At 69.3% G+C, this 57671-nt stretch carries 50 protein-coding genes (1 of these 50 cut by a window edge); 23 read left to right on the top strand and 27 right to left on the bottom strand.

Features of this window, described 5'->3' with window-relative positions; translation table 11 throughout:
• The first annotated feature begins 230 nt into the window (after positions 1 to 230).
• The 6 genes from UA74_RS30320 to rbsD all read left to right on the top strand — a co-directional run bounded on the left by UA74_RS30320 (position 231) and on the right by rbsD (position 6241).
• Positions 231 to 1289 (top strand): LacI family DNA-binding transcriptional regulator, encoded by a 1059-nt coding sequence (locus UA74_RS30320; RefSeq protein ID WP_232237569.1) that lies wholly within the window; start codon positions 231 to 233, stop codon positions 1287 to 1289.
• Positions 1286 to 2821, top strand: coding sequence for a sugar ABC transporter ATP-binding protein (locus UA74_RS30315; protein ID WP_157434528.1), 1536 nt, complete (start codon positions 1286 to 1288; stop codon positions 2819 to 2821). The genes UA74_RS30320 and UA74_RS30315 overlap by 4 nt, the downstream gene beginning before the upstream one ends.
• Complete coding sequence (locus tag UA74_RS31315) at positions 2818 to 3801, top strand: ABC transporter permease (RefSeq protein ID WP_083683856.1); 984 nt, start codon at positions 2818 to 2820, stop codon at positions 3799 to 3801. The genes UA74_RS30315 and UA74_RS31315 overlap by 4 nt, the downstream gene beginning before the upstream one ends.
• Before the next feature lie 61 nt (positions 3802 to 3862).
• The gene (locus UA74_RS31310) at positions 3863 to 4813 is read left to right on the top strand and encodes a substrate-binding domain-containing protein (protein WP_083683855.1); all 951 of its coding nucleotides are present in this window, start codon (positions 3863 to 3865) and stop codon (positions 4811 to 4813) included.
• A gap of 7 nt (positions 4814 to 4820) precedes the next feature.
• Complete coding sequence (locus UA74_RS33905) at positions 4821 to 5855, top strand: ribokinase (RefSeq protein ID WP_075765892.1); 1035 nt, start codon at positions 4821 to 4823, stop codon at positions 5853 to 5855.
• Entirely contained in the window at positions 5852 to 6241 is a 390-nt protein-coding gene (gene rbsD / locus UA74_RS30300; protein WP_075743210.1) for a D-ribose pyranase, read from the top strand. Before UA74_RS33905 ends, rbsD begins: the two co-directional genes overlap by 4 nt.
• 2 nt (positions 6242 to 6243) lie before the next feature.
• Here rbsD and UA74_RS34090 read toward each other — a convergent pair whose 3' ends face one another.
• Positions 6244 to 6375 (bottom strand): hypothetical protein, encoded by a 132-nt coding sequence (locus tag UA74_RS34090; RefSeq protein WP_257787492.1) that lies wholly within the window; start codon positions 6373 to 6375, stop codon positions 6244 to 6246.
• Here UA74_RS34090 and UA74_RS30295 point away from each other — a divergent pair.
• A complete protein-coding gene (locus UA74_RS30295; RefSeq protein ID WP_083683853.1) occupies positions 6374 to 8074 on the top strand; it encodes a putative PEP-binding protein in 1701 nt (566 codons plus the stop codon). The two genes, UA74_RS34090 and UA74_RS30295, sit on opposite strands and share 2 nt — an antisense overlap.
• Here the strand turns inward: UA74_RS30295 and UA74_RS30290 are convergent.
• From UA74_RS30290 to macS, 3 genes are all read right to left on the bottom strand, one after another.
• Positions 8071 to 8634 carry a DUF1707 SHOCT-like domain-containing protein gene (locus UA74_RS30290; RefSeq protein ID WP_198042885.1) on the bottom strand — a complete coding sequence of 188 codons (564 nt, stop codon included), beginning with the start codon at positions 8632 to 8634 and terminating at the stop codon, positions 8071 to 8073. The two genes, UA74_RS30295 and UA74_RS30290, sit on opposite strands and share 4 nt — an antisense overlap.
• Before the next feature lie 67 nt (positions 8635 to 8701).
• Positions 8702 to 9358, bottom strand: coding sequence for a response regulator (locus tag UA74_RS30285; protein ID WP_075743208.1), 657 nt, complete (start codon positions 9356 to 9358; stop codon positions 8702 to 8704).
• Positions 9355 to 10554, bottom strand: coding sequence for a MacS family sensor histidine kinase (gene macS, locus UA74_RS30280; RefSeq protein WP_075765890.1), 1200 nt, complete (start codon positions 10552 to 10554; stop codon positions 9355 to 9357). The genes UA74_RS30285 and macS overlap by 4 nt, the downstream gene beginning before the upstream one ends.
• Before the next feature lie 211 nt (positions 10555 to 10765).
• Here macS and UA74_RS30275 point away from each other — a divergent pair, with 211 nt between their 5' ends.
• Positions 10766 to 11962, top strand: coding sequence for a GGDEF domain-containing protein (locus tag UA74_RS30275; RefSeq protein WP_075743206.1), 1197 nt, complete (start codon positions 10766 to 10768; stop codon positions 11960 to 11962).
• A 106-nt stretch (positions 11963 to 12068) separates the two neighbouring features.
• Here the strand turns inward: UA74_RS30275 and UA74_RS30270 are convergent, their stop codons facing one another.
• Complete coding sequence (locus UA74_RS30270) at positions 12069 to 13286, bottom strand: AI-2E family transporter (protein ID WP_083683851.1); 1218 nt, start codon at positions 13284 to 13286, stop codon at positions 12069 to 12071.
• A 76-nt stretch (positions 13287 to 13362) separates the two neighbouring features.
• On the opposite strand from UA74_RS30270, the gene UA74_RS30265 reads away from it, so the two are divergent.
• The 3 genes from UA74_RS30265 to UA74_RS30255 all read left to right on the top strand — a co-directional run bounded on the left by UA74_RS30265 (position 13363) and on the right by UA74_RS30255 (position 19247).
• Positions 13363 to 15633 carry a translocation/assembly module TamB domain-containing protein gene (locus UA74_RS30265; RefSeq protein ID WP_075743204.1) on the top strand — a complete coding sequence of 757 codons (2271 nt, stop codon included), beginning with the start codon at positions 13363 to 13365 and terminating at the stop codon, positions 15631 to 15633.
• Positions 15634 to 15920: 287 nt separating this feature from the next.
• The gene (locus tag UA74_RS30260) at positions 15921 to 16922 is read left to right on the top strand and encodes a hypothetical protein (RefSeq protein ID WP_075743203.1); all 1002 of its coding nucleotides are present in this window, start codon (positions 15921 to 15923) and stop codon (positions 16920 to 16922) included.
• A 507-nt stretch (positions 16923 to 17429) separates the two neighbouring features.
• Positions 17430 to 19247, top strand: a complete 1818-nt coding sequence (locus UA74_RS30255) for a hypothetical protein (RefSeq protein ID WP_157434527.1) — start codon at positions 17430 to 17432, stop codon at positions 19245 to 19247.
• Positions 19248 to 19732: 485 nt separating this feature from the next.
• Here UA74_RS30255 and UA74_RS30250 read toward each other — a convergent pair whose 3' ends face one another.
• Positions 19733 to 20590 carry a GGDEF domain-containing protein gene (locus UA74_RS30250; protein WP_075743201.1) on the bottom strand — a complete coding sequence of 286 codons (858 nt, stop codon included), beginning with the start codon at positions 20588 to 20590 and terminating at the stop codon, positions 19733 to 19735.
• Positions 20591 to 20966: 376 nt separating this feature from the next.
• Here UA74_RS30250 and UA74_RS30245 point away from each other — a divergent pair, with 376 nt between their 5' ends.
• From UA74_RS30245 to UA74_RS30235, 3 genes are all read left to right on the top strand, one after another.
• Positions 20967 to 22040, top strand: coding sequence for a hypothetical protein (locus UA74_RS30245; RefSeq protein WP_075743200.1), 1074 nt, complete (start codon positions 20967 to 20969; stop codon positions 22038 to 22040).
• 219 nt (positions 22041 to 22259) lie between these two features.
• Positions 22260 to 23519 carry an MFS transporter gene (locus UA74_RS30240; protein WP_198042884.1) on the top strand — a complete coding sequence of 420 codons (1260 nt, stop codon included), beginning with the start codon at positions 22260 to 22262 and terminating at the stop codon, positions 23517 to 23519.
• 64 nt (positions 23520 to 23583) lie between these two features.
• The gene (locus tag UA74_RS30235; protein WP_075744415.1) at positions 23584 to 24384 is read left to right on the top strand and encodes an alpha/beta fold hydrolase; all 801 of its coding nucleotides are present in this window, start codon (positions 23584 to 23586) and stop codon (positions 24382 to 24384) included.
• A gap of 34 nt (positions 24385 to 24418) precedes the next feature.
• On the opposite strand, the gene UA74_RS30230 is transcribed toward UA74_RS30235, so the two are convergent.
• A complete protein-coding gene (locus tag UA74_RS30230; protein WP_075743199.1) occupies positions 24419 to 25462 on the bottom strand; it encodes a fatty acid desaturase family protein in 1044 nt (347 codons plus the stop codon).
• 280 nt (positions 25463 to 25742) lie between these two features.
• On the bottom strand, positions 25743 to 26162 hold the full coding sequence (locus UA74_RS30225) for a MerR family transcriptional regulator (RefSeq protein WP_075743198.1): 420 nt from the start codon (positions 26160 to 26162) through the stop codon (positions 25743 to 25745).
• Between the two features lie 53 nt (positions 26163 to 26215).
• Here UA74_RS30225 and UA74_RS30220 point away from each other — a divergent pair, with 53 nt between their 5' ends.
• Complete coding sequence (locus UA74_RS30220; RefSeq protein WP_075743197.1) at positions 26216 to 27169, top strand: oxidoreductase; 954 nt, start codon at positions 26216 to 26218, stop codon at positions 27167 to 27169.
• A 284-nt stretch (positions 27170 to 27453) separates the two neighbouring features.
• Here the strand turns inward: UA74_RS30220 and UA74_RS30215 are convergent, their stop codons facing one another.
• The 11 genes from UA74_RS30215 to rpsF all read right to left on the bottom strand — a co-directional run bounded on the left by UA74_RS30215 (position 27454) and on the right by rpsF (position 37432).
• Complete coding sequence (locus UA74_RS30215; RefSeq protein ID WP_232237568.1) at positions 27454 to 28491, bottom strand: MerR family transcriptional regulator; 1038 nt, start codon at positions 28489 to 28491, stop codon at positions 27454 to 27456.
• Between the two features lie 281 nt (positions 28492 to 28772).
• Positions 28773 to 29999 (bottom strand): cytochrome P450, encoded by a 1227-nt coding sequence (locus UA74_RS30210; protein WP_075743195.1) that lies wholly within the window; start codon positions 29997 to 29999, stop codon positions 28773 to 28775.
• A 334-nt stretch (positions 30000 to 30333) separates the two neighbouring features.
• On the bottom strand, positions 30334 to 31164 hold the full coding sequence (locus UA74_RS30205; protein WP_075743194.1) for an ABC transporter permease: 831 nt from the start codon (positions 31162 to 31164) through the stop codon (positions 30334 to 30336).
• Positions 31161 to 32120: an ATP-binding cassette domain-containing protein gene (locus tag UA74_RS30200; RefSeq protein ID WP_075765886.1), complete on the bottom strand. Its 960-nt coding sequence runs from the start codon at positions 32118 to 32120 to the stop codon at positions 31161 to 31163. Before UA74_RS30200 ends, UA74_RS30205 begins: the two co-directional genes overlap by 4 nt.
• An 8-nt stretch (positions 32121 to 32128) precedes the next feature.
• A complete protein-coding gene (locus UA74_RS30195) occupies positions 32129 to 32974 on the bottom strand; it encodes a DUF4097 family beta strand repeat-containing protein (protein WP_075743192.1) in 846 nt (281 codons plus the stop codon).
• Between the two features lie 72 nt (positions 32975 to 33046).
• Positions 33047 to 33565 carry a YlcI/YnfO family protein gene (locus UA74_RS30190; protein ID WP_075743191.1) on the bottom strand — a complete coding sequence of 173 codons (519 nt, stop codon included), beginning with the start codon at positions 33563 to 33565 and terminating at the stop codon, positions 33047 to 33049.
• Between the two features lie 175 nt (positions 33566 to 33740).
• Positions 33741 to 35105 carry a replicative DNA helicase gene (gene dnaB, locus UA74_RS30185; RefSeq protein WP_075743190.1) on the bottom strand — a complete coding sequence of 455 codons (1365 nt, stop codon included), beginning with the start codon at positions 35103 to 35105 and terminating at the stop codon, positions 33741 to 33743.
• Positions 35106 to 35811: 706 nt separating this feature from the next.
• Entirely contained in the window at positions 35812 to 36267 is a 456-nt protein-coding gene (gene rplI / locus UA74_RS30180; RefSeq protein ID WP_075743189.1) for a 50S ribosomal protein L9, read from the bottom strand.
• Between the two features lie 17 nt (positions 36268 to 36284).
• Complete coding sequence (rpsR, locus tag UA74_RS30175; RefSeq protein ID WP_069853009.1) at positions 36285 to 36533, bottom strand: 30S ribosomal protein S18; 249 nt, start codon at positions 36531 to 36533, stop codon at positions 36285 to 36287.
• Positions 36534 to 36610: 77 nt separating this feature from the next.
• Positions 36611 to 37117 carry a single-stranded DNA-binding protein gene (locus UA74_RS30170; protein WP_075743188.1) on the bottom strand — a complete coding sequence of 169 codons (507 nt, stop codon included), beginning with the start codon at positions 37115 to 37117 and terminating at the stop codon, positions 36611 to 36613.
• Positions 37118 to 37135: 18 nt separating this feature from the next.
• Positions 37136 to 37432: a 30S ribosomal protein S6 gene (rpsF, locus tag UA74_RS30165; RefSeq protein WP_083683848.1), complete on the bottom strand. Its 297-nt coding sequence runs from the start codon at positions 37430 to 37432 to the stop codon at positions 37136 to 37138.
• Between the two features lie 182 nt (positions 37433 to 37614).
• Here rpsF and UA74_RS30160 point away from each other — a divergent pair, with 182 nt between their 5' ends.
• Both UA74_RS30160 and UA74_RS30155 read left to right on the top strand, forming a co-directional pair.
• Positions 37615 to 38385, top strand: a complete 771-nt coding sequence (locus UA74_RS30160) for a deoxyribonuclease IV (protein WP_075743186.1) — start codon at positions 37615 to 37617, stop codon at positions 38383 to 38385.
• Between the two features lie 132 nt (positions 38386 to 38517).
• Entirely contained in the window at positions 38518 to 39900 is a 1383-nt protein-coding gene (locus tag UA74_RS30155; RefSeq protein WP_075744414.1) for a glycosyltransferase family 87 protein, read from the top strand.
• 484 nt (positions 39901 to 40384) lie between these two features.
• Here UA74_RS30155 and UA74_RS30150 read toward each other — a convergent pair whose 3' ends face one another.
• The 3 genes from UA74_RS30150 to UA74_RS30140 all read right to left on the bottom strand — a co-directional run bounded on the left by UA74_RS30150 (position 40385) and on the right by UA74_RS30140 (position 46805).
• Entirely contained in the window at positions 40385 to 41995 is a 1611-nt protein-coding gene (locus UA74_RS30150) for a glycosyltransferase family 87 protein (protein ID WP_232237890.1), read from the bottom strand.
• A gap of 339 nt (positions 41996 to 42334) precedes the next feature.
• Positions 42335 to 45079: a transglycosylase domain-containing protein gene (locus UA74_RS31305; RefSeq protein WP_157442346.1), complete on the bottom strand. Its 2745-nt coding sequence runs from the start codon at positions 45077 to 45079 to the stop codon at positions 42335 to 42337.
• A 1321-nt stretch (positions 45080 to 46400) separates the two neighbouring features.
• The gene (locus tag UA74_RS30140; protein WP_075743184.1) at positions 46401 to 46805 is read right to left on the bottom strand and encodes a DUF5318 domain-containing protein; all 405 of its coding nucleotides are present in this window, start codon (positions 46803 to 46805) and stop codon (positions 46401 to 46403) included.
• 187 nt (positions 46806 to 46992) lie between these two features.
• On the opposite strand from UA74_RS30140, the gene UA74_RS30135 reads away from it, so the two are divergent.
• From UA74_RS30135 to UA74_RS30125, 3 genes are all read left to right on the top strand, one after another.
• Positions 46993 to 47559: a PadR family transcriptional regulator gene (locus UA74_RS30135; protein WP_075743183.1), complete on the top strand. Its 567-nt coding sequence runs from the start codon at positions 46993 to 46995 to the stop codon at positions 47557 to 47559.
• Between the two features lie 85 nt (positions 47560 to 47644).
• Complete coding sequence (locus tag UA74_RS30130) at positions 47645 to 48736, top strand: inositol-3-phosphate synthase (RefSeq protein ID WP_075743182.1); 1092 nt, start codon at positions 47645 to 47647, stop codon at positions 48734 to 48736.
• A gap of 156 nt (positions 48737 to 48892) precedes the next feature.
• Positions 48893 to 49405, top strand: coding sequence for a YkvA family protein (locus tag UA74_RS30125; RefSeq protein WP_075743181.1), 513 nt, complete (start codon positions 48893 to 48895; stop codon positions 49403 to 49405).
• Positions 49406 to 49471: 66 nt separating this feature from the next.
• Here UA74_RS30125 and UA74_RS33900 read toward each other — a convergent pair whose 3' ends face one another.
• Together UA74_RS33900 and UA74_RS33895 are read right to left on the bottom strand one after the other, a co-directional pair.
• The gene (locus UA74_RS33900; RefSeq protein ID WP_075743180.1) at positions 49472 to 49810 is read right to left on the bottom strand and encodes a hypothetical protein; all 339 of its coding nucleotides are present in this window, start codon (positions 49808 to 49810) and stop codon (positions 49472 to 49474) included.
• Positions 49737 to 50069, bottom strand: coding sequence for an erythromycin esterase family protein (locus UA74_RS33895; protein ID WP_075743179.1), 333 nt, complete (start codon positions 50067 to 50069; stop codon positions 49737 to 49739). The genes UA74_RS33900 and UA74_RS33895 overlap by 74 nt, the downstream gene beginning before the upstream one ends.
• A gap of 604 nt (positions 50070 to 50673) precedes the next feature.
• Here UA74_RS33895 and UA74_RS30110 point away from each other — a divergent pair.
• A complete protein-coding gene (locus UA74_RS30110) occupies positions 50674 to 52806 on the top strand; it encodes a PhoX family protein (RefSeq protein ID WP_404799956.1) in 2133 nt (710 codons plus the stop codon).
• Positions 52807 to 53066: 260 nt separating this feature from the next.
• A complete protein-coding gene (locus UA74_RS30105; RefSeq protein WP_075743178.1) occupies positions 53067 to 53753 on the top strand; it encodes an SDR family oxidoreductase in 687 nt (228 codons plus the stop codon).
• Between the two features lie 465 nt (positions 53754 to 54218).
• On the opposite strand, the gene UA74_RS33185 is transcribed toward UA74_RS30105, so the two are convergent.
• Positions 54219 to 54374: a hypothetical protein gene (locus tag UA74_RS33185; protein WP_169725915.1), complete on the bottom strand. Its 156-nt coding sequence runs from the start codon at positions 54372 to 54374 to the stop codon at positions 54219 to 54221.
• A gap of 444 nt (positions 54375 to 54818) precedes the next feature.
• Between UA74_RS33185 and UA74_RS30100 the strand changes: the two genes are divergently transcribed.
• On the top strand, positions 54819 to 55448 hold the full coding sequence (locus UA74_RS30100) for an SIMPL domain-containing protein (protein WP_075744411.1): 630 nt from the start codon (positions 54819 to 54821) through the stop codon (positions 55446 to 55448).
• 61 nt (positions 55449 to 55509) lie between these two features.
• On the opposite strand, the gene UA74_RS30095 is transcribed toward UA74_RS30100, so the two are convergent.
• Both UA74_RS30095 and UA74_RS30090 read right to left on the bottom strand, forming a co-directional pair.
• Entirely contained in the window at positions 55510 to 56898 is a 1389-nt protein-coding gene (locus UA74_RS30095; RefSeq protein WP_075743177.1) for a dihydrolipoamide acetyltransferase family protein, read from the bottom strand.
• Between the two features lie 14 nt (positions 56899 to 56912).
• Positions 56913 to 57671, bottom strand: the 3' portion of a protein-coding gene (locus UA74_RS30090) for an alpha-ketoacid dehydrogenase subunit beta (RefSeq protein ID WP_083683841.1). Its footprint extends 330 nt past the window's final position; the window shows 759 of its 1089 coding nt (coding positions 331-1089); its start codon lies beyond the right edge, outside the window — the gene reads right to left on this strand; its stop codon occupies positions 56913 to 56915.

The following is a 57671-nucleotide window of genomic DNA, read 5'->3' as shown; positions in this document are numbered from 1 at the left end:
AGGATGCCGGTCCCGGCCGGTCCCGAAGATCGACTCGGCTAGCGTTGTCGATCAACGCTGTGATCGAACTTCGGATGACGGATTGGTCTTCGCCCGGTAAACGTCCCGATACTTGACCGATCAAGCATCCGGAAGGGCTTGTGTATTCGATTAACCATCCCCTGTAATCGTTACCAGGGCGACGGAGCCATGACACACCGTGCGGACGTCTCGACCCGACAGTTGATCTCTTGAGTTCGTTGGCGACGTGGAACGGGGAGTGCGCGGTGGCCACCATGAAGGACGTGGCGCAGGCGGCGGGCGTGTCCACCGCCACCGTGTCGCGCGTCCTCAACGGGCATCCCGCCCCCACCGAGCAGACCCGTGAGCGGGTCCTCGCCGCGATCGACGCGCTCGGCTACCGGCCCAACACCCTGGCCCGTTCTCTGCGGCTGCACACGACCCACACCCTCGGACTGGTCATCTCCGACCTGACCAATCCGTTCTTCGCCGAGGTCGCCCGCGCCGTCGAGAACGAGGCCAGGGAACACGACTACTCCGTCATCGTCGGCAACGCCAACGAGAGCGTCGAGCAGCAGCGGCGATACGTCCACACCCTGCTCGACCGGCAGGTGGACGGCCTGCTGGTGTGCCCGGCGACCGACGAGGGCAGCTGGCTGGGCGAGGCGGCGGAGACCGGAGTCCCGCTGGTGCTCCTCGACCGACGGATAGCGGGCTCGGTCAAGGTCCCCGTGGTGCGCGTCGACGGCACGGCGGCGTTGGAGTGCCTTGCCGCGCACCTGGTCGAGTTAGGGCACCGCCGCATCGGCGTGATCGCAGGCCCCGCCGAGGCCAGCACCGGCCGGGAACGGCTGGATGCGTTCGCCGCGGCGCTGGGCTCCCGAGGCGCACCGCTCGCCGAGCGGATGGTCGTCTACGGCGACTTCCAACAGCAGAGCGGCGCCACTGCGGCCCGGACCCTGATGTCCGGAGCGAACCGGCCGACGGCGCTGGTGGCGATGGACAACCTGATGGGACTCGGTGCGCTGGAACAGCTTCGCGCCATGGGCTTCTCGGTGCCCGGTGACGTCGGGCTGGCCGTGTACGACGATCTGCCCTGGTTCTCGCTGCTCGAACCGGCGATCACCGCCATCGCCCAGCCCACCGACGACCTCGGGCGTGCGGCGGTTCGAGCCCTGCTCGACCTCATCGGGCAGGGCAACGCGGAGAACGTGGTGCTGAACGCGGAACTGGTCATCCGCAGTTCCTGCGGAGAACGGGCCGAATCCGGCCGAGGAGAAGGTGTATGACCTCGCACGACCCCATGCAGCACCCGGCAGGCCGAGTCCTGCTCGAAGTGCGCGACATCAGCAAGCGGTTCACCGGAGCGCTGGCGCTGGACCAGGTGAGCCTCCAGGTGCGTGCCGGTGAGGTGCACGTCCTGCTCGGTGAGAACGGCGCGGGCAAGAGCACCCTCGTCAAGGTCCTCGGCGGAGTGCACAGCCCGGATCGCGGCCAGATCCTCGTCGACGGCAGACCGGCGACGATCCGTTCGCCTCGACAGGCGCGCCAGCACGGCATCGCCGTCATCCACCAGGAGTTGACCCTGGTGCCCCGGCTCTCGGTCGCGGAGAACCTCTTCCTCGGCCGGGCGCCGCGACGGCTGGGTATGGTCGATCGAGCCAGGATGCTGCGGGAGGCGGTCCCGCTTCTCGACCGGGTCGGCCTGCGGGTCGATCCCAGCGCTCCGGTCGACTCCTTGGGCATCGCCCAGCAGCAGATGGTGGAGATCGCCAGGGCGCTGGACGAGGACGCGACGGTGCTGGTGCTCGACGAGCCGACCTCGGCGCTCACCGGGACCGAGACCGATCGGTTGTTGGAGATCATGGACGACCTGCGGGAACAGCAGGTCGGACTGGTCTTCATCACCCATCACCTCGACGAGATCCAGCGCATCGCGGATCGGATCACGGTGCTGCGGGACGGACGAGGCGCGGGCATTCTGCCCGGCCGCGCCTCGATCGACGAGATGGTGCGCACCATGGTCGGCCGTGACATCGACGACCAGTTCCCGAGGCATCGCACCAGGACGGGCGAGCCGCTGTTGCGCGTGTCCGGACTGACCCGTAAGGGCGTCTTCTCCGACATCGGCTTCGAGGTCCGCGCGGGCGAGGTGGTCGGCATCTCCGGCCTCGTCGGCTCCGGTCGCACCGAGGTGGTGCGGGCCGTGTTCGGCGCCGACCCCTACGACTCGGGAACGGTCGAGGTCGCGGGCCGCGTCGTGCGCGGCGGCGACATCTCCGCCGCGATGCGCGCGGGGATCGGCCTGGTCCCGGAGGATCGCAAGGGACAAGGGCTGGTGCTGAACTCCTCGGTCGGGGAGAACATGGGCCTGGTGACGCTGCGGTCCGCCACATCCGGCGGACTCGTGGATCGCCGAGGCCAGGCGCGCCGGGCGGCGGAGATGGCAGGCAGGCTGCGCGTCAAGCACTCCGACGCGGGCCAGACCATCCGCGAGCTCTCCGGCGGCAACCAGCAGAAGGTCGCCATCGGCAAATGGCTGCTGGCCGACCCCAAGGTGCTGATGCTCGACGAGCCGACCAGGGGAATCGACGTCGGCGCCAAGGTCGAGATCTACGAACTCATCAATCAGCTCACCGAGTCTGGCCATGCGGTCCTGCTGGTCTCCAGCGAACTGCCCGAGGTCATCGGCATGAGTGACCGGATTCTCGTGATGGCGCATGGACGCATCACGGGCGAGCTGTCCACCGACGGCGTCACCCAGGAACAGGTGATGGCGCTCGCGGTGGCGGCCAGGGAAGAGGAGGACCTGGCGTCATGACCAGTGTCGAGAAGACCGGACGCCGTTCCCGAGGCGGTTTCGACATGAACAAGCTGCTCGGGGAGAACGGCGCCCTGCTGGGCCTCATCGTGCTCTCCGTGGCGCTGTGGATCATGGTGCCGAGCTTCGGCTCGCCGCAGAATCTCCTCAACATCGGCGTGCAGGCCGCCGTCGTCGCCGTGATGGCCTTCGGCGTCACGTTCGTGATCATCTCCGGCGGCATCGACCTGTCGGTGGGCAGCGTCGCGGCGCTGTCCGCGATGGTCGGAGCCTGGTCGGCCGCCGATCTCGGGCTGCCCGGCGGACTCGCCCTGATCGTGGGCCTGCTCACCGGCGTCGCGGCCGGACTCGTCAACGGGCTGATGGTGAGCTTCGGCAAGCTGCCCGCCTTCATCGCCACCCTCGCCATGCTGAGCATCGCCAGGGGCTTGACGCTGGTCGTCTCGCAGGGGAGGCCCGCCGCCACGCCGGACGAGATCAGCTTCTTCGGATCGACCATCGAAGCGGGGCCGATCCAGCTTCCGATGCCGGTCCTCATCCTGGTCGGGATGTTCCTCGTGACGGGGTTCATCCTCACCCGCACCTACTCGGGCCGGGCGATGTACGCGATCGGCGGCAACGAGGAGGCCGCGCGACTGTCCGGGATCAGCGTGCGCAACCAGAAGCTGGTGGTCTACGCCCTGTCCGGTCTGTTCGCGGCGATGGCGGGCATGATGCTCGCCGGCCGCCTGTCCTCGGCAGGCCCGCAGGCCGCCGTGGGATACGAACTCGATGCGATCGCCGCGGTCGTCATCGGCGGGGCTTCGCTGTCCGGCGGGATCGGACGGGCCACCGGGACTCTGGTGGGCTCGCTGGTGCTGGCCGTCCTGCGCAACGGCCTGAACCAGCTGCAGGTCTCGCCGTTCTGGCAGCAGGTCGTGATCGGTGTCGTGATCGCGCTGGCAGTACTGGTGGACACCGTCCGCAGACGCGGCAAGTGAGTCGTCCCGGCTCGTGCCGGGCGGGGAACTCGGGGCGACCCGAGGAAGGAGAGAAGTACAGATGCGAGGGGTATACAGGACGGGCACGACCGTCCTCGCCGTCGCCGCTCTCGGGTTCGCCGCAGGTTGCGGCAGCGCCGACGAGACCAACGGCGGAGGCGGCAACGGCGACGCGGAGTTCACCATCGGACTGTCGGTCTCCACGTTGAACAACCCGTTCTTCGTCGACATTCAGGACGGCGCACAGGAGGCGGCTGCCGAACTCGGCGTCGACCTCATCGTGCAGGACGCCCAGAACGACCCGGCGACCCAGATCAACCACGTCGACACCTTCGTCACTCAGGGCGTCGACCTGATCATCATCAACGCGGTCGACTCCGACCAGGCGACTCCGGCCGCCGCCGCAGCAGCCAACGCGAACATTCCGGTGATCGCGCTCGACCGGTCGATCACTGACGCCGAGGTGGCGCAGGAGATCGTCTCCGACAACGTCCAGGGCGGCGAGCTGGCTGCGGATGCGCTGGTGGAGGCGGGCGTCGACGGCGACGTCGTCGTGATCCAGGGCATCCCCGGCTCCTCGGCCAGCCGGGACCGCGGCGAGGGCTTCGGCAACGGCGTCGAGGCGAACTCCGCGCTGAATGTCGTCGCCGAGCAGCCCGCGAACTTCGACCGGACCGAGGGCATGGATGTGATGGAGAACATCCTGCAGTCCAACGGCGACATCGCGGGCGTGTTCGCGGAGAACGACGAGATGGCACTGGGCGCGATCCGGGCGCTCGGCGACCGGGCGGGCGAGGACGTGCTCGTCTTCGGCTTCGACGGCACGCCGGACGGGCTCGACGCGATCGTCTCCGGGACGCTGGCGGGCACCATCGCCCAGCAGCCGGAGGAGATGGGCCGTCAGGCGGTGGAGCAGGCCCTCGAGCTGCTCGACGGCGGCGAGATCGAGCCCGTCATCCAGGTCGAGGTTCAGGCGGTCACGCCGCAGAACGTCGAGCAGTACACCTCCTGATCCGGTGATGAACAGGCGAGCAGACGTGGTGGTGGTCGGGTCGGCCAACGCCGATCTCGTGGTCACGGTCGCCCGGCGACCCTCGGCGGGCGAGACGGTGCTGGGTGACGACGTGACCACGATCCCCGGTGGTAAGGGCGCGAATCAGGCGGTGGCGGCAGGCAGGCTCGGCGCTTCGGTCGCCCTGCTGGGTGCCGTCGGTGCCGATCAGTACGGCGAGCTTCTTCGCGAGTCGCTGCGGTCGGCGAACGTTGACACCGGCCTGCTGCGCACGGCGGATCGTCCCACCGGGAACGCCTTCATCACGCTGACGCCCGACGGCGAGAACACCATCGTGGTCTCGCCGGGGGCGAACGCCTCGGTGCTGCCCGCCGATGTGGCGGCGGCCTCTTCTGAGGTCGCCGCCGCCAAGGTGGTCGTCCTGTCGTTGGAGATCCCGCTGGAGACGGTGCGTCATGCCGTCGAGGCGGCCTCCTCGGCGGGAGTCCGGGTGTTGCTGAACCTCTCGCCGGTCGCCTCGCTCGACGAGGAGACGCTGGGCCGCCTCGATCCGCTGGTGGTGAACGAGCACGAGGCGGCGTGGCTGCTCACCGCGCGGGACTCGGCGCAGGAGGACTCAGCGCAGGACTCGGCGCAGGAGGACTCAGCGCAGGACTCGGCGCAGGAGGACTCAGCGCAGGACTCGGCGCAGGAGGACTCAGCGCGGGAGGTCTCGGCGCAGGACTCCGCTGACGCCGCGCGCTACGTGGAGATCGCACGCAGGCTGCGGGCGCTCGGCCCGCGCTCGGTGGTGGTCACGTTGGGCGCCAAGGGAGCGGTGACCTCCGACGAGAACGGAACGACGGTGATCGCCGCACCCGAGGTGCGGGCGGTGGACAGCACCGGCGCCGGTGACGCCTTCGCCGGTGCCCTCGCGGTGGGACTGGCGGCGGACCGGCCGCTGGCGGACGCGGCTGCCTTCGCGGCACGGGTCGCGGCGACCGCCGTGACGAGAGTGGGCGCGCAGCCCTCGTATCCGACGTCGAATGAGGTGATCTCGTGAAGCGAGACGGCATTCTTCATGCCGGACTGAGCGGAGCGCTCGCCCGGCTCGGACACACCGATCGGGTCGTGGTGGCCGACTGTGGGCTGCCCATTCCCGACGGACCAGAACTGATCGACCTGGCCTTCCGTTTCGGTGTGCCGTCTTTCCTCGAGGTCGTGGACGGGCTGCTCGCCGAGGCGGTCTTCGAGAGCGCGCTGGTGGCAGGCGAGATGGACAGCGGGAATCCGATGATCGCCAAGGCGCTGATCGAGCGGCTGGGCGAGCCGGAACGAGTGCAGCACGAGGAGTTCAAGAGCCTGGTCGCGGACTCGCGTCTGGTGATCCGCACCGGCGAGGCGACGCCCTATGCGAACGTCATCCTTCGCTGTGGAGTCCCGTTCTGAACTCACCAGGACAGCCGAACGAACACGGTCGGCACGCCCATGCCGACCTCGCCCGCCGCAGCGGTCGGCACGCCGACCGTGTTCCTCGCAGTCGTGACGACCTGGTCGGTGCCCCAGTAGGGTCTCAAGACCATGGCGGTCACGGGTCTGCAAGGGGTAGGGGTCAGCGCCGGGCGAGCGGCCGGGCCGATGGTGCGGGTGGCCGATCCGCTGCCGCCGCCGGAGTCCGGCCCCGCCCCTGCTGATCCTGCCGAGGAGGCCGCCCGGATCCGCCCCGTCGCCGAGGCGGTGGCGGCCGAGCTGTCCGCCCGCGCAGGCCGGGCCGACGGCGAGCCGAGAGCGGTGCTGGAGACCACGGCGGCCATGGCCGCCGACCCGGCGCTCATCGCCTCGGCGGAGACACTGGTCGTGCAGCGCGGGCTGCCCGCCCCTCGTGCGGTGTACGAGGCGGCAGGCACGTTCGCCGACGACCTGCGTGCGCTGGGCGGCTATCTCGGCGAGCGGGCGCGCGACGTGCTCGACGTCCGAGATCGGCTGGTGGCCGAGCTGTCCGGGGTGCGGCCGCCCGGCGTGCCCGTCCTCGAGGCGCCCGGCGTGCTGGTGGCCCGCGACCTGGCCCCGGCCGACACCGCAGACCTCGATCCCGCGCTGGTCTTGGCGCTGGTCACCGAGGAGGGCGGCCCCACCAGCCACACCGCGATCCTGGCCAGGGCACTGCGCATCCCCGCCGTCGTCGGCTGCCGGGGCGCCCTGGAACTCGCCGAGCCGGTCGGACTGATCGTCGACGGCGACACGGGTCTGGTCCAGGTGCAGACCGGCGAGATCTCGGTGCAGGCGGTCGATCGGGCGGCAGAGCCGTCCTGGACCGGACCGGGGCACACCTCGGACGGCGATCCGATCCCGTTGCTGGCCAACGTCGGCTCCGTGACGGATGCCGCCACTGCCGTCGCGGCAGGCGCGGAGGGCGTCGGCCTGTTCCGCACCGAGTTCTGCTACCTCGACGCGGAGACCGAGCCGACCGAGGCGGCCCAGCGAGCCGCCTACGCGGAGGTGCTGGCGGCGTTCGCAGGCCTGCCCGTGGTGGTCCGCACCCTCGATGCCGGATCGGACAAGCCACTGCCCTTCCTGTCGGGCTCCTCGGCCGAGCCGAACCCGGCTCTCGGCGTGCGCGGCCTGCGGATCGGCCGCGAGGAGGTCGGCGTGCTCGATCGGCAGCTCGCGGCCATCGCGGGCGCCCAGGCCGACTCCGGGGCGTCGGTCTCGGTCATGGCGCCGATGGTGGCCACCGCCGAGGAGGCCGACTGGTTCGCGACGCGGGCGCGGGCGGCGGGCCTGAATCGCGTCGGCGTCATGATCGAGGTTCCTGCCGCGGTGCTGACCGCACAGGAGGTCTTCGGTTCGGTCGACTTCGTCAGCGTGGGGACCAACGATCTGGCGCAGTACGTCTTCGCGGCGGATCGGATGCTGGGCTCGCTGGCCGGGCTCAACGATCCGTGGCAGCCCGCCCTGCTGCGGCTGCTCGCCCTGTTGGGGCGGGCCGCGCGGGAGACCGGCACCCCGGTGGGCGTCTGCGGCGAGGCGGCAGGCGATCCGCTGCTTGCTGCGGTGTTGGTGGGGCTGGGCGCCACCAGCCTCTCCATGGCGGCAGGGTCGTTGGCCTCGGTCGGCAATCGACTGGCGTCGATCAGCAGGGCGCACTGCATCGCGGCAGGGCAGGCGGCGCTCCTCGGGACTGATCCGGCCTCGGTCCGGGCTGCCGTCGTCGAGTCGATCAGCGCAGCGTTCGACGGCGCGCCGAGGCACGAGGGGGATCGGCCCGCGGCAGAGCGCTAACGTCGGGAGTTGCGGACCCGGATGGAACTGGCCTTGGCCGTCCCGTCGAGCCGCAGCCGCCGTTCCGGCTCCGCGCTCGGTGATCGCGTCTGATCCCGGAAGAAGCCGAAGCGGTTGTCGAGATCGATCGACTCGACCAGCGTCGTCCGCGACACGGTGATCTCCACATTGGACCCTTTGACGTCGAACTCGATCTCGACGGTCCGCGAGGCGAACTCGGCCTCGCTGAAGTCCAGCCGGACGTCGCCCGCGAGCGCGTCGATGCAGATCGCCGAGGGCACGGCCCACGGGCCGTTGCGCACGAGGCTGGAGCGAGAGACCTTCAGATGCAGCGGTCGACGAGCAGGCAGCGGGGTGACGACCAGCCCGGGCAGGTCGATCAGAAGGACGTTCAGCTCTTCCCTGGTCCGGGAGGCCAGGGCCTGATCGGTACGTTCGCTGAACTCGTCGAGGTCGATGAGGCCGAGCCCGATCGCCTTCTGCAGCAGTCCGATGACATGCTCACGTTCTGCGTGGGACACACGGAGACGCCGTGGCGGTACCGGATCTGCGGCTGTCACGACGTCCACGGTAAGACATCCCGGCCGTCGATGAGAGCGATTCGACGCCTTTCCACCCCGACGCCCGTCAGTCGTCGTCGAGGCCGTGTTCGATGGCGTATCTGGTCAGCTCCACGCGATTGTGCAACTGGAGTTTTCGCAGCGTGGACTGGACATGGTTCTCGACGGTCCGATGCGAGAGCGACAGCCGAGTGGCGATCATCCGTGCCGACAGACCCTTCGCGACCAGCCGGAGCACCTCGGTCTCCCGCTCGGTGATCCTCGGGGTGTCGGCCGCTCCCTCGGACACCGACGCCATCCGCCGGAACTCTCCGAGCACCAGGCCTGCCAGGCCTGCGGTGAACACCGCATCGCCTGCCGCGGTCTGCCGCACCGCGTCCACCAGTTCCGTCACCGACGCCGACTTCAACAGGTAGCCGGAGGCGCCCGCCTTCACCGCCTCCAGGACGTCGGCGTGTGCGCCGCTGGCGGAGAGCACCAGCACGCGGGTTCGCGGCAGCGCGGCACCGAGCCCGATGATCGCCTGTACTCCGGAGACCTCGCCCAGATGGAGGTCCATCAACACGACGTCGGGACGCACCGTCGAGGCGATGCGCACTGCGCTCTCGGCATCCGATGCGGTCGCCACCACGGAATAGCCGCGTTCGGACAGATCGCGGGCCACACCGTCCCGCCAGATCGGGTGGTCGTCGACGACCATCACCGAGATGGCTGGCTCATTCATCGCCGTCGTCTCCTTTCTCGCTCGACCGTTCTGGGCACGCGTGCCTCCCATTCGGTACCTGCGCCGGGCGCCGTCTCCAGGGTGAGGGTGCCACCGAGGGCAGTCACGCGGGCCCGCATCGACAGACACACCCCCATTCGGCCTGCGGCCTCGGCCTCCGCGAGCCTGCCCGCCGGAATGCCGTCGCCGTCATCGCGCACGCTGAGGATCACGGCGTCGCCGAGGTCTTCCAGCAGGACCCATGCCGAGGCCGACGGGCCGGCATGTTCGTCCACATTGGCCAAAGCCTCCTTTGCCACCGCCAGCAGTTCGATCGCCATCGCCGAGGGCAGCGGCACCGGGGTGGCGGGCACGGAGACCTCGACGCGGGACGTCGCGAGCAGTCGGAGGCCGACGCCGAGGTCGATCTCGTCGGACTCGGCGGGCTCCTGCGGCGCAGTGCTGACCAGGGTGCGCAGGGCGATCTCCTGTTCGCCCGCCATCCTGGCCAGCTCTGCCGCCTCACCACCCAGCTCCGCACCCCGTCTGCGGACCCGCGCCAACACCTGGAGCACGCTGTCGTGGACCATCCTGGCGAGCCGCTCCCGCTCCGTGGTCGCGGCGTCGAGGCGGACCGCCCTGCGAAGCTGTTCCTCGGAATGCCGTGCCGTGACGGCGACCAGCCCGAGGACCAGGCCGACGCCGATCAGCAGCACCGCGTCCCTGGCGAGGTCGACGTTGAGATAACCCCTGGGCAGGATGTTGGTCACCGAGGCGACGAATCCCGCGAGCACCCCCGCCACCGGGCCGCGCTGCACGGCGAGGACGATCACCGCTCCCGGCGCCCAGATCGTCGTCACCAGGGGGGTGGTCGAGACGTCGAGCTGGCTAGGGCTGAGCACGTATTCGGAGGCGAGCACCAGCACCTGGGTGAGGACGAGATCGCCGAGTACCAGGCCGTTCCCGCGCCTGGCGGGCTGGAGGTAGAGGACGGACGTGAGCGCGGTCCACGCCGTCATCACGAGGAGGACGGCCAGCCCCAGTTCCGGCCGACTGTATCGATCGATATTCACCAGCACCCCGACTGCAGCGAACAGCAGAGTGACGATCCGTAGGACGACAGCGCCTCTCCAGAGCGGAGTCGTCGTGTCTATTCGACTTCGGGTAACTGAATCGGGTGTATCTGATCGCTCCACGTATTCCTCCTCCGGTGCCATTGTTGTTCCGTTCGTGTTTGTGTCGACCCCCAGGTGGCGGTCTTCTGCTGTCTCGTCTGGTGTGTCAGGCTGACTTGAAGACCAGGGGGAGGGCCGACGGAGTGGGGAGCAGTCCGTCGGAGAGGGATTTCTGAGGTGATGTCGCTCTCGGCAGAGCGCCGCCTCGGACGGTTTCGCGTCGGCCCTCAACCCGTACACGCGGGGAGGCAGCGTGCGGCAGTGGTCCTTGTGGACGCTCCCTCTGAGTGCCCTGTGCTACTGGCTGGTCATCGATGCGGCGGCCCTGACCACCTCGGCCGTCGTGGTCATCAACGCGGAACCACCGTTTGATCTGGACATCGCGCGATTCGCGGGCATCGCCGTCACGGCCACCGCCGTCATCGTCGGAACCTCGGTCTTCATCCACCTGTCTCGAGACACCAAGCGAAACCCGTGGTCGGTGCACGCGTGCTATCTGGTCGCCGGGATCATGGTGCTGCCGCCGAATCTGCTGATCCTGCTGCTGCTCGGACCGGCTCTCTACGGCGTGATCGGTGCGAGGATGCAGCCGCATCGCTGGGTCTTCACCACGGCGGGCACCGTGCTGGCCACGCTCGCCGCGCGGCTGATCCTCGGCTGGGAGACGCCGAGCTGGCATCCCGCCATGCTGCTGGCGGCAGGCGCCGTGCTCGTGCTGGCCAGAGCCGCGATCATCGCGCTGGGCCTGCGGCTGCGCAGACCGAAGGCGACGGGCTCGGAGATCCTCGGCGATCCGATCGACGTCACCCTGGGCATCGTCGCCGTCAGCGTGGGCGTGCTGATGGCCCGGGTCGTCGTCGATGAGCCGGTGATGGCGCTGCTGGCGGGAGCGCCGATGGTGCTGCTCGAACAGGTCGGGCACCTGCCGCAGTGGCGGCGTTCCGCACAGCGCGACGCCAAGACCGGGCTGGCCAACTCGATGCACTGGGACCGGCTCGCCGTCGACGAGCTGCGTCGCGCCGAGAGCAGGAAGAACCCGACCGCCGTGCTCCTGCTGGACCTCGATCACTTCAAACGGGTCAACGACGATCTCGGGCACCTGGCCGGGGACTCGGTGCTGGCCGCCGTCGCGCTCCTGCTGCGTACCAACATCCGACGCGGCGATCTCGTCGGCCGATTCGGTGGCGAGGAGTTCGTGATCCTGCTCCCCGCCACCGGCTCCTCGGAGGCCGAGGCCATCGCGCAGCGCGTCCGTCGCTCCGTCGCCGCCCTCCGGGTGCCGCTGACGACGGCGGACGGCAGCCCGCACGAACTCGTCGGTCTGACGGTGAGCATCGGCGTCGCGACCACGCAGCGCTTCGGCTATGAGCTGCCGGATCTGCTGGCCGCAGCGGACTCCGCGCTGCTGGCGGCCAAGGGGTCCGGCCGCAACCTCGTCACCATGGCCTGACCGGGGCCGACGGCGGCTCGACGAGCGCGGGTTCGGCGCCCAGCCGGGGATCCCGACGGTGTTCGGCGGGCCGGGACGGCCGGACCCCGCCGAACACGATCATTGGTCAGCCCTCGTCCGGCTCGACGTTCTTGGGCTGCCTGCGTCGGGCGCCGGGCTTGCGGATCTTGGGCAGCACGGCGCGTGCCTTGCCCGGATTCAGCCGGTTCAGTTTGGGCAGGCTGAGCCGAGGACGCTGCGGCTCCTCCTCCGGTTCGTTCGCCGCGTCCTGCCGCAGCGACTTGACGGCGGCGTTGAGCACGGCGAGCAGCGGCACCACCAGCAGTGCGCCCGCGATGCCCGCCTGCACGACGCCGACGGCGATGGCGAGGACCACCGCGAGGGGATGCAGCCGGACGGCCCTGCCGAGCAGGAGCGGCTGAAGCACGTGGCCTTCGAGCTGCTGCACCAGCAGGACGACCAGCAGCACCAACAGCGCGGTCACCGGGTTCACCGTCACCAGTGCGACCAGCACGGCAACCGAACCGGAGAGCACGGCGCCGATGATCGGCACGAAGGCGGCGAGGAACACCAGCGCCGCCAGCGGGATCGCCAGCGGGACGTCGAGGATCAACAGGCCGATGCCGATGCCCAGCGCGTCGACGACGGCGACCAGCGCGGTCGCCCGCACGTAGCCGACCAGCGTGCGGAACGAACGGGTGCCCGCCGTGTGCACGCGGGTGCGGACGTTCGCGGGCACGATCTTGACCAGGAAGGACCAGATCTTCTCACCGTCGTAGAGGAAGAAGATCAGGGTGAACAGCGTCAGCAGGATGCCTGCCAGCAGCTCGCCCACGGTGGCCGCGGTCGACAGCGCACCGGAGGTGATGATCTCCTGGTTCTCCTGAAGCATGTCGATGAACCCGGCCAGGAACTGGTCGATCTGATCCTGTTCCAGGCTGAGCGGTCCGTTGATCAGCCAGTTGCGGATCGTCTCCACGCTCGTCGTCAGCCGGACGACCATCTCGGGGAGGCCGTTGGTGAAGGCGCTGATCACGAATGTCAGCACGCCTGCCACGATCGCGAGACCCGCGATCAGCACGAAACCCGCCGCCAAGCCCCGGGGCACTCCTGACTTGGTCAGTCGATTGACTGCGGGCGCCATTAACGCGGAGAGCAGCAGTGCCACCGCGATCGGGATCACGACCACTCTGGTCGCCACCACGATCAACGTCAACACCCACAGTGCTGCCGCGATGATGAGCAGTCGCCAACACACCGCACTGGCAACCTGCAGACCGCGTGGTACCGACGAATCCACCGGATCTTGGCTGGTCTGCTTCATCTCAGTCACATACTTACGGTAGCTCGCCGATCCGGGCGTCCCGCACGGATCGGCATCTCGCCGCGATGGGGGCTCGATGGCGGATCACGTCAGGCACGCTGATCTCACCGATTCGGAACTGGCAGTGCTGAACTGCTTCGCGGGCGGTGACGTCCACCGGCTGCCGGACGCCGACGGCGCCCGCTCGCTTCGCGGCGGGTTCCTCAGCGGGCTGCTCACCGGACTCTATCGGGTCAGGCCGAGGGGAATCCCGGCCCTACGGCTGATCGGCGCGCGGGTGACCGGGCGGCTGAACCTGGAGGCGGCGGAGGTCAAGCATCTCGTCGACCTGCGCGACTGTCACTTCGACGAACCCGTCGAACTCCAGATGTCGAAGATCACCGGTCTGCGGATGACCGGCTGCCGAGTGCCCGCGCTGTCGGGCCGGAATCTGTGCGTCGACAGCGATCTCGTGCTGGAGGGCGGTTTTCGCAGCGACGGCGTGGTCGATCTCACCGACGGGGAGGTGCGCGGCACCCTGCGGCTGACGAACGCAGTCCTCCGCGGCAATCCCGATCACGCTCTCCTCGCAGGCAGGCTGAAGGTCTCCGGCTCGGTACAGGCCACCGGACTGCGCGCCCTCGGCGAGGTCCGACTGCGCGGCGCCGAGATCGGAGGCAGTCTGCATCTGACCGGTGCTCGGATCGGCAATGCAGGCGGCAATGCGTTGGAGGCGTCGGGACTGGTGGTGGCGGGCAACCTGTTCTGCGACTCCGGACCGTTGGTCTCCGGACGAGGAGTCTCCGGACGGGGCGACAGCGGACGGATCCGCTTCTTCTCTCACGGCCGGATCCTCTTGCCCGGGGCCCGCATCGGCGGCGACGCGGTGTTCTCCGGCGCGAGGATGGAGATTCCGGCGGTCCCGGATCGGCACACGACGGTCATTCCCAGCGGGGTGCTGGACACGAACGCGGCGCTGATCGCCGATCGAATCCGGATCGAGGGCAACCTGGAGTTGGACGACGACCTGCGAGTGATCGGCTCCATTCGGCTCCCCTCCGCACAGATCGGGGGGCACCTGCATCTCTCCGGTGCCACGCTGGGACGTCCGGCCAGCGTGTCCACGCTGCCTGTTGTCGGCGCGGCGGCCGACTCGCCCCGCATCCCGGTGGCCCTGCTGGCCGACGGAGCGCACATCGGCGGCGACCTGGAGGCCAGGGCCCGCGTCGGCGCGCGGAACGGCAATGAGGCGCCGCTCACGGCCTACGGCCAGGTCCGACTCGTCGACGCGAGCATCAGGGGCAACGCCAGGCTCACCGGCGGTCGGCTGCACGGGCGGGGACTGGATGTGCTGTTGGCCGACCGCATTCACGTCGGCGGCACCCTGTTCTTGCAGTACCTCGTGGCGGAGGGCTCGCTGCGACTGCAGAACGCGCAGATCGGTTCGAGCCTCGACTGCACCGGCGCACGGCTGACCATGCCCCGATGCAGGCAGGACGGCACGATCAAGCCGTCGCTGGACGCCAGGGTCGCCGTGGTGGGCAAGGACCTGTTGTGCAGCCGAGGCTTCGTCGCGACCGGCGGCGTTCGGGTTCGTCTCGTCGAGGCTGGCAAGCTGGTCAGCTTTCATGAGGCGACGTTGGGCGGTGCCTCGGATCGGGGCGGTGCAGGCACCGCGACGCCCGCTCTGAACGCCTACGGCCTCTCCGCACCGAGGTTCGTGTTCCGTTTCGGCGTGCCGCCGAAGGGGTCGGTCGTCCTGACCAGGGCCAAGGCCGCCTCGGTTTCCGACGCCGCCGAGTTGTGGGAGGCCGAGGGCGGGGTGGAGCTGGAGGACTTCGCCTTCGAGAGCATCGCCGCCGCCCCGCCCGTGATGGTCCGGACCCGGCTTCGATGGCTGCGCCGGGTGCTGCCCAACTACCTGCCCTGGCCTTATGAACAGCTGGCCAGGGCCTATCGGGAGGCCGGGGACGACGAACAGGCCGACCGGGTGCTGCTTGCCAAGCAGAAGCGTCGATTCGCCGCGCTGGGGCCGATCGGCCGCGTGTGGGGCAGGCTGCAGGAGTTCACCGTCGGGTACGGCTATCGGCCTTGGCTGGCGGGCTGCTGGCTGGTGCTGTTCTGGCTAGGCGGTGCCTGGTGGTTCCGAGGCCACGAGATGCAGAATCTCGACGACGGGCAGAATCCGGTGTGGAATCCGTGGCTGTTGTCGGCGGATCTGCTGTTACCCGTGGTGAATCTGGGACATGACGGTGTCTGGCGGATAGACGAGTCCTCCCAGTGGATAGCGGGTGTGTTGACCGCCGCCGGGTGGATTCTCGCCTCCACCGCCGCGGCGGGAACCACCCGAGTGTTGAAGCGCGGCTGACATGATGATCGAGCAGGTCTGGCTGCCAGGATGTCGGCTACGAGTCACAACAACCGGGTGCGCCACTCATCCAGGGGTGCTTGCGGACACATTCTTTCCCGATAACGCGAACATCAGGTGATCTCTACTGCTTGCCGTTCATCCGGTCCGGTGATCTTCTCCGCTGGGCCTAACGCCGAGGCTTTCCTGCTGGGTACTGTGATCACCACAGCACGGGAGCAGACGTTCCCTGGATTCACGAGAATCCGTTGTGCGCAGGGATTTCGCTGATTGCGAGAGGTGAACCGGTGTCCGGATCAGATCGGCAGCCACAGACAGGAGCACGCCGTCTGCGGCATGTCCTGTCTCGTGCCCTGCTGGTCCTGGGCGGCACCGCAGCCTGTACTGCGGCAGCGTGGAGCTTCTCCGGCGCGGCCAGTGCGGACACCACCTCGTCGCACCCTTCGTCTTACCCGGAGTCGGGCAGGCCTGCTGGCCTGCTGGGCGGTCTCACCGACGGCGGCGTCTCTCGACTCACCGAGCTGGAGCTGATCGACACGGTCGATCAGGTCGTCGAGGTTCCTCTCGAGGGCGCCGGTCGGCTCCTCTCCGTCCCGCACGAGGACGAGCCCGTCGCGCAGGAGTCGGGGAACGACAGGGAAGACGGCCCGCTTCGCACCGTCATCCGGCCGATCGGCGAGGCTGCCGACGGCATCACCGGACTGGTGCGATCGGATTCGGAATCCGACGGCGGGCTGCTGCCGGAGTCGCCCTCCCTGCTTCCGCTGATCGGTCTCGGCGGCTCGGGAGGCGGTGGCGACGCGGCGACCGATCCCGGTCTCATCGGAAGCCCTCCCGCCTCGGGCCCGCTGCGGCCCTTCGACCGGCCCACCGGGCAGTCGTCGGATGAGCAGGGCGAACACGGACCGGAATCCGACGAGGAGGACTCGGCGGCCGAGGCAGAACGGGATGACGCGTCGGACGAGGTCGCCGCCGGTGGTCCCACCCCGATCTTCGTCGTGATCCCGCAGTCGGTTCCGCTGCCCGCCGTCGACACGGCCTCGATCGACGCCGCCTCCGACGCGACCCCGCACGGGACGTCTGCTGTGGGTCGCCTGCCGAGTGCGGGCATCGCGCCGCATTCCGCTTCATCAGCGCATTCCGGCGCCAACCTCGCGGGCGGGGTCATTCCCGGTTACGTGGTTCCAGCCGCGCACTCCCCGCTGCGCACGGCCGGTTCGGCTGTGCGGTCCGCCGCCGTCGGCGCCTCGGCTGAATTCGCCGAGCAGCCCGGCACCACTCCTGACTGAATCCCGCGCGCGGTATCGGCCTTCGGGCTCGTCGCTGCGGGTGATTCCCCTGCGTGCCTGAGTTCTCTTCGCCGATGCCGTTCCTGCCCATCCTCGGGTGTCGCCGCTTCAGCGCGGCCGCCCGTCCCTGAACAGGGTGGTCGGGTCCGCAGCGTGATCAGTCCGCTTCCACTCGGACCGGCTCGGCCATCCCCTCCTCATCGCTCTCGGGCCATGAAAGACGGAAGGAGAACTCCCATGCAGACTTGGGCGAAGCACCGCAGAGATGAGCTTCCCGCCGGAGGTGCAGGCGGAGACCACAGCCAGGCCGCTCCCGACGCTCTTCCCGTATCGGACGAGTGCCGCACTCGGCGCGAAGACCGTTCCCGCTCCACCGGCACTCACGCCCGGCGTGATGAACAGCCCCCCATCGGCGCCCATTCCCGCCGCGACTCCTTCTCCGGTCGCGGCGCGGAGGCGAGTCCGTACCGCGACGCATTCTCCTTCCGTCACGGAATTCATCGAGGCGTGCGGGCCGCACTCATGACCGGCGGGCTGCTGATCGCCGGTCCGGGAATGGCGTCGGCGGAGATCGAACCCCCCGTCACCGAGACGGTCTCCGGCCCACTCGAATGCTGCCCGGAGCGTCCGGCGGAGTCCGCCCGCTCCGAGTCGTCCGGCTTCTTCACCGGATTCCTTGTCCCCTCCACCGCACCGTCCGCCGGAGCCACCGCCGAGGTGCCCGGTTCCGAGACCAGATCGACCGCCGCCCTCCCCCGTACCAGCGGCTCCCCCGACCTCCCCGTTCAGCAGGAAAGCAGGAACACCATGACGATGCCTGCGGCCGACGACGCGGCGCTTCCCACATACGACCAGCCTCGATACAGCCAGCACCGTGAGATCGCCGAGTACTGGGATGTCTGGGCGGACGTCAACTCCTCCACTCGGACGCTGTCGGCCGAGGCCCTCGATCGGCTCCCCGCCGGCCCGCTCTTCCACGGCCTGCACCGGGTGATGACGGGGCAGATCCTCACCGAGCCCGTCCAGTCGGCGCACCGGGTCGTGGACCCGACGGCGGTGACGGCCGAGTTCTCCCTCGGCGAGTTGAACGGTCGGCTGCACCAGGCGAAGACCGATGCCTCGAACGTCGGTCCGAAGCTCGCGGTGCCCACGTCGCCCTCGGTTCTCGACGCCTCGGTGACGGCGGAGCTGCCGAGGATCACGGAGCTCACAAAGGACGCGGACACCGCCCAGGACGGCGAATTCGCGACGACGGCGGAGAGTTCCCACACCGCTCGGTCGACGGACCAGGTGCAGGTGCCCGGATACACCGAGAGCGTCCTGCCCGACGGGTCGATGCTCCGGCTGGCATCCGTGCCCACCGAGGTGATTCGCGCGAGCCTGAGCCGAGGTCCGCTGCCGAGCGCTCCTACTGCCGAGGACGTCGACCCGCTTGCCGTGTGGGGCGAGTTCCTGCCCGGCGCGGGCGAACTGCCACGCATCCCGGAACTGACCGCAGTCGTCCGCAGCGCGGCGCTCTCTCCCGCGAGCGTGCTGCCGGAGATGGGCAGGCTCGGCGGCCTCGGCGTGGCCGTGCCCCTGCCGGTCGCACTGCCTGCTCCCGGCTCCGAGTCGGCAGGTTCCGACGTCGCGGCAGGCTCCGAGGTCGAGTCCGCTGCCTTCCAGCGGGTCGAGGGCGACGACCGTCCGACGGTGGAGCTGCCCAGGGTGTGGGCGATCGCCGAGGACCCCGCCGACCTGCCCATGCTTCCCGCGATTCAGTCCAAGTCGTGGGGACTGCTCGGCGCTACCGATCTGCCGGAGATCCCCGAGCTGGCCGACGCCTTCGGCGCGGTGTCGCTGAGCGACCCGGCCGTGGTGATGGTCAGCCTGCCCACGCCGACGGCGCAGGGAGCAGGCACGACGGCCGAGCACGGCGTCGTCGTGGTGAGCCTGCCCGCGAGCACCACCTCGACCGATGCCGCCGGGGCCGATGCTCCGCAGGCGGATGTCTCCGAGGCAGGCGTGACCGAGCCCCGTGTTCTGGTCGCCGCCGAACAGCGCGCCGACGACGAGCAGGCGGAGCCGCTGCCGCAGGGCGCGTCGACTGCGGCGGTTGCAGGCGGCTCGGTCGCTCGGCAGCGTGGTCTCGAAGGGCTCGGCCTCGGCGGCGGCCTGCCGCTCGACGGGCCGACGGGCTCGCTGCAGTTCGACGCGCTCAACGACATGAACGGACTTCCGCTGCTCGGCCGTCCCGAGGTTCCCGCCCTGAGCACGCTGGACACCGCTGTGCTGCTGCGCGCTGTCACCAGTGAGGAGACCGGAGACCTCGCAGCCCGGAATTGAGCGACTGAACGGGTCAGATCAGCTGGACCAGGAGCGGGTCGACGGCGGCGAGAGCCTCCGTCGACCCGCTCTCGTCGTCGAGGCCCGCGGTCTGAGTATCGGTGCGGCTGCCAGCTGAGGTGCCGGTGGGCGAGGCCCGGACTGCCGGGTGGGAAGTGCGCGGAGGGGCCAAGGCCGGAGCGGAGATCGGCGTGTTCCGCCGACCGACCCGTCGAAGCCTTGACGCACCGGCCGGCGGGGCACTCCGGTCCCTCTCGTCGACGCCGAACCGGCTGGTCCCTCTCGCTGGTGGTGTGGTCGTCGGACGAGTCGCGGGCCCGTGTGGCCTGCGGCCGGGCTCGGCGCGGTCGGCAGACCTTCGCCGGGATCGCACCGCACCTCGGCGCGTGGCGGACCGCCGTGATCGGTGGTTCGGTGGTCGAGTCCGGCCCGAACTCGGTGTGAATCACGGCGGGTCGATCCAGGGGATGCGGACTGATTACCGATCAGCCGCGGCGACGCAGGATCGCCTCGGCGCGGTCGAGCATCGCGACCGACGGCGCGGTCCCGTCGTTGGTCACCCATGCGGTCCGCAGTTCGGGCCGCAGCCTGACGCGGCCGAGGAGCACGGGTCGGCCGGCGACCTCGTTCACCTTCGCGGCGATGGCGCAGCCGCTCCCCCTGGGATGCTCCGCGACGACCGCGAACTCGTCGCTGCCGTAGCGGGCGACGGTGTAGTCAGCACGGAGACCGACCTTGAGACGGTCGGCCAGCGTCATGAGCAGTTCGTCGCCGCGCTCGAAGCCATGAACGGCGTTCACCTGGGCGAGGCGACAGATGTCCATCAACACCAGGGTGACCATGGTGCCCCTGGTGTCCGCCCGGACGAGGCTCTCCTGGAGTCGGTCGAGCAGCAGCACCCGGTTCGGCAGGCCGGTCAGTGGATCGATCACGCCAGCCCGGCGCGCGGGTTCGCCGTCCACAGGTTGCAGGATCGACAGCAGCGCGGGCGCTCCGTGCAGGCTGGTCACATGGAAGCCGACCCACAGCCTAGTCTCGACGTGGCTTGCGTCGACTCGGAGCACGGGAAGCTGGAGGACACCCGCCCGGCGGGTCAGCTGGTCGATGAGCTCGTTCGTTCCGGGCAGCGGCGCGCCGGACTCGTCTCGCAGTACCCGTTCGACCCGCAGGCCGCCCGCGAGCAGCTCCGCCCTGGACAGGCCGAGCAGCATCGCTGCGAGTTCGTTCGCGGCGAGCACCTCGCCGCCCGCATTCTGTAGCAGCACTCCGACCGGCAGCTCCGCGACGACATCGCCCCAGACCGAGCCGGTTTCTCGTCGTGCCGCCGTCCCCACGGCACTCATTTGGCCCCATACCTTCCGCCGAACGGAGCACTGGAGCTGAGCCTCCCCTGCGGTTCGCCCCAGTTCAAGTCCACCGGGGGCCTCAGATGGGTGGTTTCTCTATCGATCTATGAACGCTGAGTGAAGTGGCCAGTGACCGAGTAGGCCCGACCCGGTGGTGGGACTCCTTCGGAGCGGAGGCCGCCAAGTGCGATCCGCCGGTATGCGAGCGGCCGTGCCGCAGCCGTGGACGGGGCCCGCGAGTAGAAGCGGAGGTCTCTCGCAGTCAGATGACCTCCTCGGCAAGGAGCGCGGTCGCAGCGACCTTCCTTCGACGATGGTTGGAACGGCATCCCGCGTTCACGTCCTCGTCGACTTGCGTCGTTAACGTCCGCCCATGGACAGCCTGCCTACTCACCTTCGCCAGGCCTCTCGCCGGGCGGTACTCGGCGCTGCGCTCGGCACCGGTGCCATCCTGCTCAGCGGGGCCGCCGCGACAGCCGATCCCGATCCGGCCTCCTTCGGGCCGTGGAGACCGCCGGGCTCCCGTCGCCGACGCGTGTTGTTCGCAACGAACGAACCGTGGGGCACGTATCACGTGAAACCGCTGCTCACCGAGGCGCGTCGACGCGGCTGGGAACTGACTCAGCTGGTGCCGGACCTGTCGAACATCGCGCCGGACGATCCGGTCGAGGCCGTCACACTGGAGAACGCGCCCGACGCAGACCTTTTGGTGGTCAACGGGGCGGAGGACTGGCCGGCTGACTGCGCCCGTCGACTGCGTCGACTGCCGCTGGCAGCCGCCTCCCTCGCCTATCTGCCTGCCGAGGAGACGGCCCGCGCACGCGAACTGCGTGGGCGAGTGCGGTGGGCTTCGGCCGGCTCCCCTGCCGAGGCGCGGGCGTTCCGGGAGTACCTGGGGTATCGGGGATGGGTCTGGCCGGTCGGGTCGCCGCAGACTGATGACCTGCCCGTCCGGCGGCCTGAACCTGACACGGTGCTCATTCTGACGAGCGTCACGCACGCGGACGAGACCGGCGGTGCCGCGCCGGGTGCCGAGCTGCTGGCTGGTTCCGCTGCGCGGTTGGCCGAGTCTGGGAAGCGGATCATCGTCGGGCTGCATCCGCGTGAAGACCCGGCGTTATGGGACGACTACGAGATCACCCCGTTGCCTTCCGTTGACGCCTCCGCACTGGTCGAGACGGCCGTCGGTATCCCCGGCTCGGTGTTTCCCCTGGTCGCCGCCGTAGGAACACCCCTTGTCGGCTGTGTCGATCCCGCGCTGGCGGTACCGGAGCATCTGTTGCGCGTGTGCTCGTCGATCATTCGTGATCCGGCGGACATCGTGACCTCGGTCGAGCAGGCGCAGCCGGTCGACGCGTCGACCCGTCGCGACGTGGTGGGACCGGTTGGTGGATCCGCCCGACGACTCTTCGACGGCTGGGAGCGGATCATCCGACGCCCTTGGTGATAGACGCTCCCCGGATGCCGGATGCCGGATGCCGGATGCCGGATGCGAGGTGATCCTCGGCCTGCGGCGATCGTCGCAGGTCCGCGACGAGACAGTCAGGCCGGGCATCGCGAGTCGCAGACTGCTGCGGATCGACCGGCCCGCCGTGCTAGCTTTATTTAGCGATCGATAAACAAAGGTGGCTCACCGAGGCGCGCGATCGCCGACGGGATGGTGCGGATGCTCGGGCAGCACACGGCGGGAGTCGGGCGGACGGTGCCGTTGCTGGTGCTCACGGCGGGCGTGTTCGTCATCGGCACGGCGGAGTACGTCGTCGTGGGGCTGCTTCCCCAGCTCTCCGTCGATCTCGACGTCTCGGTACCGACGGCAGGAATGCTCATCACCTGGTACGCGCTCACCGTCACGGTGGGCGGGCCGCTCATCACCCTCGCGACACTCCGGCTGCCACGGCGTCTGTTGCTGTCCTGCGCCGCACTCCTCTTCGCGCTCGGCAATCTCGTCGCGGCGACGGCGGACACGTACGGCCTGCTGGTCGCAGCGCGGGTGGTGACGGCGTTGACGCACAGCACCTTCTTCGCCGTCGCGCTGGTCACCGCCGTGGCGCTGGTGCCTGCCCACCGCCGTGGTCTCGCCGTAGCCATGGTGTCGGCCGGTTTCAACCTCGCCACCGTCCTCGGTGCTCCGGCGGGGACCTGGCTCGGCGCGGTTCACGGTTGGCGCGCCACATTCTGGGCGATCACGATCCTCGCCGTGACGGTGGCGATCGCGCTTCCGCTCGCGGTCCGGGGCACGGTGTCGTCCTCGCCCGGCCTTCGCAGTGAGGTCCGTGCCCTCCTCGACGGTCGAGTCGCGACCATGTTGGCGATCACCGTTCTCACCCAGGCCGGGCTGTTCACGCTGTACACCTATATCGCTCCGCTGCTCACCGAGGTCAGCGGATTCGACGGGCAGACGGTGGCTCCGCTGCTCATGCTCTTCGGCGCGGGCGCGCTCGTCGGGAATCTGTTCGGCGGCAGCCTGGCCGACCGAAGTCCATGGGGCTCTCTCGTCGCGCTGATCGCCGCGCTTGCGGCGACCTCGGCGGTCTTCCTCGTGACCGCCACCAGCCGGCCGGGCGTCACCGTGGCCTTGGTGCTGCTCGGAACGGCGGCGTTCGCGTTGGTCCCGGTTCTGCAGACTCGGGTCGCCGCGCTGGCCGCCTCGGCACCGACGCTCGCGATCGCGACCAACACCTCCGGCTTCAACCTGGGCATTGCCGCGGGCTCCTGGCTCGGCGGCAGGCAGCTGGACGCGGGCTTCGGGCTGATCAGCCTGCCCGTGACGGCGGCACTGCTGGTCATGGGCGGACTCGTTCTCGCGTGTCTGCTCGCCCGTCGAATGCGGGCCCGATCCACTGAGGTGCCGATCGGCCCTCCACGTCGCCCGGCAGCAGGAGCACCGTCGGCGTCGTCACCGGCCGGATCGATCGAAAACCCTTGACCTGCCGCGATCACCGGCAGCCGTCGTCGTGACGGAACATTTCTCGCCAGCAGAAGGAGTGCAGATGACGTCCATCTCCCGATCGGACACCCCCGCGCTGACCCGGCTCGTGCGCGGCACCGGCCCCGGTGTGCTTCTCGCCCACGGAGGGGGCGGCGGCGCCGAGGCCAACTTCGGCCCGCTTCTCGACGGCCTGGCTGCGGAGTACACGGTCGTCGGCCCCGACTACCCCGGTGCGGGGCGGACGCCGAGGTCGACTCGACCACTGGACATCGACGTCCTGGCCGATCAGCTGGTCGCCGCCGCCGTCGAGGAGGGCCTGGACACCTTCGCCGTCGTCGGCTACTCGATGGGTGCGCCGTTGGCGGTCCGAGCGGCACGCAGGCATCCGGATCGAGTGCGGGCTCTCGTGCTGACCGCAGGCTTCGCGGTGGCCGGGCCTCGCCTGCGGCACGCCGTACGGCTGTGGAAGGGCCTGCTGGAGCACGGTGACGAGGCCCTTCTCGGCAGCTTCCTGACGATCATCGCGGGCGGCGTCCCCTACCTGGACGGGTTGTCCGGGGAGCAGATCGACGGGATCGCGGCACACACGGCGCGCACCGTCCCGTCAGGGACGCCCGAGCATGTCGACCTGGCCGGTCGGATGGACGTCCGGGCGGACCTGCCCCACATCGCGGTGCCCACGCTGGTCATCTCGACCACCGAGGACCTGCTGGCGACCCCGGCGAGTCAGCGCGAACTCGCCGAGGGCATCCCCGCCGCCCGGCTGGTCGACATCGACACCGGGCACCTGCCGTTCGTCGAGCAGCCCGAGCAGTGGTCGAAGCTGATCCACGGGTTCCTCGGCGAGGTGCATCGCCGCTGAGCGGCGATGCACGTTACGCCCGTCGAGCCCAGAACTATGCCTTGGCGGCGGAGCGGATCGGCTCGCCGATCTCGTGCATGTGCTTCAGCGCCATCACATACGAGGTGATCAGACTGGTCTCCTGGTAAGAGACGCCGAGTTCCCGGCAGTAGTCCTGAACGATCGGCTTGGCCTTGCGCAGATTCGGGCTCGGCATATGCGGGAACAGATGATGCTCGATCTGATAGTTCAGACCGCCCAGCGCCACGTCGGTCACCAGGCCACCGGTGACGTTGCGCGAGGTGAGCACCTGGCGACGGAGGAAGTCGAGCTCGTCCTCCTTGGTGAGGGTCGGCATTCCCTTGTGGTTGGGCGCGAAGATGCTGCCGAGGTAGACGCCGAACAGGGCCTGGTGGACGAGCATGAAGACGATCGCCTTGCCCACCGGCAGCACGGTGAACAGCGCCGCGAGGTAGAGCACGAAGTGACTGATCAGGGTCACCGCCTCCAGGCCTCGACCGCGCAGGTCACGGCGGAAGAGGGCGCGGACGCTGGAGACGTGGAGGTTGAAGCCCTCCAGCGTGAGCAGCGGGAAGAAGAGGAAGGCCTGCCTGCGGCCGATGAACTTGGCGATCCCGCTGCTCACCCGCGCCTGGCGCTTCGACCAGATGAGCAGCTCCGGCGAGACGTCCGGGTCCAGCTCCTCGTGGTTGGGGTTGGCGTGGTGGCGGGTGTGCTTGTCCATCCACCAGCCGTAGCTCATCCCGATGCCGAGATTGCCCGCGAGTCGGCCGCTGAACGCGCTGATCTTCCGCTTCCGGAAGACCTGACGATGCGCGAGGTCATGGGCGACCAACGCCACCTGACCGAACACGATCGCGAGGTAGACCGCGATGGCGATCTGCCACCAGGAGTCGCCGACGAGGAAGAACGCGACCCAACCGCCGATGAGCAACGTCGCGACGATGCTCAGGCGGATGGCGTAGTAGACGGGCCGTCGATCGAGCAGGCCCGCGTCGTTGATCCGCCGAGCGAGCTGGGCGAAGTCGTTGGCCGACTTCTCCTCGGTCGACTCCTGCGCCTCCGGTCGGGCCGCCATCAGGGCTGTCGAGGACCCGTCGTTCGAGTCGCTCCGCGCGGCTGCCCCGCCAGAAGGGGCTGCGTTATTCATGTGGGCTGATTCTACGGAGATGCCAGGCGGATACAGTCGTGGTAGGCGTCTGGACTTCTGCGCGGATTCATGCATCACCGCTCGGAGAGACCGAGGTCACCGGCGGAAAGTCCGTTTCCTCCCACTATGAGGCCCCGGCTCGCCGCGAAGCCGATGCCCTCGGAAGAGTCCTCGGTCAGATGACCCGGTTCATCGAATGCCCGGCGGGTCAGTCCGCCGAGTTCGGGGACCAGAGTCCCACGGCCGTTCCCTCGCGAACATGCCGTTCGTAGGTGACCACCTTGCCGTGGATGATCCCCAGGCTTGCGGTCAGGGCGTCGATCCTGGCCTGCACGCTGCGTTCATGCTCCTGCAACAGCGCCAGGCGAGCCTGCTCGTTACCCGGGCCGGACCGGACGAGCCCGGCGAACTTCCTGAGCGTGGCGATCGACATGCCGGAGTCGCGCAGCCTGCCGCACAACATCAGCCAGTCCACATCCGCCTGGTCATAGACCCGCTGCCCGCCGTTGGTGCGGGGGATCTCCCGCAGGAACAGCCCTTCACGCTCGAAGTACCGCAGCGCGTGCACGCCCAGCCCGGTCCGTTCGGCGACCGTCCCGATGGACAGGCCGCTCGACTCTCCGCTCACGGGACCGAACGATACCTTGACCTAGGGTGCACTCTAGATCCTAGCGTCGCGCTGTGACCACGAGACAGCAGAAGATCGGCACCGGCCTCGGTGCCCACAGCACGGCCGACGACGTCCTCGCCCAGATCGACCTGACCGGCACCACCGCGCTGGTCACCGGCGGGTATTCCGGGCTCGGCCTGGCGACCAGCCGTGCGCTGGTCCGCGCCGGAGCACACGTCATCGTTCCCGCTCGTCGACCGGCTGCGGCCGAGGCCGCGCTGCGCGACCTGCCCAGAACCGAGGTGCACGCACTCGATCTGGCAGACCTGGACAGCGTGCGAGTCTTCGCTGAGCGAGTCCTCGAGTCCGGTCGTCCGTTGGACCTGCTCATCAACGGCGCGGGCGTGATGGCCTGTCCGCAGTCGAGCGTCGGCGCCGGCTGGGAGGCACACTTCGCGATCAATCACCTGGGGCACTTCGCTCTCGTCAACCGCCTGCGGCCCGCGCTGACCTCATCCGGGTCGCGGGTGGTCACGGTGGCCTCGTCCGGGCACTTCCTGTCCGACATCCGCTGGACGGACCTCCACTTCCGTGCCGGCTACGACCGGTGGCTGGCATACGCCCAGTCCAAGACCGCCAACGCCCTGTTCGCCGTGCATCTCGACCGCCTCGGCAGCGACCTGGGCCTGAACTCCTTCGCCGTGCACCCGGGCAGCATCCTGACGCCGTTGCAACGCCACATCCCTCGCTCGCAATGGTTCGAGCAGGGCTGGGTGACGTCCGACGGCGAGCCCGTCGCAGGCTTCAAGACCCCCGAACAGGGCGCGGCGACCGCCGTGTGGGCGGCGACGTCACCCCTGCTGGGCGACCGGGGCGGTGCCTACTGCCAGGACTGCGATGTCGCCGAGCCCGCCACCTCGGACGACATGCTGGTCGGCGGCGTCAAGCCGTGGGCGATCGACCCGGCTGCGGCGGAGCGGCTCTGGACGCTCTCCAGCGAGCTCACCGGGCTGGACGCCTTCTGATCAGGACGGCTGTCGGGCATGGCGCTGGAGCAGCGTGCTGAGCGATCACGGAGGTCACCTCGCTCGACAAGGACCGCCTGGTGCCGGCGGGCACCGTGCCCACGACCTGGGATCCCTCGCCCGGCGTTGGTGTGACTGCACGGCGGCGGCGAGACGAACGCCGCCGCCGACTCCAGCGCGTACCGACTCACCGTCACCAGCGGCGTCCTCGTCGTGGCATAGGCGCGCCTGTCACGACCGGCAGGCCTGTAGGTCAACCGGCCACCTGTGACGCAGACTCCTCCTCACCGCTCTGGGGCGAGTTCCGTACGCGGCTGGGGCGACGCGAAGTGCGTGAGTACGGCAGAGATCCACGCCTCATTCGCGTCGGCGTCCGTCGGGTCCGGCTGCGGCGATCCGCTGATCGTCGCGGTCAGCGCCAGATACCGGTCGAGTACACCGGTGAAGCGGGAGACGAACTCCTGGGCGCGTTCGTATGACTCGGTCGTGGTGTCCGGCCCCGAAGCCAGGTAGCGGCGCGTCTCGTCGGCGTCGTACTCGCCGGTGATCTCGGCAGTGAACTCGGTCGTGGCTTTCACGAGCCGCTCGGCGAGCTCACGGGCGCGGGGCGAGTCCACCGGGAGCCCGGACGTGCGGGCTGCCCCGATCTCCTGCTCGATCGCCCCCTGTTCCTCCAGCCGCTTCAGCATCTCCGGCGAGGTCACCTGTAGTGCCTTGTCACCGGCGAAGCTGTCGTGGAAGAACCGGCGGACCTCGCGTCGGAAGTCGGCGTCCCGGACCATGTCGGCCAATTCGATCCAGGCTTCGAGTTGTTCAGTGGTGGGTTCCTCCGGAAGCTTCGGGCGCATCTGATGCAGCAGCCTGGTGTAGGCGGGGTGTACCGGGAGGCCGTCACTGACCTCATCCCAGAACTCGTCGATGAGCTGATCTCGGTCGTCGTCGGACATGGCCGCGAGCTTGTGCATGAGAGCAATCCGTTCGGTCGCGCTGTCTTGTCTCACGATGGTGCGGAGGACGGCCCGTCTGGCCTGGAGCCGACGCGTCTGGCGCTCGACGAGCGCCAGATGCGTCCTGGCCAACTCGTGCAGCGTGGTCTCCTCGGCGAGCAGACTCCGGATGTCATTCAGGCTGGCGCCCAGTTCGCGGAGCGTGCGGACGAGTTCCAGTCGGGCGATGGAGCCGACGTCGTACAGCCGGTAGCCCACGCTCGTATGGCCGTCGGGCGGAACGAGCCCGGCATCGGAGTAGAACCGGACGGCGCTGACGCTCAGGCCAGTCCGCCGGGCCACATCCCCGATGGGGTACAGCTCCTTGTCGTCCACGGCGCCCACTATGGCGCCTCAAGCAGCGTGAGACTCAAGCCCGTTTTGCGGCCCTCGGACCAGTTGCGGCGGGCGAACTCGGGCCGCACCGCGTGCGGTGTCCCCCTCCGACGACATGTCGACGTCGTCCCGCAGCGTGTTCTTCTTCTGCCGACGTCGTCGTCGAGTCGAGGCCAGCCGGAATCAGCAGAGGACTCCCGCGTCCCCTCGTCCCCTCGGTGCCGACGGCCTGCCGTCGCCGAGAAGCGGTCGAATGTCCGAGCGAATGGTCTAGCCGGGTTTCATCCCCTCCCCTGATCCCAGGTGACCGGCAGTTCATGGACGCCGTAGATGTTCATGTCGGTCTTGAGCCGCACCGCATCGGCGGGGACGGCGAGTTTCAAGGTCGGGAAGCGATGCAGGAGTCCCTCGAAACCGGCGCGCATCTCGATGCGGGCCAGCTGTTGGCCGAGACACTGGTGGATGCCGTGGCCGAAGGAGAGATGACCGCGGGCCCGGCGGCGGATGTCCAGGGCGTCGGGGTCTTCGAAGCGTCGGGGGTCCCGGTTGGCGGCCAGCATCGAGATGATGACGCTCGATCCTCTGCTGATCGTCTCCCCGCCGAGCTCGATGTCCTCCGTGGCATAGCGGAGAAGGATGTCGACGACGGACAGCGAGCGCAGGAGTTCCTCGACGGCATCGGGTAACAGCTCGGGACGGGCCCGCAGTTCGTCGGCCTGCTCGGGATCTTCTAAGAGTGCGAAGGTGCCCAGCCCCAGCATGTTGGCGGTGGTCTCGTGGCCCGCGAGCAGCAGCAGGAAGGCGATGCCGGTCAGTTCGTCGATGGTGAGGTCCTCCTGGCGGGCCAGGTCGGACAGGATGTTCTCGCCGGGAGCGGTGCGAGTGCGCGTGATCAGTTCGGTCAGGTAGGTGTTGAGTGCGCCGTGCACGGCCATCTTCTCCTCGAGCGGCAGGTCCTTGACGAGGAATCTCGCGGAGCGGGCCTGAAATTCCTGCCGGTCCGCGTAGGGGACGCCGAGGAGCTCACAGATCACCAGCAACGGCACCGGAACCGCGAATTCCGCCACCAGGTCGACCGGCGGAGTAAGGCGAGCCATCGCGGCCAGCCGATGCTCGACGATTTCGGCGATGTGTGCTTCGAGCTGCTTCATCCGTCTGACGGTGAAGGCTCCGGTGAGCCTGCGTCGCAGTCGGGTGTGGTCCGGCGGGTCCATGGCGATGAACATGCCCGGCGGCTGCGGGGACGGTTCGGTGAAGGTGGGCATGCCGGGGATCTCCCACGGTACGTGGAGGACGCCGATGTCCTGGCGGGAGCTGAATCGGGTGTCGGCCATGGCCTTGCGGACGGCGTCGTAACCGGTGATGAGCCAGCCCTCGTGACCGTCGGGGAAGACCATGGGGCTGACGGGACGAGCCTCCCGGAGTCGGGTGATGGCGCGGGGCGGATCGAAGGGGCCCGCATCGCGTTCCATGGGGAGGCCGTGCGGAATGGAGATCGGGTGGTTCATGAATTTCCTCTCGTGGCGATGGTGCCAGGCGTAATCGCTGTCGTTTCTGCTCGCCGACTGACTCGGACAACGGCGATGCCGGAGGCATGGTTGATCAGGGCGCGTTGTGGCGATGGTTGATATCGGCAGGAATGCCGGGATGGGGCGATAAATGTCGCGCGGCCGATGATGATGCAGCCGTCGCCGATCGGGGTCATTCGTGATGACCCGTGCGCGATCAGCACATGGTGATCACCATGAACTGGGAAAGGTCGTTTTTCCTACTGCCGGGACAGCTGTCCTCTCGGGGGTGATCACCGAAAGTCTGTGCCGCATCGTTCATTCGGTTACGGGATCAACGCGAATCCTCGCGATTGAACAGCTTCTTCGACCACAGGTATCCGCCGAATGCGATGACCGCGCACCAGGCGAGGGCGATCCACGCATTGTTGCCGATCGGTCCGCCCGTCAGCAGGCCGCGTAGGGTCTCGATGATCGACGTGAACGGCTGATATTCGGCGAACCAGCGCAGCCCGTCGGGCATGGAGTCAGTGGGGACGAAGCCACTGCCGAAGAATGGCAGGAGCATCAGCGGCATGGGCAGGTTGCTCGCGGTCTCCACGCTCTTGCTCACCTGGCCCAGTGCGACGCAGAGCCAGACGAGCGCGAACGTCAACGCCAGGAGAAGCCCGGCTGTGGCCAGCCACTCGACCACTCCCGCAGTGGATCGGAAGCCGATCAGCATTGCCACGCCGATCAGGACCGCCACGCTGAGCATGGCCTGGATGACGCTGCCCAACACGTGCCCGGTGAGCACCGAGACCCGGGCGATGTGCATGGTGCGGAATCGGGCGATGATGCCCTCGGCCATGTCCATGGCAATCGATATCGCGGTCCCCTGCACCGTGGCCGTGACGGTCAGCAGGATGATCGCGGGGGTGACGTACTCGAGGTACTCGGCGCGTCCGCCCGATCCGCCGCTGAGCCCGGCGCCCAGCGTTCCGCCGAACACGGACACGAACAGCAGCAGCATGACGATCGGCATCCCGATGAGCAGCACGGTCATCGACGGGTATCGCAGCAGATGCTTGAGGTTGCGGCGCAGCATCGTCGCCGAGTCGCGCAGCGGATGGAGACGGATGCTCGCCGGTGCCTGCCCGGTGAGGGCATGGGCGGAGTCGCTCATCGGGAGGTCGCCTTCGTGTCGGAGGAGTCGCTGGTGAGGGCGAGGAAAACGTCGTCGAGATCGGTGGTGTGCACCGACAGTTCGTCGACCTCGACCGCACCGGCTGCTAGTTGGTCGATCAGGGTCTGCAGCGAGCGCAGGCTGCCGTCGCCGGGGACCCGCAGGCTGAGCGGGTCGCCGTCGGGAGAGACCTGACCCAGCATGCGTGCGGCTGCGTCGAGGCTGCGCTGATCGCCGAACCGCAGACGGACATGGCTGCCGGGGATGCGACGCTTCAACTCGTCCGGGGTGCCCTCGGCGACCAGCCGACCGTGGTCGAGGACCGCGATCCGATCGGCCAGCTCATCGGCCTCCGCCAGGTACTGCGTGGTCAGGAAGATGGTGACGCCCTCGGCCACCAGCTCTCGGACGATCTGCCACATGCCCAGGCGGCTGCGCGGATCCAGGCCGGTCGTCGGCTCATCGAGGAAGATCACTCGCGGGCTGCCGACCAGGGTCATCGCCAGGTCGAGCCGACGCCGCATCCCCCCGGAGTACGTCGAGACCGGCTTCTCTGCCGCCCCGACCAGGTCGAACCGTTCCAGCAGTCCGGCGACGCGCTGCCTGCCCTCGCCTTTGGCGAGGTGGTGCAGGTCCGCCATCAGGAGCAGGTTCTCCCGGCCGGTGAGCAGGTTGTCCACCGTCGAGAACTGGCCGGTGACACCGATAGCGGCGCGCACCGCACCGGGTTCGCCTGCCAGGTCGTGGCCTGCGATGCGGACGTCACCGGCATCGGCACTGATCAACGTGGCCAGGATCTTGACCGTGGTGGTCTTCCCTGCGCCGTTCGCCCCGAGCAGTGCGTAGACCGTTCCCGGTGGGATGGTGAGGTCGATGCCGTCGAGTACGACCTGGTCGCCGAACGACTTGCGCAACCCGGTCACCACGATTGCAGGCGTAGATCGTGTGGTGGTCATGGCTCTCCTTACGAACGTCGGATCGTGATGCCGCCGAACGAGGTACGCGCGCGCACCTCGACGGTCTCGTCGGACTCCTCGGGCCGGGCGGCGGTGTCCAGCAGGTTGTGCACCTGCCCGAACTTGGTGTGCACCTCGAGCCACGCGGCGGTGCCCTCGGCGATGCCGATGTCCAGATCGCCCATCGCGGAGCCGAGTTCGACGGAGCCTCGGGCCACCTCGCCGACGCGAACGCTGCCGTTGGACGTCTTCGCATCGACACCCCCGCCTGCCCGCTCGATGGAGATGCCGCCGTTGGCCGAGCGCACCCGCACGTCGCCGTCGGCGGCCTCGATCTCGGTATCGCCGTTGGAGTTCTTGACGGCCACGGAGCCTTCGACCTTGCCGATGCGGACCTTCCCTGATCCGGTGTGGATCTCGACGTCGCCCGCGACGCGGGTTGCGGTGACGTGACCGGCTGCGGTGTCCACCCGCAGCGGACCGGTCCGCTCCAGCCGGACGTCTCCGGCGGAGGTCTTGAACCGGCACTTCCCCAGCAGACCGGTGCCGTTGAGGCTGCCCACCTGGACGTCACCGGAGAGCTGCGAGCCGCTGGGCAGCACGATGGACACGTCCACCGACCTGGTCTTGCGGGAGAAGTCGAAGAGGGGCGCTTTCGGCCCGGTGATGCGGAGCACGCCGTTCGCGTAGTCCACCCGGACGTCGCGGGCGGCCTGCACGTCCGACTCATCGGATTCATCGCTCGGACGCACGTCGACGATGGTGTCGGCGCGGTCGCTCGCGCTGATCCGCACGGTGCCGACGCCCAGTTCGAGCGTGGCGGAGATCGGTTCGGGTGTGGCGAATTCAGGCATGGCTGTCCCCTCGTCATGGATCGGTGAAGCATCCCCGCAGTTCAGGGGCGTGATGTGGTGGAAGGTGGTGCGTCAGCGCACCCAGCCGGTGAGGTGCTGCCTGCTCCGTCGGCCGCCGGTGTGCTGCTCGGCGAACTGGTCGCGGTCGGAACGCTGTAGGGCGGTCGAGGCCGCGCGGACCAGCCAGGCGTTGACCGAGCGGCCCTCCTTGGCTGCGGCCTCCTCGATCGCGGCCTTGAGCTGCTCCGGGAGTCGCACGTTGATCCGCGAGCTGGGGCCGTCCTCGGCGATCAGCGCGCCGCCGTCGGCCGCCGGATCGTCCTGGGCGGCGGCGGGCGGCGGCTCGGCGGGCGGTGCGGTCACGACGAAGTTCGGATCGCGGCCGCGCAGGCGCAGCTCCACCGAGCCGGGGGCCAGGTCGCTGGTGATCTCGTCGGCGGCTGCGGACAGCGCGTCCAGCAACGTCATCCGGATGGCCGACTCGAGTGGCCCGCTCAGGCGCTCGACCAGCGCACGAGCCTCGTCGCCGCCTACTTCGGCCAGCGCGGCGAATTCCCGTCCGAGGTTGCTCACCTGCGAGGTCAAGTCCATGGCACAACAATGACACTAAAGTGGCTCCAGTACAAGGAAAACTGGCTCACACGTGATGCCAAGTTGGCTCAGCATGCCGTCGTTGGTGGAAAAGTGCTGGTCAGCCTCGCGTCGGAAGTCGGGAGGAAGTCGGCGGTGCGAAGCCGAAGTCAGCAGCGAGACCTACGGCTTCATCTCAGCTCTGGGCCATGTCGACGAAGCGGCTGTAGTGGAGCTGATGGGCCAGCGTGACGGTCGCGGTGGGTCCCGCACGATGCTTGGCCAGGATCAGGTCCGCCTCGCCCATCCTGGGGTCGTCGCGCTCGAAGGCATCCGGTCGGTGGATCAGCAGCACCATGTCCGCGTCCTGCTCCAGCGAGCCGGACTCACGAAGGTCGGAGAGCATCGGCCGCTTGTCGGTGCGCTGTTCCGGGCCTCGGTTCAGCTGGCTGATCGCCACCACCGGCACCTCCAGCTCCTTGGCGAGGAGCTTGAGGTGCCGGGAGAACTCGGAGACCTCCTGCTGGCGTGACTCGACGCGCTTGCCGGAGCTCATCAGCTGGAGGTAGTCGACCACCACGAGCTTGAGGTCGTTGCGCTGCTTGAGCCTTCTCGCCTTGGCACGGATCTCCATCATCGTGAGGTTCGGCGAGTCGTCGACGAACAACGGGGCCTCGCTGACCTCGCCCATTCGTCTGGCCAGTCTGGTCCAGTCGTCGTCGGTCATCTTCCCGCCGCGCATGTCGCCGAGGCGGATGCGTGCCTCGGCCGAGAGCATCCGCATCACGATCTCGGTCTTGCTCATCTCCAGCGAGAAGATGACGCTGCTGAACCCGTGCTTGATCGAGCACGAGCGCGCGAAGTCCAGTCCGAGGGTCGACTTGCCGACACCCGGCCGCGCCGCGACGATGATCATCTGGCCCGGATGCAGGCCGTTGGTGACGGCGTCGAGATCGACGAAGCCGGTCGGCACGCCCAGCGACTGGCCGTCACGGGAGGCGATGGCGTCGATCTCGTCCATCGTCGGTTGGAGCAGATGTTCGAGGGCGACGTAGTCTTCGCTCGTCCGGCGCTCGGTGACCTCGTAGATGGCTGCCTGCGCCCGGTCGACGACCTCATCGATCGCGGCACCCTCCGAGCCGTGGTAGCCGAGCTGGACGATCCGGGTGCCCGCCTCGACGAGGCGTCGCAGCACCGCCTTCTCCGCGACGATCTCGGCGTAGTACCCGGCGTTGGCCGCCGTGGGCACGGTGGCGATCAGGGTGTGCATGTACGGGGCCCCGCCGATCCGAGGCAGCTCGGAGCGTCGCTCCAGCTCGGCCGACACCGTGATGGCGTCGGCGGGCTCGCCTCGGCCGTACAGGTCCAGGATGCAGTCGTAGATCGCCTGGTGCGCCGGTCGGTAGAAGTCGTCCGGGCGGACCACCTCGACGACATCGGCGATGGCGTCCTTGCTGAGCAGCATCCCGCCGAGAACGGACTGCTCGGCGGCCAGATCCTGCGGCGGCTGGCGGTCGAACGCGTTCTCCGTCGCCGCTCCGCGATCGTCGGTCAGAGCCACCTGTTCCCTCCGGTCCTTGCTCCGCGATTCACTGCCGCCGCTTCTCGACTCGACCGAGCCGGGTTCGACCGAGCCGAATCGCCTGGCCGATGCGTCTGGGTCGATATGCCCGAGGACGTCCCGCCTGCCCGCTTGATCCGGCCGATTCTGCCGTCTGCCGGGCCGTCGACACCGGCTCCTGGAGACCGAACGCTAGATCCCTCTTCTGGAGCAGGCAAACACTCCTGTGGACGTGCCTGTGGATAACCTGGGGATGTGGGTGGTGAACTGACCACAGCCTGCGGCAAGCCTGGGGACAACCTGTGGATAACTTGGGTAGGCTTGATGAGAAGAGCAGGTCAGGCCTTGTGGACAAAATGTGTGGAAACTACTCGCGACACCCTTCGGCGTGTCGCGAAAAGCGCCCCTTCGGCGTGTCGTTCGAGCCGGTCGGGCGAAATGATCCACAGGGACCGGGCCAGCTGTCCACTAGTGCTTCTGAGTGATAACACTGAGCCGAGCGACCCGCCTGGGGCGGGCTGTTCGGCACTCGATTCGTCACCCTCGGCAAGGCGATCGACCCGCACGAGGCACAGCGGATCACGCGACCGAGTGTCGGCTCCGCGTGGTCTTCACGCTCCGATCGGGCCTGAAACAGACGGCCGCGGCGCCGCCCTGTCGAGACAGGAGCGACGCCGCGGCCGAATGCAGCAGTCGTCTTAGCCGATCACTCGGCCGGGGCGACCTCAAGGTTGATCGCGACGGTGACCTCCGGGTGGAGCCGGATGTTCACCGGGTGCCTGCCGGTCTTCTTGATGTGACCGGGAAGCTGGATCGCCCTCTTGTCGAGCAGCGGGCCGCCTGCGGCCTTGACCGCGGTGACCACGTCGGCCGTGGTCACCGAGCCGAACAGCTTGCCGCTGTCCTGCGAGGCGCGGACCCGGTGCCGGACGGCCCCGAGGCCCTCCAGGCTCGACTTGATCTCCTTGGCGTGGTCGAGGTCGCGGATCCGCCTGCCCTCTTGCGAGCGGCGGATCGTGGCGACCTGCTTCTCCGCGCCACGCGTGGCCAGGATGGCCAGGCCGCGCGGCACCAGGAAGTTGCGGCCGTAGCCGTCCTTGACCTCGACGATGTCGCCGGGGCCGCCGAGACCGCTGACGTCAGCGGTGAGGATGAGCTTCATCTTCGCTCCTTACCCTCTCAGCGAGCGGTCGAGGTGTAGGGCAGCAGCGCCATCTCTCGCGAGTTCTTCACCGCGACGGCGACGTCCCGCTGATGCTGGCTGCAGTTGCCGGTCACTCGACGAGCCCGGATCTTGCCGCGGTCGGAGATGTACTTCCGAAGCAGCGTGGTGTCCTTGTAGTCGATGTTCTGCGGGTGGCCCTTCCGGGCGTCCTTGCAGAAGACGCAGACCTTCTTCTTCGGCTTGCGTACGGGTGGCTTAGCCATTGGTCTTACTCCTGGTTGTCATCCTCATCGGCCGCGAATCGTCCCTCGTCGGCCGGAACCGCCGGTGGCCGTGCCGTCTAGAACGGAGGCTCGTCGCTGTATCCGCCGCCGGAGCCGCCACTCGGGCCCGCCGGGGGCGCGGAGCCCCACGGGTCGTCGGCGGGAGCGCTGCCGCCACCGCCGCCTGCTCCGTAGCCGCCGCCTCCGCCGCCACTGCCCCGGCTCACCTTGTTGACCTTGGCGGTCGCGTACCGCAGCGAGGGGCCGATCTCGTCGACCTCAAGCTCGACGACGGTCCGGTCCTCGCCTTCCTTGGTCTTGAAGGAGCGCTGGCGCAGCCTGCCCTGCACGACGACGCGCATACCCCGGCTCAGGGACTCGGCCGCGTTCTCGGCCGCCTGACGCCAGAGGCTGCAACGAAGGAACAGCGCTTCGCCGTCCTTCCACTCGCCCGACTGCCTGTCGAAGGTGCGTGGGGTGGAGGCCACGGTGAAGTTCGCCACCGCCGCACCTGATGAGGTGAAGCGGAGGTCTGGATCTGCGGTCAGGTTCCCGACCACGGTGATTGTCGTCTCACCAGCCATCAGTGCACCTCCGCCCGATCACTTCGAGACGGCGTCGCGCCGCAGGACCTTGGTGCGCAGCACCGTCTCCTGCAGCGAGAGCTGACGGTCGAGTTCCTTCACCGTGTCCGGCTCGGCGTGCACGTTGAGCAGGGCGTAGATGCCCTCGGCGTGCTTGTCGATCTCGAAGGCCAACCGGCGCCTGCCCCAGACGTCGACGTTCTCCACATTGCCGCCCGCAGTGCGGATGACGTTGAGGAACGTGTCCAGGGACGGAGCGACGGTGCGCTCGTCGAGACTGGGGTCGAGGATGACCATTACCTCGTAATGACGCATGACAGACCTCACCTCCTGTGGTCTCATCGGCCACGGGCTGTCCGTGGCAGGAGGGTCGTCGCGTCGACAACGGAACTACGTTAGCAGCGTCGGGTCCGATCGCCGTTCGGCCCCTGCCGCCAGCTCACATGAGGCCACCGCAGACCTCACTTGCACGCCGTCTGTTGGTTACCCTCACCGCTATGCCTATCGGTGCGCACGTCGACGCCGACGATCCGCTCGGCACCGCCCGTGAACGAGGGGCGGAGGTCGTGCAGTTCTTCCTGTCCGACCCGCAGACCTGGAAGTCCCCCACCCCCCATCCGCAGGCGGCAGAACTGCGTGCGGCGGGCGTCGCGGTCTTCATCCATGCCCCTTACGTGCTCAACGTGGCATCCACCAACAACCGGATTCGCATCCCGTCGCGCAAGGCCGTGATCGCGCAGGCGAAGGCCGCCGCCGAGACGAACGCTCTCGGGCTGATCGTGCACGGTGGTCACGTCCGGCAGGGCGAGGACCCGGCGGTCGGCGTGGCCAACTGGCACAAGTTCCTCTCCCGGCAGGCCGCCGAGGGCGGCTTCGGCGTGCCGGTGCTGATCGAGAACACCGCAGGCGGCGACGGCGCGATGGCCCGAGGCCTGGACGCACTCGACCGGCTGTGGGACGCCATCGGCGAGTTCGACCCCGGCTTCTGCCTGGACACCTGCCATGCCTTCGCCTCCGGCGAGGACCTCGTGGGTCTCGTCGAGCGCGCGCGGGCGATCACCGGCCGCATCGACCTGGTGCATCTGAACAGCTCGCGGGACGCCTTCGGCTCCTCCCGTGATCGACATGCCAACATCGCCGACGGCACCATCGACGCCGCCCAGCTCGTCGCGGTCTGCGCGGAGGCCAGGGCGCCCGTGGTGGTCGAGACCCCAGCGACGGGCCAGGCGGCCGACATCAGCCATCTACGCCGCGAACTGGGAGTCTGATCCACCGTGCCGAGCGATGATCGGGACACCGTGCAGGCATGGGATCAGGAAGGCCACTCGTCGGAGGCTCCGCCACAGTCTGGTGGCGCAGGGTCTCCGCCACGATCCGGCGGCGCAGGCCGGGTGCGCGCGCTGACGAGGTACGCGCTCGCGTTCCTGGTGCTCCTCAGCGGGGTGACCCTCTTCCTCGGGTACGCGAACAAGGCGCGCTGCACCGGCCCGGAGTTCGATCAGTTCGGTCGCAGCCAGCCTGATTACAAGGAACGGATCGACGGCGACGTCTGCTACTCCGACATCCAGCACCTCTGGCTCGGCCGGGACATCGACCAGCACGTCTTCCCCTATCTCAGCGGCGGCATCACCGAGGACGGGCAGCTGGTCGGCGGGGTCGTGGAGTACCCGGTCCTGAGCGGGCTGTTGATCTGGGCAGGCGCATTGTTCGCGTCCAACGACGCGCAGTTCCTGCTGGGCTCCGCCCTGGTGATGGCGCCGTTCGGCCTGGTCACGGCGTGGCTGCTCGGGCAGCTCGCCCGTTGGAGGGCACTCGTCTGGGCCTTAGGGCCGCCCATCGTGCTCTATGCCTTCCACAACTGGGATCTGCCGGTCGTCGCCTGCGCGGTCGCCGCCGTCTACGTCTTGCAGCGGGGTTGGGGCCGGGCCGGGCCCGATCGGCCGTTGATCGACCGAGCGGTGGCCGCCTCGGTACTGCTCGGCCTGGGGTTCGCGTTCAAGGTCTATCCGGGCATCTTCGTGCTGCCGTTGGCGCTGTACGTGTTCTCCGGCGGGTACCGGGGGCGTGAGCTGCCTGCCGACGTGGCCGCGCGCGGGTCTCGGTGGGACGTCGTCGGCGCGGTGAAGGTGGGCCTGGCCGCCGTGGTGACGGTGGTCGCGGTGAATCTGCCGTTCGCCGTGCTCGGCTACGAGGGCTGGCTGGCCTCCTTCGAGTTCCAGGGCAACCGGTTCGTCGACGTGACGACGAACTCGATCTGGTACTGGGGCTTCCGGCCGTGGTCGAACTCCGACAACGCGGGCTTCCAGGGCGCGATGGACGTCATCTCCCCTGCCGCAGTGCTCCTGTCGTTCATCCTGGCCTGCTGGCTTGGCTGGCGGCGGATGCAGCGGGACGGCACGTTCCCGTGGATCCAGGTCTCGGCGGCGATGCTCTGCGGGTTCCTCCTGCTGCACAAGGTGCACTCGCCCCAGTACGCCCTCTGGCTGCTGCCGTTCTTCGTGCTGCTGCGGATTCGCTGGGAGTGGATCGCCGCGTACTTCGTCGCCGATCTCGCGATCGGGATCGGGATCTTCCGCTGGCTCTACATCACCAATCAGGGACTGCCGTCGACGGTCTACGACGGCTTCGCTCCGCAGGCGCTGATGATCGGCGTCTGGGGGCGGGCGGCGCTGTTGGTGGCGTTGTTCTTCGTCTTCCTGGCCGCGCGTTCCACCGTCGATCACGAGGTGCCGCCCAGAGTGCGGCGACCTCGCCGAGGTGCGACGCCGTCGATGGCGGGTTAGCGTCCGGCACGAGTCGAGGGCGGCGGCGAATTGGTCGGGGGGCGTACCAACCCGCCGCCGCCGATGCTCAGTGTTGACTATCCGACCCGTTTCCGTAAGGGGTTCTCGCCCTCGACACCGGCGATTGGGTGAATTTCTCCCGACCATCCGCTTTCGTGCTGCCGGACTCGCAGGGTGGGCCCACGCTCTAGTTCGAACATGATTCAGGTTTGTGAGGGTGAGCGTGCGGCCGAGGGCCCACCGGGGGCGGTGACGTGATGCGTGATCAGAGTCGACGTGGCATTCGAGTGCTCTTCGGAGACGGCGTCATCGGGGTGCAGGACAGGAAGAAGGTGCGCGGCCCGTCGATACTGGTCACCACGGACGTCTGGCTGCGGTTCGTCCGCGCGGTCCGCCGCGACGAGTTCTTCGACTTCGACGTGCCCGACGAGATCCTGGCCAGGATGGACTCCCTCGTGACGCCCGACGTCCTCGACCTGCCTGATCAGCGCACCCCGCTCGGCGGGGAGTCCGTCGAGGCCGAGCCCGCGGTGCTGGAGGGCTCGGTGATCATCGGTTCGGCGCGTCGAGTCAGGTTCCAGCGCACCACGTCAGGTGCCCCGTCGAGCACACCGCCTGCGGGGTCGTCCTCGCCGGAGGATCTGACGCGGTCTCCCTCCGGCCGATAGACGTCGCGCAGCACCAGCACGCACAGCATGATCACCGCGAGGTCCCGAAGCACCACGGTGCCGAGGAACCACTCGACGGGCAGGCCCTTGTTGTCCTCGCCGAGGTAGAAGAACATCCTCGGCACCCAGACCAGGGCGTCCAACGCCATCCAGGCGAGCAGCGGACGCCAGCGCGGCAGCGCCAGCACGGCGAGCGGCACCAGCCACAACGAGTACTGCGGACTCCACACCTTGTTGGTCAACAGGAACACGGCCACGACCAGGAAGGCAAGCTGAGCCACTCGCGGCCTGCGGGCGGCGGTGAGCCCGACGAAGGCGATGCCGAGGCAGCCGAGCAGGAACAGCACGGCCGTCACCGTGTTCAACACCACCGGCGTCTGACCGGGCTCCAACGGCCCGTCGAAGCCAGCCCAGCCCGTGAACCGGCTGATCACGTTGTAGATCGAGTCCGGATCGGCGATGCGTTCGCTGTTCAGCCGGTAGAACTCGCGCCAGCCATCCGGGTACAGCACCGCGATCGGCAGATTGACGGCCGTCCACGTCGCGACGGCGGCGCCCGCGGCCCGCAGCCAGGGCACGAGCCGACCCGCCCGGAGACACAGGATCAGCAGCGGACCGAGCAGGAACAGCGGGTACAGCTTCGCGGCGGCGCCGAGGCCGATCAGCACGCCCGCGAGCACCGGCCGTCGACGTGCCCAGGCCAGCATGCCCGCCGTGGCGAAGGCGGTGGCGATCGTGTCGAAGTTCGTGAACGCGTGGACCAGGACCAGCGGCGAGATCGCGACCAGCGCGGCGTCCCACGGCCTGCGGCGGGCCAGCAGCGTGACCGCCCAGACCGTGACGAGCCAGCCTGCGGCCAGCCACAGCGAGGTGATGGTGAAGTACACCGCGACCGGCAGCGCGGTGGGCACCAGCCCGGTCTCGGCGACGCCGAGCCACGCCCTGGTCAGCTCGGCGTTGAGCCACTGGAACATCCCGGTGATCACCGGGTACTCCATGTACCGGACCTGCTCCTGGTCGGTGCCCTCGTCCTCGACCCAGGAGTCGCGGTAGGGGAAGGCGCCGATGTCGAGGTGCTCGGCCGAGTAAAGCGGCACGATGTCCGAGTAGCACATCGCGACGTACTGTCGGTTGCCGCTCCAGTCGAGCTGTGCCACGCCCTGGTCGTCGACGTACTGCTGGATGCAGGGCGCCTTGAGGCCCCAGCCGAGCGCGAGCGCGAGGACCGCCAGGAGCAGGCCGACCCGTAGCGGACTCCAGAACCAGTGCCGCCCCACCACGGCGTGTCTGCCCAGCGGGCCGCCGAACAGCCGACTGGCGGTGCGGGCGAGGCCCTCCGTCCGGGTGGGGGCGATGCGCTGCTCGGGCGGCAGCGTCGCGGTGTCGACCCGATGGCCGGGACCGATCCGATCGGAGTCCTGCGCCAGCGGGCTTCGGTCGGCAGCCGGTCGATCGGTCGACCCGCCTCCCGCGCCGTCGTCGGCCGTCGACACCGCATCGGAGCCTGCGCCGGGCGAAGTCGGCAGGCCTGCCCCGTCAGCGGCGGCGGGCCCGGCGGAGTCCGGTGCGTCGTCGGCCGACGCTGCGGATCGTGTCTCCCGCTCACTGGGCACGCCGCGGATCGTACGTGCTCATGCCGGGGCCGAGGAGATCGCCCGTGAGCCCGAGGTCTGGTGTCGAGGTGTGCCGAGACGACGAACGGGGCGCCCTCGGTGGAGGACGCCCCGTCGGCTGGCGATCATTCGACTGATCGGTAGTTCACGTGGTCAGTTGGGCAACGGCACATCTCCGGTAGGAGCCACCTCTGGCCTGCTGTCGTCCCGGCTGAAACCGAATCCCGTGGTACCTCGATCGCCGGGCCGACCATCGCCGGGCCGACCGTCGCCTTCGCCCTCACACTGCCCCGGCCACAAGCAGGAGTCGTCTGGCCCGGTCGGAGTGGGCTCAGTCGTATCCGTGGGAGGGTTCGGGGTCGATTCGTCGTCACCTTCCCCTCCCTCGCCGTTCTCGTCCCCCTCGTCGCCTTCCTCGTCCTCGTCCCGGCCGTCCTCCTCGTCGCGGTCTCTGTCGCGATCGTCGTCCCAGTCCGGCGACGGGGGCGGAGGCGGGGGCGCGGGCCGCGGCTGCTCGGGGAAGATGCCGATCTGGGTGATGTCGGTCGGGAAGCTCGCGGCCTCCTTGTCACCGAGGTAGGCCTCCATGAACGCCTTCCAGGAGAAGGCCGGGACATTTCGTCCCCAGAGCTGCTCGGTGGAAGGATTCGTCGCGGTCGCATTGACCGTCAGTGGTGCGGGCACCTCGGAGCCGACCCAGACCGCCACCGAGATCTGCGGTGTGTAGCCGACCATCCACCCCGCCTGGTTGCCTGCGCTCTGGGCGAACTGGTGGGTGCCGGTCTTGGCCGCCACCTCCCGGCCGGGCAGGTCGTGTCCGCTGTTCGCGGCCACCGGCTTGAGCACCTCGGTGATGTTGTCCGCGACGGCCTTGCTCTGCGGACCGAAGGCCTGGACGCCCTCGTGCCCTTCCTCGGCGCGGTTGATCAGGACCTCATCGTCGGGCCCGTCGCCCTCATGGCCGACGAACTCGACGAAGTACGGATCGTGCCGGACTCCGCCGCTGGCGAAGGTGGCGTAGGCGGCGGCCATGTCGATGGTGCGGACCTCGTACTGGCCCAGTGCGATGCCCGCAGCGGTGAAGCCTTCGGTGTTCACCAGCGTGGGCTCGCCGTTGATCTCTTCGGGGATGCCCGCCTCCCAGGCGGCCTCCGCCACCGAGCCGGGCCCGAACTGATGCGCCATGTCGATGAACGGGGTGTTGGCGGACACCAGCATCGCGTTGCGCACCGAACAGTGTTCGTTGGCCCCGGTGGGACACTGGGCCGTGTTGCTGAACGTGGTGCCCTCGATGTCGATCGATTCCCGGCCGTCGTAGAACTCACCGAGGCCCTGACCACGCTTCAGCCCGGCGGCGACCACGAACGGCTTGAACGAGGAGCCCGGCGGCTGCTTGGCCGCCGCGAAGTCGATGCCCGCGCTCCACTCGCCGCCGTTGTAGGCCCGCACCGCTCCGTTGGCGGGATCCACGGCGACCAGCGCGCCGCGCAGCTCGTCCGGCTGACCGGCGAAGTGTTCCGCCATCACGGCCTCGGACTGCTCCTGGGCTGTCTTGTCGATGGTGGTCCGGATGACCATGCCCTCTCGGCGGACCTGGTCCATCTCGATGCCTCGGGCGGTGAGCTCGTTCTCGATCTGCGTCTGGACGTGCACGTCGGTGATGCTGCGCCCGGTCCCGCCGCCAGCGCCCCTTGGCAGGTAGTCGGGGAACTCGACGGCGTCGGCCTCGGCCTGGGACAGGTGGTCCCGCTCCACCATCTTGTTCACGACATAGGCGAAGCGGTTCTCCATGCCGTCCCGGTTGTTGTCCGGGTCGAAGAGTGTCGGTGCGTTGAGGATGCCCGCCAGGAACAGCGATTCGTTGAGCTCCAGCTCCGAGGCCGACTTGCCGAACCAGGTCTGCGCGCCCGCTTCCAGCCCGTAGGTGTTGCGGCCGAAGGAGGTGAGGTTCGCATAGGACTCGAAGATGTAGTCCTTATCCTGCTGCTGGGTGAGCTTGAATGCCATCACCACTTCTTGGAACTTCCGGGCGTAGGTCCCGTCGTCGTTGCCGGTGGAGAGCTTGACGTACTGCTGGGTGATGGTGGAACCGCCGCCGGTGCCGGTGACGGCTGCTCGGACGATGCCGACCGGCGAGAATCCCATGTTGTCTCTGAACGTGGGGTCCTCAGTGGCCGTGACGCCGTTGTAGAAGTCCTCGGGGATGTCCTCGTAGTCCAGGAAGCGCCGGTCGCCGTCGCCTTCGCCGTTCGGGACGATCCGCAGCATCTCGCTGCCGTCGGCGTAGGTCACCGTGACGGTCTTGTCGAGGTCGGCGAGGATCGCCTCTGGTGACTGGACGTCCCACATCTGGTAGCCGACGGCGAAGGCCACCACCGGCGTGAGGATGCCGAGGCCTGCCATCACGTAACAGGTCCGCCGGACGCGTCGCCAGATCTTCTTGCGCTTCGCCTTCTTCACCGCCTCCGGGGACTCCTCCGCATCGTCCTCGTCGTCGTAGTAGTCGTCCTCGTCGTAGCCGTCCTCGAGTTGCGCGGGCTCCCGATGCGTCAGCAGCGCGGGTTCCATCTGCGTCGTCGGCTGCTCGTCGCCGGGCTGCATCATCTGCGTCGACGGCTCGCCGGGTCGGCGGGGTCCGGTGCCTGCGCCCTGTCTTAGTGCCTGGGTGTGCGCGGGCGGGGCTCCGTTGGCCGGGCCGGGTCCGCCGGGTGCTCCCGCACCGGGAACGCCGCCGGGCGGAGTGCCCATGCCGGGCGGGGCGCCTGCGTTCATGCCCGCAGCGGCGGCAGCGCCGCCCGCCGCGCCGAGGGCCGCGCCCGCCGCTGCCGCGCCGAGTGCTGACGGCCCGCCCTGCCGAGGCGGGCGACGATCACCGTTCTGCGGCGGCGGGGACTGCATGCCCGCCGGGCCGGGGCCTGGCCTGCCGTCGGCCGGGGTGCCGTTCGTGCCGGGCCTGCCGTCGGGACGAGCCGCGCCCGGTTCGCCGGGACGACCGCCCGCGCTCGGTCCGGGCGGGGCGCCGTTCGGCGGCCGGCCCGGACCAGGGTGGCCACCCGGCCCGGTGCCGTTCTGGGCGGCGCCGTTCGGCTGGTGGCCTCCCGGGCCGCTGGCTCCGGGGGGGACTCCGTTCGCGCCGTCCGGACGCTGGCCGGGCGCTGCCTGCCTGCCCGGCTGTCCGCCTGCTCCCGGGCCACCGGGGGCAGGTGCGTCGCCTGCGCCGAGGCGGTCGCTCAGCGGGGAGACCGCGCCGGTCGGAGCCGCAGCGCCGTGCGGTCCTGCCGGTCCGTTCGGCCCGGCGGGTCCGTTCGGGGCGCCGGTTCCATTCGGGCCGCCCCGCTGCTGTCCGTTGGGCGCGTGCCCGTTGGCCGGCCGTCCGTTCCGCGCGTGCCCGTTCGCGGGCTGTCCGTTGGCCGCGTGCCCGTTTGCGGGCCTGCCGTCGGGGGCATGTCCAGGGGGAGCCTGGCCGTTGCGCGGCGCGCCGTTCGGGCCGGTCCCGTTCGGTCCGGGGTGTCCGTTCGGCCCCGGATGACCGTTCGGCCCCGGTCCCGGATGACCGTTCGGGCCCGCCGGGGCGCCTGCGCCGTTGGCCTGCGGCGGGCCTGCCGGGCCGCGACGGCCGTCCGGTGTCGAACCGTCGGCTCCGTTCGGGCCGGGCCTGCCCGCGGGCGGTCGGCCGCCGTTCTCTGGCGCGCCGGGGAATCCCGACGGCGGCGTGGCGGGACGTTCCTGGACCCGCGTCGCGCCGGGCCGGGCGGCCTCGGGCGAGCCTGCGGGACTGTGTGATCCGTCACGCGGCCCGCCTCGATTGGCCGGATTGCCCGAATCGCCAGGATTGTTGGCGTCGTGGCGAGGTGGTCCCGCGCCGTTCGGCGGGGGGGTGAAGGAGCCGCCCGGCGGCGGCTGATCCGGCCTGACCGCACCGCGCGGCGCCGAGGCGCCCGGCGGCGGTCCGTGCCGTGGGGCGCCCGGTGGGCCTGACGGCCCTTCCGGCCATGGCGATGGTTCACCCGTCGGTCGAGGACGAGCACCGCTCGCCTCGTCTGGGACATGCGACATCTGGCCCTCCACCTGCGGCCTCGGGGTGTGGCCGGCAGGCGGCCTGCCGTTGTGTGCGTCGTTCACGAGTGGGCCTCCCACACCGACGTGCCCGGTGGGCACGCAGTTCGGTGATCGTCTGTGCTCTGGCGCTCCCGCGCCCGCGCACGCACTGGCGACGGACTCACTCGGAGGCCGTCCTCCGCCGTGGGTGTCCGTCATCCATGCCGCGCGTTCCCAAGACGTATGACTGCACCAGGTGGTTCCAACTACAGGTGCGGCAGACCTCCACCACGTAGACGGTGAACTCCTCGAAGAGGGTTGCCATCCTGGCGAGTTCGTCATCGGTCCTGGCTGATCCCGCCGCGTGCTTCAGCTCGTCACCGTAGATCCAGGACACCTGGGTCAACGGCTCCTTGCGGCACACCGGGCAGGTCACATCGCTCGGCTGACCATGAAATTTCGCCGCCCGCAGCAGGTACGGGCTCGCGTCGCAGACCTCCATCACCCCGACCCGACCGGAGTGGACACCGGCGAGCAACGCCTTGCGCTGCAACGCGTAGTCGACCACCTGTCGTTGGGTCCGCACGTTGACAGGGTACGTGTCGGAGACCGACCGGCGATGGGCCGTTCGGGGAGCGCCGCCTCGTCGTCGGTCACTCACCGCGCCCGGGATGAGTGAGATGTATCGGACCGATATAGTGGGGTAATCCATCGCAGTGCTGCGGTGGAGCGGTGGGTCGTCGGAGGCCATGACTGGTGCTAGGAGGTGCGACGTGCTCGAACTGGCGGTGCTCGGTCTGCTGCACGAGGCGCCGATGCACGGTTACGAGCTGCGTAAACGACTGCACAACCTGCTGGGCGCCTTCCGGGCCTTCTCCTACGGCTCGCTCTACCCGACGCTGCGCAGGCTGCAGGTCGCCGGGCTGATCACCGACGAGTCCGCGGAGGACGCGGTGCAGCGGACCTGGAACCGACGGGCCAAGACGGTCTACAAGCTGACGGCCGACGGCAAGGAGCGCTTCGCCGAATTAGTCGTCGACGTGGGCCCGCAGACGTGGGACGACGGGTCGTTCGGCATCCACCTGGCGTTCTTCTCGCGCACCCCGGCGGAAGCGCGGATGCGAATCCTCGAGGGACGACGGCGTCATGTCGAGGAACGGCGAGAGGGATTCCGCTCCACCCTCGGTCGGGCGAGCGAGCAGATCGACCGCTACACGCTCGAACTGCACCGGATGGGTCTGGAGAGTTCCGAGCGCGAGGTTCGCTGGCTCAACGAGTTGATCGCGCATGAACAGGCCGAGCGCGAGGACCCGCCGTCGTCGGGGAGGCCGCGTGACTAGAGGAAGCAAGGACCACCGCGTCCAGCCGGCGACGACTGGCAGTCGTTCCCCGGTACCTGAGGATTCGAAGAAGGAGGACCCGGCAATGGGCGTAGATCGTCGTAGCGTGCGGGTGGCAATCGTCGGCGTCGGCAACTGTGCGGCATCGCTGGTGCAGGGTGTCCAGTACTACCAGGACGCTGCTCCAGACACCCAGGTCCCGGGCCTGATGCACGTTGAGTTCGGCGAGTACCACGTCCGCGACATCGAGTTCGTCGCCGCGTTCGACGTGGACGCCAAGAAGGTCGGCCGCGACCTCTCGGAGGCGATCGTCGCCAGCGAGAACAACACCATCAAGATCTGTGACGTGCCCCCGCTGGGCGTGCCGGTGCAGCGCGGCACGACGCTGGACGGCCTGGGCCGCTACTACCGCGAGATGATCGAGGAGTCCGACGAGGCCCCGGTCGACGTGGTCGCGGCGCTGCGGGAGAGCGCGGCGGACGTGCTGGTGTGCTACCTGCCCGTCGGCTCCGAGGACGCCGCCCGGCATTACGCCGCCGCCGCGCTGGAGGCCGGTGTCGCCTTCGTCAACGCACTGCCGGTGTTCATCGCCTCCGACCCGGTGTGGGCTGAGCGGTTCCGCGAGGCGGGCGTGCCGATCATCGGCGACGACATCAAGTCGCAGGTCGGCGCGACGATCACCCACCGCGTGATGGCCAGGCTCTTCGAGGACCGGGGCGTGCTGCTGGACCGCACCATGCAGCTCAACGTGGGCGGCAACATGGACTTCAAGAACATGTTGGAGCGGGACCGGCTGGAGTCGAAGAAGGTCTCCAAGACGCAGGCGGTGACCTCACAGGTCGATCGCGACCTCGGCAAGCGCAACGTCCACATCGGACCGTCGGACTACGTGCAGTGGCTCGACGACCGCAAGTGGGCCTACGTCCGGCTTGAGGGACGCGCATTCGGCGACGTCCCGTTGAGCCTGGAGTACAAGCTCGAGGTCTGGGACTCGCCGAACTCGGCGGGCATCATCATCGACGCGGTGCGCGCGGCGAAGATCGCGAAGGACCGAGGTATCGGCGGTCCGATCCTGTCGGCGGCCTCGTACTTCATGAAGTCCCCGCCGGAGCAGTACTCGGACTCGGTGGCGCGGGAGCGGGTCGAGGAGTTCATTCGCGGCGACGTCGAGCGTTGACCTCGTGTGGGCGGGCCGCCGGCTTCGCCCGCACCACCTCGGCATGAGGCGTGCCCGCCGACGTGGAGTAGCACTGATACCGCAGGCTGCCGTGCCCGCCCTGTCTGGACCGGGGCGGGCCGGTCGCCGGCTGAGGACCTCGGAGGTCGTTCGACCATGATCCTCTTCGGCATAGTGCTCGTCCTGGCCGGGCTGTTCTCCTACTTCGCCGGGACCGCCGAGGTTTTCGGCCTCGATCCGGACGCGCTCGGCCTGTCCCTTCTCATCCTCGGCGGCGTGGTGCTGGCCGTCGCCCTGATGCGGCGAGCCAGGGCGCGTCGTGACTCCCCGGAGACCGAGCCGGTCGGCGGCCCGGTGCGCAGACTGCGTGCCGTCCCTCGGCTGATCCGGTCGGCGGGACGCGAGTATCCGGGCATGCGGCGTCGCCACCTGGCGCTGTGGGCGCTGGCGGGCGTCTATCTGATCTCGCCCATCGACCTCATCCCCGAGATCCTGCCGATCATCGGCTTCACCGATGATGCGGCGCTGCTGTTCTGGCTGGTCGGTGACGTCTCCACCAACTCGGGGCGCTTCCTGAACTGGGAGCGTCGCGGTGGCGCGGCGTCGGCGATCTCGGCGGACTCGACACCCGAGGCCAGCCGGGACGAGCCCGAACCGCCGTCGTCCTGATCCGACCGCACACCCGCCCGTCCAGCAGCTGTCGCGCGGCTGCTCCTGACCGGCGCGGGGTCTTCTTCACCTGACGAAGGCCTCGACGGATCTGCCTGCGGCCATCGGATGCCCGACGGTGTCGGCGCCTGCCGCCGACACCGCGCCGCTGCCGACCGAGGCTAGTCGCGGGAACGCCTCGTCGGTGGTGGCAGTGGGACTGGACACGACGGCGTCGAAGGCCTCGATCAGCGGGGTCTTGATGATCGCGGACTGGGTGCGGATGCCGGTCAGCGCACGCCCGCTCGCGGTGGCGCCACGCGAGGCCCGGAGGTCGGTCAGGCTCAGCTCCTCACCTCGGCCCGCCGCGATGAGCGCCGCTTCGATGCTGCCCTCGACGGGCGGGTCGAGGCGGGTGCCTGCCACCGTGAACCCGAGTTCGGCCGCCTCGTCGGGATACATCTCCGGGGGCGTGGTCGGCGGTGTGGGTGAGTGCGATCGCCCGATAGTCCTCGCCGAGCAGGCGGTGCAGGTGCAGACCCATCGGCAGGCCGGTGAGTGCACCGTCGAAGCTGACCGAGGTCTTCTGCACATGGTTGTTGTGGGCGGCGAGCACGATGCGTGCGTCGGGGCCGGACCGGTCGAGATGCCAGCGCACCGACTCGGCCATGAACGACTCTCGCACCGACGAAGTGTGCGTTCTCGCCGACGGACACGACGCGGGCGTCGCCGATGATCGCGCGCTAGGGCTCCAGATCATCCAGCGGCGCGTCGGGGTCCAGGGTGGCCAGGGGCGTCGTGTGGCGACGAGACCAGTCGAGAAACAGTTCGTCGGCAGCACGGTCGGCCATGGAGTCTCTCGATTCCCGTCTTCGTCGAGGGCAGCGCATGGTTACCGAGGCGGGCCTCGCATGGTTGCCGAGGCGGGCCTCGCATGGTTGCCGAGGCGGGCCTCGGCGGTATCGCCAACCTAACAGCGTCGAACGCCGCAGCCTGCGCGTGATCGGCCCGGCGGCGACGTGTCCCCGCCGCGATCTTCTCTGGATCGGCGTAACGCCCGCATCGCATCGGCGACCGGTCGGCGGCTCCGCCCACGACGTTTCCCGGTGACGTCCCCCTGACCGGCCGTGAGCTGCGGTGCCTCGGCGGCGTGCCGTGCCGGCTGCCTGCGTCGATCGATGCCGGACCGCCGGACACTCCGGTGCGGTTGTTCGGCTCGCGTTCACCTCAGGGTAGGAATCCGCTCCTACGGTCAGCGCGTTCCCACCAACCAGATCCTGGAGGTCTGCGTGCCGACTCCACCCGCCGAAGACGGACGCATCATTCCACTGACACTGCTCCCCACCGACCGCCACGGCAGTCGCGCCTCGATCACCTGCCGGTACCGATGCGGCGACGCCTGCGGACATGAGGCGCCCAACACCTCCTCGAATCCCTACTTCGGGGACGTCGTCACGCAGGTGATGAGCCGACGGGGTGCGTTGCGGGCCGCCGCCGTCGTCACCATCGCGGGTGGCGCCCTCGGCGCGCTGAGCGGAACGGCCGCCGCCGAGACGACCTCGACGCAGGGACGAGGACCCGGCTCAGGACACGGCGGTGGCCCCGGCAGACCGGGCAGGCCGATCCCCGGCACCGACTACTCGCCCGTCGAGCCGAACACCGAGGACGCGGTGGTGGTGCCCGAGGGCTATCGCCAGAACGTCGTCATCCGCTGGGGCGACCCGGTGGTCGACGGTGCGCCGGAGTTCGACTTCGAGAACCAGACGGCGGCTGCACAGGCGCTTCAGTTCGGCTACAACTGCGACTTCGCCGGGCTGATCCCGTTGGACGGACGCGGACGACGAAACCTGCTCGTGGTCAACCACGAGTACAGCACCGAGCCGTTCATGTTCCGCGGCTACGACGAGGCGAACCCCACCGAGGAGCAGGTCAAGATCGCCTGGGCCGCCCACGGGCTCAGCGTCGTGCTCGCCGAGCGGGACGATCGCCGCGGCGGCCTGAGCACCCGGGCCAGTCGCTACAACCGGCGGATCACCGCCACCACCGAGTTCGAGGTTCGTGGTCCGGTGGCGGGCAGCGATCTGCTCAAGACGGCGGCGGACCCCTCCGGGACCAGGGTTCTCGGCACGCTGAACAACTGCGCGGGCAGCGTCACGCCGTGGGGCACGGTGCTCTCTGGTGAGGAGAACTTCAACCAGTACTTCGGCAACGCGGATCAGATCACGGATCCCGACCAGGCGGCGAAGCTCGCCAGGTACGGCATCTCCGGCGGGGCCAGCGAACGCCGGTGGGAGCGATTCGACTCTCGCTTCGACGTCGCCCAGGAGCTGAACGAGACGCATCGGTTCGGCTGGGTGGTGGAGATCGACCCGCACGACCCGGACTCGACCCCGGTCAAGCACACGGCGCTGGGCCGGTTCAAGCACGAGGGCGCCGCCATCCGGGTCGCAGGCGACGGGCGGGTGGTCGCCTACTCCGGCGACGACGAGCGTTTCGACTACATCTACAAGTTCGTGTCGAAGGGCCGGGTGAAGAAGGGCGAGAGCAGGCACGCCCGCAGGCACAACATGCGGCTCCTTGACGAGGGCACGCTGTACGTGGCCCGGTTCACCGGCGACAGCCCGGCGGAGGAGATCGACGGCTCCGGCACGCTGCCCTCCGACGGCGAGTTCGGCGGGGCGGGCGAGTGGATCGCGCTCGCCGAGGGCGATCGGTCCTTCGTGCCGGGGATGACGGCCGAGGAGGTCTACGTCTACACCCGGATCGCCGGAGACAAGGTCGGCGCCACGAAGATGGACCGGCCGGAGGACATCGAGCCCAATCCGGTGACCGGCAGCGTCTACGCGGCGCTGACCAACAACACCAACCGGGGGGCGACGGGCGCGGCGACGGCGGACGAGGCCAACCCGAGGAACAACAACAAGCACGGCCACGTCCTGGAGTGGACCGAGCGCCGCAACGACCCGACGGCGACCCGCTTCACCTGGAACCTCCTGCTGGTCTGCGGCGACCCGGAATCGCCGGACACCTACTTCGGCGGCTTCGACAAGAGCCAGGTCAGCCCGATCACCAGCCCGGACAACGTCGCCTTCGACCGGCACGGCAACCTGTGGATCTCCACCGACTCCACGGGCGCGCTCGGCATCAACGACGGCCTGTACTCGGTGCCCGTGCAGGGCAGCGAGCGCGGACACCTCAAGCTGTTCCTCACCGTGCCGCGCGGTGGCGAGACCTGCGGCCCGGTCATCACCGAAGACCTGGTCACGGTGTGCGTGCAGCATCCCGGCGAGGTCGACGGCGCGAGCGTGGAGAATCCCGCGTCGAACTGGCCGGACCGGGGCGACTCCCAGCCTCGTCCGTCGGTGGTCAGCGTCTGGCGCACCGGCCGGGGCGGTCGGGGAGTGGGACGCATCGGCGAGTGAGAGGTGTCGACCGGACGGCGGGGGCGCGTCGCGCGACTCGGACGCCCTCGCCTGCCGGTCGGGGCCTTCGGCCTGCGAGGCGTCGTTCGTGCGGCGCCTAGGCCCGGTTAGGGCTGCGTCCTTCCCTCGGCTGGACCGCTCGGCCCGGCCGCGCTGCCTGCGGCCCGGCCGCTGCCCGCCGCAGGGCCCCGGCGGCATGCACTCGCCGGAGCGAGCGGCGGAGACCTGGACGACGGGGCATCGCGGCTAGGCTCGCGCGCATGACTTCACGACCTCTCGCCCTGGTCACCGGCGCCTCTCGCGGGGTGGGAGCCGCCGTCGCCAGGGCGCTGGCGCCGACGCACGACCTGCTCTTGGGCGGGCGTGATCCGCAGACGCTGCTTCCGCTCGTGGAAGAGCTGCCCACCGCCAGCCCGTGGGCCGTCGAGCTGACCGACGAGCAGGCCGTGGCCGCCGCGACCGCCGACGTCGAGCGGCTGGACGTCCTCGTGCACAGCGCGGGCGTCGTCGAACTGGGCTCGGTCGCGGAGACGTCTGCCGCGTCCTGGCGCCGCACCCTCGAGGTGAACGTGGTCGCCGTTGCCGAGCTGACCCGGCTGCTCCTGCCCGCGCTGCGGGCCGCGCGCGGTCACGTCGTGCTCATCAACTCCGGTGCCGGACTGCGAGCAGGTCCCGGCTGGGGCTCGTACGCGGCGAGCAAGTTCGCGCTGCGTGCCTTCGCCGACGTGCTGCGGGCGGAGGAGGCGGAGTCCGGGATTCGGGTGACCTCGGTGCATCCGGGGCGGGTGGCCACGGACATGCAGCGAGAGGTGCGCGCTGCCGAGGGCGGTGACTTCGAGCCGGAGCGGTACCTGCGGCCGCAGACGGTCGCCGACGTGGTCGCGACGGCCGTGCGGCTGCCTGCCGACGGCCAGATCAACGAGCTCGTCCTCCGCCCGCGTTCGTAGTCGCGGGGGCGTTCCTCGAGTCTGCCGGACGTCAGCGGGCGGGGAGTGCCCGCGGAACCCGTCGTCATGGGCTCGGCCGCTTGCCTGCACCGGTCGGGCCGAGACTGACCGAGACGTCGGCGGCGCCCGGGCCGTGCATCGCGTCCGGCGGCGGTTGGTCGCCACGGCGTCGCCTGCGGTCACGCAGCGCGCGCTGTGCCCGCCGTTCGCCGGGGGAGACCCGGCTCGGCTGCCTCCGGTGAGCGACGGAAGGGCCGGTTACGGAGCGGCGGTAGAGACGCGAGAAGCCTCACCCACATGGGTGAGGCTTCGGGCTCTGAGATTGGAAAACCCCGCAGTGCTGCCAGGTCGGGGGTCCGCCAGCACCGCAGGGTCACTTGGTTCATCGCCAATGCATCCAAACGTGTTACACCCCGTCTGAATGTGACGCGCACCACCGTGACTGCCTGTGCGGTGCTTGCCTGCTCAGCGGTTCAGCAGGTTGTGACGCTGAGCGATGATCAGCAGCTCGTCACGAAGCGCCGGGCTCGATGCCGAGTCGATCGCTTCCTGGAGGGCCTTGTTGGTCCGGGGGCGGGTGCTGCTGTTCCTGCGGAGGCGCAGGCGGGCGGCGAGATTCATCGGGTGTCCATCACCTTCGTTTTCTTGACTTCTCGGTACGACTCAAGTATGCCCCATTGATCGCGAGATTGCACCCGATTGTCCGGTGAGGAGCGGCACACGCCGATGATTGTCCGGTGGCTAACGTCTTCTGCCGCTGAAGCGATGGAACTTGAAATAGGCAGTCGGACATCCCCTCGACGCGTGGCCGTCATCGAGGCGCAAACTGAATCGGTACGGTCGGTCACGAATCGGCAACACGGAGCCCACCGCGGATTCATCGGGGCGCGGGCATCGGATGCTGCACCCGCGATCCCGCCGGTGGCAGGCGGCCGGGCTGCCTACTCGGCTGATTCGTGGCGGCAGGCGGGCACCGGCTGCGGCGCCACGAGAGACGGCACCGCAGGCCCGCTCGGCGATCGGGCGTCCTTGCCACCGGACATTCCACGGGGTTGGCTGGGCCGCGTGACCGAAGTCGTGACACAGGGGACAGGCCGGGCAGCGGCACGGGCCGATCAGGCGGTGCTGCGGGTGACGTTCAGCAGCGCGGCTCAGACGCGTGCCGAGGCGGTGGCAGCGCTGGGGGAGCAGGTGGACGACGTCGAGCCGCTGCTGAACCGCGAGGGCGTGGTGGTGAAGTCTCGGCGGCTCGCCGTGCATGCCGACTGGCACAGACAGCGGCAGGTCGGCTGCCGGGCCGAGCAGCACTACAGCCTGGAGGTGACCGACCCTGAGGTGCTCGCCGAGATCGCCGGGGCGCTGCTCGCCGTCGAACCGGAACGACTGGACGGCCCCACCTGGTCGCTACGGGATGACACCGAGGCGAGGAAGTCCGCTCAGCGGGCCGCCGTCGCCGATGCGAGGTCCAAGGCCGTCGGGTACGCCGATGCCCTCGGGCGCACCCTCGGTCCGCTGCTGCGGATCAGCGACGCGGAGGCGAACGGCCCGGCCGCGCGCGGTGCCTACGGCGCGGAGGCGGCGGGCATCGCGCCCGCAGGCCGGAGCAGCGCTGCGGACGTCCGCAGACTCAATCTCGAACCGCAGGACATCGTCAGCACCGTCCGCTGCGTGACTCATTGGAAGCTGGCGGAGTAGGCCCGCCCGGCACACCGGGCGTCTGCCCGGCGCGCGAGGGCGCCGGGCAGACGAGCGTGGCTCAGTACGTCATCGCCAGGCCGGGCTCGGCGAGCAGGGCGCCGATGTCGGCGAGGAACTGCGAACCCTGCTGACCGTCGACCACTCGGTGGTCGAAGCTCAGCGCCAGCTGACACACCTTGCGGGGCACGACCTGACCGTCGACCACCCACGGCATGTCCCGGATGGCGCCGAGGGCCAGGATCGCCGACTCGCCGGGATTGAGGATCGGCGTCCCGGTGTCCACGCCGAACACCCCGACGTTGGTGATCGTGATGGTGCCGTCGACCATGTCCGCCGGTGTGGTGCGGCCTTCCCGTGCGGTCGTGGCCAGCGAGTCCAGCGCCTCGGCCAGCTCGCGCAGCGACATGTCCTGTGCCTCACGGACCTTCGGCACCACCAGACCACGCGGGGTGGCCGCGGCGATGCCCAGATGCACATAGGACTTGTAGACGATCTCGCCTGCCTGTTCGTCCCAGGCCGCGTTGACGTCCGGCGTCCGGCGCACCGCGAGACACAGCGCCTTCGCGGCGAAGGCCAGTGGCGTGATCTTCACGCCTTGGAACGCCGGGTGCGTCTTCAGCCTGGCTCGCAACTCCATCATCGGCGTGACGTCGATGGTGAGGAACTCGGTGACGTGCGGTGCGGTGAAGGCGCTGTGCACCATCGCCTGCGCGGTGGCGCGGCGAACGCCCCGGATCGGCACCCGCTCCTCGCGGGGTCGCTGCCCGGCGATCGGTCCGGCAGGCGCCGCTGCCGCCGCGACGGCACTGGTCACGTCGTCGCGGGTGATCACGCCGTCCGCGCCGCTGCCGATGATCGTGCGAAGGTCGATCCCGGCGTCCTTGGCGAGTTTGCGCACCGGCGGCTTGGCGAGAGGCACCCGACCGGTGGTGCGAGCCTGCTCACCGGCGGCCGGGGCCGCTGCCCGCGCCGGGACCACCGACGGGGCAGGCACGACGGGCGGTGCGGGTGCTGCCTGCGGTGCGGGTGCCTGCGCCTGCGGTGTCGAGGAACCGGACTGCTTGCGCGGCCTGCGAGTCGCCGCCCCGGTGCGAGGTCCGTACCCGACCAGGTTCGCCACCCGGCCCTCGGCCTCCTCCGGCGGCTTCGACCCGTTGACGGTCTGCCCGTCCGCCGATGCTCCGGCCCCCGCCGGGCCGTTCGGATCGATGTCGATGGCGATGATCGGCACGCCGACCTCGACGGTCTGCCCGACGTCGACCAGCAGCTGTGAGACCTGCCCCGCGAACGGGCAGGGCAGCTCCACCACGGCCTTCGCCGTCTCGATCTCGACGATGATCTGGTTGACCGTCACCGTGTCGCCTGCGGCGACGTGCCAGGTGATGATCTCCGCTTCGGTGAGTCCCTCGCCCGTGTCAGGCAGCGGGAAGTGCTTCAGTTGTGGCATCTCGGCGTCCTCCCCTACCAGCGCAGCGAACGTTCGACGGCATCCAGCACCCGGTCCAGGTCGGGGAGGAACTCCTCCTCCAGCTTGGCAGGCGGGTAGGGAGTGTCGAAGCCGGTGACGCGAAGGACCGGCGCCTCCAGCGAGTAGAAGCACTCCTGCTGGACCTGGCTGGCGATCTCCGCCGCGATCGACGACTCGCCGGGAGCCTCGCTGACCACGATCAGCCTGCCGGTGCGCCGCACCGACTCGAAGACCGGTGCGAGGTCCAGCGGCGACAGCGACCGCAGGTCGATCAGCTCCAGCCGATGCCCGTCCTCCGCCGCGACCCGGACCGCGTCGGTGCAGGTCCGCACCATCGGTCCGTAGCAGACGACGGTGGCGTCGGAGCCCTCCTGAAGCACCCGGGAGGCGTGCAGCGGACCCGGCGTCGCGCTCGTGTCGAGTTCGGCCTTCTCCTGGTAGCGCCGCTTGGGCTCGAAGAACAGGATCGGGTCGTCGGAGGCGATGGCCTGCTGGATCATCCAATAGGCGTCCACCGGATTGCCGCAGGCCACGACCTTCAGACCTGCGGTGTGTGCGAAGTAGGACTCGGGGGACTCCGAGTGGTGCTCGACCGCGCCGATGCCGCCGCCGAAGGGGACCCGGATCACCACGGGCACCTTGACCCGGCCCTGGGTGCGGAAGTGCAGCTTCGCGAGCTGACTCACGATCTGGTCGAAACCCGGGAAGATGAAGCCGTCGAACTGGATCTCGCAGACCGGCCGGTAGCCGCG

Source organism: Actinoalloteichus fjordicus, from assembly GCF_001941625.1.
In the GTDB taxonomy this organism is placed as follows: Bacteria; Actinomycetota; Actinomycetes; order Mycobacteriales; family Pseudonocardiaceae; genus Actinoalloteichus_A; species Actinoalloteichus_A fjordicus.
This window is presented reverse-complemented; position numbering and strand designations above follow the sequence as displayed.

What these genes read in the sequence shown, in the direction of transcription:
- UA74_RS30315 (WP_157434528.1), top strand. Translation starts at nt 1,286, where the DNA reads ATGACCTCGCACGACCCCATGCAGCACCCGGCAGGCCGAGTCCTGCTC.
- UA74_RS31315 (WP_083683856.1), top strand. Translation starts at nt 2,818, where the DNA reads ATGACCAGTGTCGAGAAGACCGGACGCCGTTCCCGAGGCGGTTTCGAC.
- UA74_RS31310 (WP_083683855.1), top strand. Translation starts at nt 3,863, where the DNA reads ATGCGAGGGGTATACAGGACGGGCACGACCGTCCTCGCCGTCGCCGCT.
- UA74_RS33905 (WP_075765892.1), top strand. Translation starts at nt 4,821, where the DNA reads ATGAACAGGCGAGCAGACGTGGTGGTGGTCGGGTCGGCCAACGCCGAT.
- UA74_RS30295 (WP_083683853.1), top strand. Translation starts at nt 6,374, where the DNA reads ATGGCGGTCACGGGTCTGCAAGGGGTAGGGGTCAGCGCCGGGCGAGCG.
- UA74_RS34090 (WP_257787492.1), bottom strand. Translation starts at nt 6,375, where the DNA reads ATGGTCTTGAGACCCTACTGGGGCACCGACCAGGTCGTCACGACTGCG.
- UA74_RS30285 (WP_075743208.1), bottom strand. Translation starts at nt 9,358, where the DNA reads ATGAATGAGCCAGCCATCTCGGTGATGGTCGTCGACGACCACCCGATC.
- macS (WP_075765890.1), bottom strand. Translation starts at nt 10,554, where the DNA reads ATGGCACCGGAGGAGGAATACGTGGAGCGATCAGATACACCCGATTCA.
- UA74_RS30270 (WP_083683851.1), bottom strand. Translation starts at nt 13,286, where the DNA reads ATGAAGCAGACCAGCCAAGATCCGGTGGATTCGTCGGTACCACGCGGT.
- UA74_RS30265 (WP_075743204.1), top strand. Translation starts at nt 13,363, where the DNA reads ATGGCGGATCACGTCAGGCACGCTGATCTCACCGATTCGGAACTGGCA.
- UA74_RS30250 (WP_075743201.1), bottom strand. Translation starts at nt 20,590, where the DNA reads ATGAGTGCCGTGGGGACGGCGGCACGACGAGAAACCGGCTCGGTCTGG.
- UA74_RS30245 (WP_075743200.1), top strand. Translation starts at nt 20,967, where the DNA reads ATGGACAGCCTGCCTACTCACCTTCGCCAGGCCTCTCGCCGGGCGGTA.
- UA74_RS30240 (WP_198042884.1), top strand. Translation starts at nt 22,260, where the DNA reads ATGCTCGGGCAGCACACGGCGGGAGTCGGGCGGACGGTGCCGTTGCTG.
- UA74_RS30235 (WP_075744415.1), top strand. Translation starts at nt 23,584, where the DNA reads ATGACGTCCATCTCCCGATCGGACACCCCCGCGCTGACCCGGCTCGTG.
- UA74_RS30230 (WP_075743199.1), bottom strand. Translation starts at nt 25,462, where the DNA reads ATGGCGGCCCGACCGGAGGCGCAGGAGTCGACCGAGGAGAAGTCGGCC.
- UA74_RS30210 (WP_075743195.1), bottom strand. Translation starts at nt 29,999, where the DNA reads ATGAACCACCCGATCTCCATTCCGCACGGCCTCCCCATGGAACGCGAT.
- UA74_RS30205 (WP_075743194.1), bottom strand. Translation starts at nt 31,164, where the DNA reads ATGAGCGACTCCGCCCATGCCCTCACCGGGCAGGCACCGGCGAGCATC.
- UA74_RS30200 (WP_075765886.1), bottom strand. Translation starts at nt 32,120, where the DNA reads ATGACCACCACACGATCTACGCCTGCAATCGTGGTGACCGGGTTGCGC.
- UA74_RS30195 (WP_075743192.1), bottom strand. Translation starts at nt 32,974, where the DNA reads ATGCCTGAATTCGCCACACCCGAACCGATCTCCGCCACGCTCGAACTG.
- UA74_RS30190 (WP_075743191.1), bottom strand. Translation starts at nt 33,565, where the DNA reads ATGGACTTGACCTCGCAGGTGAGCAACCTCGGACGGGAATTCGCCGCG.
- rplI (WP_075743189.1), bottom strand. Translation starts at nt 36,267, where the DNA reads ATGAAGCTCATCCTCACCGCTGACGTCAGCGGTCTCGGCGGCCCCGGC.
- rpsR (WP_069853009.1), bottom strand. Translation starts at nt 36,533, where the DNA reads ATGGCTAAGCCACCCGTACGCAAGCCGAAGAAGAAGGTCTGCGTCTTC.
- UA74_RS30170 (WP_075743188.1), bottom strand. Translation starts at nt 37,117, where the DNA reads ATGGCTGGTGAGACGACAATCACCGTGGTCGGGAACCTGACCGCAGAT.
- rpsF (WP_083683848.1), bottom strand. Translation starts at nt 37,432, where the DNA reads ATGCGTCATTACGAGGTAATGGTCATCCTCGACCCCAGTCTCGACGAG.
- UA74_RS30160 (WP_075743186.1), top strand. Translation starts at nt 37,615, where the DNA reads ATGCCTATCGGTGCGCACGTCGACGCCGACGATCCGCTCGGCACCGCC.
- UA74_RS31305 (WP_157442346.1), bottom strand. Translation starts at nt 45,079, where the DNA reads ATGCAGTCCCCGCCGCCGCAGAACGGTGATCGTCGCCCGCCTCGGCAG.
- UA74_RS30130 (WP_075743182.1), top strand. Translation starts at nt 47,645, where the DNA reads ATGGGCGTAGATCGTCGTAGCGTGCGGGTGGCAATCGTCGGCGTCGGC.
- UA74_RS30125 (WP_075743181.1), top strand. Translation starts at nt 48,893, where the DNA reads ATGATCCTCTTCGGCATAGTGCTCGTCCTGGCCGGGCTGTTCTCCTAC.
- UA74_RS30105 (WP_075743178.1), top strand. Translation starts at nt 53,067, where the DNA reads ATGACTTCACGACCTCTCGCCCTGGTCACCGGCGCCTCTCGCGGGGTG.
- UA74_RS33185 (WP_169725915.1), bottom strand. Translation starts at nt 54,374, where the DNA reads ATGAATCTCGCCGCCCGCCTGCGCCTCCGCAGGAACAGCAGCACCCGC.
- UA74_RS30095 (WP_075743177.1), bottom strand. Translation starts at nt 56,898, where the DNA reads ATGCCACAACTGAAGCACTTCCCGCTGCCTGACACGGGCGAGGGACTC.